At 68.6% G+C, this 56,005-nt stretch carries 53 protein-coding genes, 2 tRNA genes and 1 pseudogene (1 of these 56 running past the window's edge); 30 read left to right on the top strand and 26 right to left on the bottom strand.

Going from position 1 to position 56,005, the window contains the following annotated elements:
* Both M3677_RS13755 and pknB read left to right on the top strand, forming a co-directional pair.
* On the top strand, positions 1-1,719 hold the 3' portion of the coding sequence (locus tag M3677_RS13755; protein ID WP_066651142.1) for a protein kinase. Its footprint begins 12 nt before the window's first position; the window shows 1,719 of its 1,731 coding nt (coding positions 13-1,731); its start codon lies off the left edge, out of view; its stop codon occupies positions 1,717-1,719.
* Between the two features lie 121 nt (positions 1,720-1,840).
* Positions 1,841-3,673, top strand: coding sequence for a Stk1 family PASTA domain-containing Ser/Thr kinase (gene pknB, locus M3677_RS13750; protein WP_307810413.1), 1,833 nt, complete (start codon positions 1,841-1,843; stop codon positions 3,671-3,673).
* A 124-nt stretch (positions 3,674-3,797) separates the two neighbouring features.
* Here the strand turns inward: pknB and M3677_RS13745 are convergent, their stop codons facing one another.
* On the bottom strand, positions 3,798-4,442 hold the full coding sequence (locus tag M3677_RS13745) for an aminodeoxychorismate/anthranilate synthase component II (protein WP_066651138.1): 645 nt from the start codon (positions 4,440-4,442) through the stop codon (positions 3,798-3,800).
* 82 nt (positions 4,443-4,524) lie between these two features.
* Between M3677_RS13745 and M3677_RS13740 the strand changes: the two genes are divergently transcribed.
* A complete protein-coding gene (locus tag M3677_RS13740) occupies positions 4,525-4,779 on the top strand; it encodes a cell division protein CrgA (RefSeq protein ID WP_022907010.1) in 255 nt (84 codons plus the stop codon).
* A gap of 399 nt (positions 4,780-5,178) precedes the next feature.
* Here M3677_RS13740 and M3677_RS13735 read toward each other — a convergent pair whose 3' ends face one another.
* Positions 5,179-6,045, bottom strand: a complete 867-nt coding sequence (locus tag M3677_RS13735; RefSeq protein WP_251160822.1) for a rhomboid family intramembrane serine protease — start codon at positions 6,043-6,045, stop codon at positions 5,179-5,181.
* A 5-nt stretch (positions 6,046-6,050) separates the two neighbouring features.
* Positions 6,051-6,590, bottom strand: coding sequence for a peptidylprolyl isomerase (locus M3677_RS13730; protein WP_066651135.1), 540 nt, complete (start codon positions 6,588-6,590; stop codon positions 6,051-6,053).
* Positions 6,591-6,706: 116 nt separating this feature from the next.
* Here M3677_RS13730 and M3677_RS13725 point away from each other — a divergent pair, with 116 nt between their 5' ends.
* Positions 6,707-7,282, top strand: a complete 576-nt coding sequence (locus M3677_RS13725; RefSeq protein WP_066651134.1) for a hypothetical protein — start codon at positions 6,707-6,709, stop codon at positions 7,280-7,282.
* A 312-nt stretch (positions 7,283-7,594) separates the two neighbouring features.
* On the opposite strand, the gene M3677_RS13720 is transcribed toward M3677_RS13725, so the two are convergent.
* From M3677_RS13720 to dnaA, 11 genes are all read right to left on the bottom strand, one after another.
* Positions 7,595-7,789, bottom strand: a complete 195-nt coding sequence (locus M3677_RS13720; protein WP_251160821.1) for a hypothetical protein — start codon at positions 7,787-7,789, stop codon at positions 7,595-7,597.
* Positions 7,790-7,913: 124 nt separating this feature from the next.
* Positions 7,914-7,986: transfer RNA gene (locus tag M3677_RS13715), tRNA-Ala, on the bottom strand.
* 32 nt (positions 7,987-8,018) lie between these two features.
* Positions 8,019-8,095, bottom strand: a tRNA-Ile gene (locus tag M3677_RS13710).
* 76 nt (positions 8,096-8,171) lie between these two features.
* Positions 8,172-8,579, bottom strand: coding sequence for a DUF3566 domain-containing protein (locus M3677_RS13705; protein WP_066651132.1), 408 nt, complete (start codon positions 8,577-8,579; stop codon positions 8,172-8,174).
* Positions 8,572-11,235, bottom strand: coding sequence for a DNA gyrase subunit A (gene gyrA / locus M3677_RS13700; RefSeq protein ID WP_066651131.1), 2,664 nt, complete (start codon positions 11,233-11,235; stop codon positions 8,572-8,574). The genes M3677_RS13705 and gyrA overlap by 8 nt, the downstream gene beginning before the upstream one ends.
* A 131-nt stretch (positions 11,236-11,366) precedes the next feature.
* Positions 11,367-13,376, bottom strand: a complete 2,010-nt coding sequence (gene gyrB / locus M3677_RS13695) for a DNA topoisomerase (ATP-hydrolyzing) subunit B (RefSeq protein WP_251160820.1) — start codon at positions 13,374-13,376, stop codon at positions 11,367-11,369.
* 133 nt (positions 13,377-13,509) lie between these two features.
* Entirely contained in the window at positions 13,510-14,010 is a 501-nt protein-coding gene (locus tag M3677_RS13690; protein WP_251160819.1) for a DUF721 domain-containing protein, read from the bottom strand.
* Entirely contained in the window at positions 14,010-15,188 is a 1,179-nt protein-coding gene (recF, locus tag M3677_RS13685) for a DNA replication/repair protein RecF (protein ID WP_066651126.1), read from the bottom strand. Before recF ends, M3677_RS13690 begins: the two co-directional genes overlap by 1 nt.
* Before the next feature lie 33 nt (positions 15,189-15,221).
* Positions 15,222-16,109 carry a phosphogluconate dehydrogenase (NAD(+)-dependent, decarboxylating) gene (gene gnd, locus M3677_RS13680; protein WP_066651124.1) on the bottom strand — a complete coding sequence of 296 codons (888 nt, stop codon included), beginning with the start codon at positions 16,107-16,109 and terminating at the stop codon, positions 15,222-15,224.
* Positions 16,110-16,178: 69 nt separating this feature from the next.
* The gene (gene dnaN, locus M3677_RS13675) at positions 16,179-17,324 is read right to left on the bottom strand and encodes a DNA polymerase III subunit beta (protein WP_066651122.1); all 1,146 of its coding nucleotides are present in this window, start codon (positions 17,322-17,324) and stop codon (positions 16,179-16,181) included.
* Positions 17,325-17,894: 570 nt separating this feature from the next.
* The gene (dnaA, locus tag M3677_RS13670; RefSeq protein ID WP_235426681.1) at positions 17,895-19,355 is read right to left on the bottom strand and encodes a chromosomal replication initiator protein DnaA; all 1,461 of its coding nucleotides are present in this window, start codon (positions 19,353-19,355) and stop codon (positions 17,895-17,897) included.
* A gap of 545 nt (positions 19,356-19,900) precedes the next feature.
* On the opposite strand from dnaA, the gene rpmH reads away from it, so the two are divergent.
* The 8 genes from rpmH to M3677_RS13630 all read left to right on the top strand — a co-directional run bounded on the left by rpmH (position 19,901) and on the right by M3677_RS13630 (position 24,921).
* A complete protein-coding gene (gene rpmH, locus M3677_RS13665; RefSeq protein ID WP_043595303.1) occupies positions 19,901-20,038 on the top strand; it encodes a 50S ribosomal protein L34 in 138 nt (45 codons plus the stop codon).
* A gap of 61 nt (positions 20,039-20,099) precedes the next feature.
* Positions 20,100-20,462 carry a ribonuclease P protein component gene (rnpA, locus tag M3677_RS13660; RefSeq protein ID WP_066657545.1) on the top strand — a complete coding sequence of 121 codons (363 nt, stop codon included), beginning with the start codon at positions 20,100-20,102 and terminating at the stop codon, positions 20,460-20,462.
* Complete coding sequence (gene yidD / locus M3677_RS13655) at positions 20,459-20,854, top strand: membrane protein insertion efficiency factor YidD (RefSeq protein WP_081985178.1); 396 nt, start codon at positions 20,459-20,461, stop codon at positions 20,852-20,854. The genes rnpA and yidD overlap by 4 nt, the downstream gene beginning before the upstream one ends.
* A gap of 8 nt (positions 20,855-20,862) precedes the next feature.
* Positions 20,863-21,825: a membrane protein insertase YidC gene (gene yidC / locus M3677_RS13650; RefSeq protein ID WP_066658860.1), complete on the top strand. Its 963-nt coding sequence runs from the start codon at positions 20,863-20,865 to the stop codon at positions 21,823-21,825.
* The gene (locus tag M3677_RS13645; RefSeq protein ID WP_251160818.1) at positions 21,826-22,329 is read left to right on the top strand and encodes a R3H domain-containing nucleic acid-binding protein; all 504 of its coding nucleotides are present in this window, start codon (positions 21,826-21,828) and stop codon (positions 22,327-22,329) included.
* Positions 22,326-22,970, top strand: a complete 645-nt coding sequence (gene rsmG / locus M3677_RS13640) for a 16S rRNA (guanine(527)-N(7))-methyltransferase RsmG (protein WP_066657540.1) — start codon at positions 22,326-22,328, stop codon at positions 22,968-22,970. Before M3677_RS13645 ends, rsmG begins: the two co-directional genes overlap by 4 nt.
* A gap of 80 nt (positions 22,971-23,050) precedes the next feature.
* Positions 23,051-23,944 carry a ParA family protein gene (locus M3677_RS13635; RefSeq protein ID WP_066657539.1) on the top strand — a complete coding sequence of 298 codons (894 nt, stop codon included), beginning with the start codon at positions 23,051-23,053 and terminating at the stop codon, positions 23,942-23,944.
* The gene (locus M3677_RS13630; protein ID WP_066657537.1) at positions 23,944-24,921 is read left to right on the top strand and encodes a ParB/RepB/Spo0J family partition protein; all 978 of its coding nucleotides are present in this window, start codon (positions 23,944-23,946) and stop codon (positions 24,919-24,921) included. The genes M3677_RS13635 and M3677_RS13630 overlap by 1 nt, the downstream gene beginning before the upstream one ends.
* 1,802 nt (positions 24,922-26,723) lie before the next feature.
* Here the strand turns inward: M3677_RS13630 and M3677_RS13625 are convergent.
* The 6 genes from M3677_RS13625 to M3677_RS13600 form a co-directional block, all read right to left on the bottom strand.
* Positions 26,724-27,272 carry a YdcF family protein gene (locus M3677_RS13625; RefSeq protein WP_251160827.1) on the bottom strand — a complete coding sequence of 183 codons (549 nt, stop codon included), beginning with the start codon at positions 27,270-27,272 and terminating at the stop codon, positions 26,724-26,726.
* A gap of 116 nt (positions 27,273-27,388) precedes the next feature.
* The gene (locus M3677_RS13620) at positions 27,389-28,351 is read right to left on the bottom strand and encodes a D-alanine--D-alanine ligase (RefSeq protein ID WP_066657533.1); all 963 of its coding nucleotides are present in this window, start codon (positions 28,349-28,351) and stop codon (positions 27,389-27,391) included.
* Between the two features lie 40 nt (positions 28,352-28,391).
* Positions 28,392-29,696: a PLP-dependent aminotransferase family protein gene (locus tag M3677_RS13615; protein WP_209684773.1), complete on the bottom strand. Its 1,305-nt coding sequence runs from the start codon at positions 29,694-29,696 to the stop codon at positions 28,392-28,394.
* A gap of 177 nt (positions 29,697-29,873) precedes the next feature.
* On the bottom strand, positions 29,874-30,200 hold the full coding sequence (gene trxA, locus M3677_RS13610; RefSeq protein WP_022832611.1) for a thioredoxin: 327 nt from the start codon (positions 30,198-30,200) through the stop codon (positions 29,874-29,876).
* Between the two features lie 63 nt (positions 30,201-30,263).
* The gene (gene trxB / locus M3677_RS13605; protein ID WP_066657530.1) at positions 30,264-31,262 is read right to left on the bottom strand and encodes a thioredoxin-disulfide reductase; all 999 of its coding nucleotides are present in this window, start codon (positions 31,260-31,262) and stop codon (positions 30,264-30,266) included.
* 119 nt (positions 31,263-31,381) lie between these two features.
* The gene (locus M3677_RS13600; protein ID WP_251160817.1) at positions 31,382-35,548 is read right to left on the bottom strand and encodes a DUF6049 family protein; all 4,167 of its coding nucleotides are present in this window, start codon (positions 35,546-35,548) and stop codon (positions 31,382-31,384) included.
* Positions 35,549-35,671: 123 nt separating this feature from the next.
* On the opposite strand from M3677_RS13600, the gene M3677_RS13595 reads away from it, so the two are divergent.
* The 6 genes from M3677_RS13595 (at position 35,672) to dnaB (ending at position 40,900) form a co-directional block, all read left to right on the top strand.
* Positions 35,672-37,108 carry a CCA tRNA nucleotidyltransferase gene (locus tag M3677_RS13595; protein WP_251160816.1) on the top strand — a complete coding sequence of 479 codons (1,437 nt, stop codon included), beginning with the start codon at positions 35,672-35,674 and terminating at the stop codon, positions 37,106-37,108.
* A gap of 173 nt (positions 37,109-37,281) precedes the next feature.
* Positions 37,282-37,653 carry a 30S ribosomal protein S6 gene (gene rpsF / locus M3677_RS13590; RefSeq protein ID WP_058728349.1) on the top strand — a complete coding sequence of 124 codons (372 nt, stop codon included), beginning with the start codon at positions 37,282-37,284 and terminating at the stop codon, positions 37,651-37,653.
* A gap of 3 nt (positions 37,654-37,656) precedes the next feature.
* Positions 37,657-38,235: a single-stranded DNA-binding protein gene (locus M3677_RS13585; RefSeq protein WP_251160815.1), complete on the top strand. Its 579-nt coding sequence runs from the start codon at positions 37,657-37,659 to the stop codon at positions 38,233-38,235.
* A 50-nt stretch (positions 38,236-38,285) separates the two neighbouring features.
* Positions 38,286-38,543, top strand: a complete 258-nt coding sequence (gene rpsR, locus M3677_RS13580; RefSeq protein WP_017887834.1) for a 30S ribosomal protein S18 — start codon at positions 38,286-38,288, stop codon at positions 38,541-38,543.
* Between the two features lie 14 nt (positions 38,544-38,557).
* Positions 38,558-39,010 (top strand): 50S ribosomal protein L9, encoded by a 453-nt coding sequence (gene rplI, locus M3677_RS13575; RefSeq protein WP_058728351.1) that lies wholly within the window; start codon positions 38,558-38,560, stop codon positions 39,008-39,010.
* Between the two features lie 525 nt (positions 39,011-39,535).
* Entirely contained in the window at positions 39,536-40,900 is a 1,365-nt protein-coding gene (gene dnaB, locus M3677_RS13570; protein ID WP_066657525.1) for a replicative DNA helicase, read from the top strand.
* A gap of 186 nt (positions 40,901-41,086) precedes the next feature.
* Here dnaB and M3677_RS13565 read toward each other — a convergent pair whose 3' ends face one another.
* The 3 genes from M3677_RS13565 to M3677_RS13555 all read right to left on the bottom strand — a co-directional run bounded on the left by M3677_RS13565 (position 41,087) and on the right by M3677_RS13555 (position 42,803).
* Positions 41,087-41,860 (bottom strand): hypothetical protein, encoded by a 774-nt coding sequence (locus tag M3677_RS13565; RefSeq protein ID WP_251154403.1) that lies wholly within the window; start codon positions 41,858-41,860, stop codon positions 41,087-41,089.
* Between the two features lie 130 nt (positions 41,861-41,990).
* The gene (locus M3677_RS13560; protein WP_175325521.1) at positions 41,991-42,395 is read right to left on the bottom strand and encodes a hypothetical protein; all 405 of its coding nucleotides are present in this window, start codon (positions 42,393-42,395) and stop codon (positions 41,991-41,993) included.
* A 51-nt stretch (positions 42,396-42,446) separates the two neighbouring features.
* A complete protein-coding gene (locus tag M3677_RS13555; RefSeq protein WP_058724395.1) occupies positions 42,447-42,803 on the bottom strand; it encodes a helix-turn-helix transcriptional regulator in 357 nt (118 codons plus the stop codon).
* A 111-nt stretch (positions 42,804-42,914) separates the two neighbouring features.
* Between M3677_RS13555 and M3677_RS13550 the strand changes: the two genes are divergently transcribed.
* From M3677_RS13550 to M3677_RS13515, 8 genes are all read left to right on the top strand, one after another.
* Entirely contained in the window at positions 42,915-44,303 is a 1,389-nt protein-coding gene (locus M3677_RS13550; RefSeq protein WP_251160814.1) for an FAD-dependent oxidoreductase, read from the top strand.
* The gene (locus tag M3677_RS13545; protein ID WP_251160813.1) at positions 44,303-45,706 is read left to right on the top strand and encodes an arsenic transporter; all 1,404 of its coding nucleotides are present in this window, start codon (positions 44,303-44,305) and stop codon (positions 45,704-45,706) included. Before M3677_RS13550 ends, M3677_RS13545 begins: the two co-directional genes overlap by 1 nt.
* Positions 45,707-45,729: 23 nt before the next feature.
* Entirely contained in the window at positions 45,730-46,146 is a 417-nt protein-coding gene (locus M3677_RS13540; RefSeq protein WP_251160826.1) for an arsenate reductase ArsC, read from the top strand.
* 20 nt (positions 46,147-46,166) lie between these two features.
* Positions 46,167-47,567, top strand: coding sequence for an FAD-dependent oxidoreductase (locus tag M3677_RS13535; RefSeq protein WP_251160812.1), 1,401 nt, complete (start codon positions 46,167-46,169; stop codon positions 47,565-47,567).
* 12 nt (positions 47,568-47,579) lie between these two features.
* A complete protein-coding gene (locus tag M3677_RS13530; RefSeq protein ID WP_251160811.1) occupies positions 47,580-47,975 on the top strand; it encodes a low molecular weight phosphatase family protein in 396 nt (131 codons plus the stop codon).
* A 29-nt stretch (positions 47,976-48,004) separates the two neighbouring features.
* On the top strand, positions 48,005-48,493 hold the full coding sequence (locus tag M3677_RS13525) for a GNAT family N-acetyltransferase (protein WP_251160810.1): 489 nt from the start codon (positions 48,005-48,007) through the stop codon (positions 48,491-48,493).
* Positions 48,494-48,863: 370 nt separating this feature from the next.
* Complete coding sequence (locus M3677_RS13520) at positions 48,864-49,091, top strand: hypothetical protein (RefSeq protein WP_251160809.1); 228 nt, start codon at positions 48,864-48,866, stop codon at positions 49,089-49,091.
* A gap of 171 nt (positions 49,092-49,262) precedes the next feature.
* On the top strand, positions 49,263-49,592 hold the full coding sequence (locus tag M3677_RS13515; RefSeq protein ID WP_175325937.1) for a hypothetical protein: 330 nt from the start codon (positions 49,263-49,265) through the stop codon (positions 49,590-49,592).
* Here the strand turns inward: M3677_RS13515 and M3677_RS13510 are convergent.
* The 3 genes and pseudogenes from M3677_RS13510 to M3677_RS13500 form a co-directional block, all read right to left on the bottom strand.
* A pseudogene (locus M3677_RS13510) lies at positions 49,591-50,419 on the bottom strand (IS5 family transposase); the annotation flags it as partial. The gene M3677_RS13515 and the pseudogene M3677_RS13510 sit on opposite strands and share 2 nt — an antisense overlap.
* 361 nt (positions 50,420-50,780) lie before the next feature.
* Complete coding sequence (locus tag M3677_RS13505) at positions 50,781-51,464, bottom strand: cation diffusion facilitator family transporter (RefSeq protein WP_251160808.1); 684 nt, start codon at positions 51,462-51,464, stop codon at positions 50,781-50,783.
* Positions 51,461-51,814: a helix-turn-helix transcriptional regulator gene (locus M3677_RS13500; RefSeq protein ID WP_251155657.1), complete on the bottom strand. Its 354-nt coding sequence runs from the start codon at positions 51,812-51,814 to the stop codon at positions 51,461-51,463. Before M3677_RS13500 ends, M3677_RS13505 begins: the two co-directional genes overlap by 4 nt.
* A gap of 106 nt (positions 51,815-51,920) precedes the next feature.
* Here M3677_RS13500 and M3677_RS13495 point away from each other — a divergent pair, with 106 nt between their 5' ends.
* The 4 genes from M3677_RS13495 (at position 51,921) to M3677_RS13480 (ending at position 55,849) form a co-directional block, all read left to right on the top strand.
* The gene (locus M3677_RS13495) at positions 51,921-52,283 is read left to right on the top strand and encodes a metalloregulator ArsR/SmtB family transcription factor (RefSeq protein ID WP_175325099.1); all 363 of its coding nucleotides are present in this window, start codon (positions 51,921-51,923) and stop codon (positions 52,281-52,283) included.
* The gene (locus M3677_RS13490) at positions 52,280-53,206 is read left to right on the top strand and encodes a cation diffusion facilitator family transporter (protein WP_175325098.1); all 927 of its coding nucleotides are present in this window, start codon (positions 52,280-52,282) and stop codon (positions 53,204-53,206) included. The genes M3677_RS13495 and M3677_RS13490 overlap by 4 nt, the downstream gene beginning before the upstream one ends.
* A gap of 110 nt (positions 53,207-53,316) precedes the next feature.
* Complete coding sequence (locus tag M3677_RS13485) at positions 53,317-55,281, top strand: cytochrome c oxidase assembly protein (RefSeq protein ID WP_251155655.1); 1,965 nt, start codon at positions 53,317-53,319, stop codon at positions 55,279-55,281.
* A gap of 151 nt (positions 55,282-55,432) precedes the next feature.
* Positions 55,433-55,849 (top strand): hypothetical protein, encoded by a 417-nt coding sequence (locus M3677_RS13480; protein WP_175325097.1) that lies wholly within the window; start codon positions 55,433-55,435, stop codon positions 55,847-55,849.
* Positions 55,850-56,005 lie beyond the last annotated feature (156 nt).

Genomic DNA, 56,005 nt, shown 5'->3' with positions numbered 1-56,005 from the left:
AGCGGACTCACCTTCGGTGGGCGGTACCAGCTCTCCTCGCGGGTCGCGATCGGCGGCATGGGTGAGGTGTGGCAGGCGACCGACCTCGTCATCGGCCGGACCGTCGCACTCAAGATCCTCAAGGACGAGTACCTCGGCGACCCGGGCTTCCTCGAGCGCTTCCGCGCAGAGGCGCGCCACGCTGCCCTCGTCAACCACGAGGGGATCGCCAACGTCTTCGACTACGGCGAGGAGGACGGCAGCGCCTACCTGGTGATGGAACTCGTCCCGGGCGAGGCCCTGTCCACCATGATCGAGCGGGAGCACACGCTGCCGGTCGACAAGGTGCTCGACATCGTCGCCCAGACGGCGAACGCCCTGCAGGCCGCCCACGCCGTCGGCCTGGTGCACCGTGACATCAAGCCCGGGAACCTGCTCATCACGCCCGACGGCCGTGTGAAGATCACCGACTTCGGTATCGCGCGCATCGCCGACCAGGTCCCGCTCACCGCGACGGGCCAGGTGATGGGCACCGTCCAGTACCTGTCCCCGGAACAGGCGAGCGGCCACCCGGCATCGCCGTCGACCGACATCTACTCGCTGGGCATCGTCGCGTACGAGTGCCTGGCCGGGCGTCGTCCGTTCACCGGCGAGTCCCAGGTCGCGATCGCGATGGCGCACATCAACGAGCAGCCGCCCGCGCTGCCCGGTGACGTGCCCGAGCCGGTCTCGGCACTGGTGCTGTCCTGCATCGCCAAGAAGCCGGCGGACCGTCCGGCGACCGCGGCGAACCTGGCCCGCGCGTCCCAGGCGCTGCGGCGCGGGGACGTCGCCGCAGCGACCGTCGCCGTGCCTGCAGTCGGCGGCGCGGGCACCGTCGCGTTCAACCCGCCGCAGCGTCCGGGCAACGACGCGGCGACCGCGCTCATCGGCACGCAGGCCGGAGCCGTCGCCGGCCCTCCCGGCACGCCGCGGTCACCGGCAGCGCCGGAGGACGAGGAGCCGACCAAGAAGCGCGCCTGGATCTGGTGGCTCGTCGGGGTCCTCGCGGTGCTCGTCATCGGTGGGGTCATCGCGGCCTTCGCGCTCGGCGGCTCCGACGACCCGGACCCCGCACCGACGTCGGCCTCGGCCGCGCCGACCAGGTCGACGCCGACACCGACACCGACCACGGCACGGGTGTTCCTGAACAAGAGCGACTACGTCGGCCGCAGCGCCGACGAGGTCCGGAACGAGCTCCAGGGCCGCGGCTTCGAGGTCACCGTGCAGGACGGCAGCCCCGCGCCGACGGCGGAGCAGGCCGGCACCGTCGCGGACCTCACCCCGACCGGCAGCGTCGTCGAGGGCACCCTCGTCACGCTCACCCAGTACACGACGCCGCCGACGGCCAACAAGCCGAACACCCCGACCGCGGGGACGGTGTCCGAGTCCGGCCAGGTCACCTTCAGCTGGTCGGGCGCGACGTGCCCCGACGGCTACGACGTGTCGAAGTACACGTGGACGGTCACGGGCGGCAAGGACGCCTCGGGAGCCACCTCCGGGGACACCAGCTCGACGGCCGTCACCATCCAGGCGGACGCCGTGAACGACGAGGTGTCCTTCACCTACACGGTCACGTGCGGCTCGCTCGCTGCCTCCGAGTCCTCGGACGCCGCGACGGCGACGTGGGAACAGGCCGAGGACCCGACGCCCTCGGGCACCCCGACCCCGACCCCGACGGGCCCGCAGGACGCCAACTGATCGTCACCCGAACGGGGGCTGTCGACACCGTTGTGTAACGGTTCGTCGGCAGCCCCCGTCGTCAGCGTTCGGGCAGGAACCCCTGCCGTACACTTGCCCGGACGAACATTCGGAGGAGTACGTGCCAGAAGGTGTGACCGCGGGGATCACGCTCCTCGCCGACCGCTACGAGATCGGTGACGTCATCGGTCGTGGGGGCATGGCGACGGTGCACGTGGGCACCGACACGCGACTCGGTCGCAAGGTGGCGGTGAAGCTCCTCAAGCCGAGCCTCGCCACGGACCCGACCTTCCGGATCCGCTTCCGGCAGGAGGCCCAGGCGGCGGCCCGCATGGCGCACCCGACGATCGTGCGCGTCTACGACGCGGGCGAGGAGACGGTCACCGAGCCCTCCGGCGCCCAGGTCCAGGTGCCCTACATCGTCATGGAGCACGTCGACGGTCGCGCACTCTCCGACGTGCTCGACGACGGCCCGCTCGACCCGGCCGAGGCGGTCCGCATCACCGAGGGGATCCTCACCGCCCTCGAGTACTCGCACCGCGCCGGCGTGGTGCACCGCGACATCAAGCCCGCGAACGTCATGGTGACGCACAGCGGCCAGGTCAAGGTGATGGACTTCGGCATCGCCCGTGCCATCACCGACACGTCCGCGACGGTCGCGCAGACGACCTCGATCCTCGGGACGGCCTCGTACTTCTCGCCGGAGCAGGCCCGCGGTGAGACCGTCGACGCCCGGACCGACCTGTACTCGACCGGCGTGCTGCTCTTCGAGCTGCTCACCGGCCGCCCGCCCTTCGTCGGCGACTCCCCGGTGGCCGTGGCCTACCAGCACGTGAGCGAGCAGCCGGTCGCGCCCTCCACGCTCGTGCCCGAGGTGTCCCCGGCGCTCGACGCGGTGACGCTGCACGCCCTGGTGAAGGACCGCACCCGTCGGTTCCAGACCGCCGCGGACTTCCGGACCGACCTGCAGCAGGCCGCCGCCGGCAAGGTCCCGGTGTCCACGCGCACGCTCCAGCAGAACGCGGCACACGACGCGTCCACGATGCTCTTCGGCGTGAACCCCCGCACGACCTCGAACCCTGCCGTGGCGTTCCGCGAGCTCGACGACGACGCCGCTGACCACCGACCCCAGCGCACGCAGAACCGCCCTCCGGTCGCCTGGATCTGGCTCGGCATCATCCTCACCGCCGCCGTCATCGCGGGCGTGGTGTTCTTCGTCGCGAACCTGCAGCCCGGCAAGGCACCGGTGTCGTCGTCGGTGTCCGTACCGAACGTCGTCGGCGCCACGTGGGACTCGGCGCGGACCGAACTCGAGAAGCGAGACCTCAGCGCCGTCGAGGTCGGCGAGAACTCCGACGACGTCGCCAAGGACACGGTCATCCGCACCGAGCCCGGGGAGGGCACGAACGTCGCCCGCAAGCAGAGCATCCGCGTCGTCGTCTCCCTGGGACCGGAGCAGGTCGCCGTCCCGGACGTCGCCAACCAGACGCAGGACGCGGCGGAACAGGCCCTGAAGGACGCCGGGTTCGCGGTCGGAGCGATCAACAGCGACTACTCGAGCGACGTGCCCGAGGGCACCGTGATGAGCAGCGACCCGGGCAGCAGCACGCAGCTGACGAAGGGTTCCGTCGTCAACCTGACGGTCTCCAACGGCAAGGTGCAGATGCCGGACGTCACGCAGCAGCCGATCAGCGCCGCCAACGAGGCACTCGCGAACCTCGGGCTGAAGGTCGTGGCGTCCCCGACGTACACCTGCACGGGCAGCACCGTGGTGCAGCAGAGCGTGCCGCAGGGCGACGTCGCGCAGGGCAGCACCATCACGCTGACGTACTGCGCAGCCTCGGCACAGCGGCCGTCGCAGGCGCCGTCCGTCCCCGACCGGGGTGGCGACGACAGCGGCAGCGACGGTGGCGGCGGCAGCGGGACCGTCCAGGGCGGCGGCGCCGGACAGTAGTCCGTCCGTCACGTCGGCTGCGGCGGGCGTCCGTCCGTCGGCCTGGAGGCACGCGGCAGCATCCCCGCGGACGTCGCCTGCGCCGGTGGTCACCGGACGCGTCGGCGGTCGTACCGCTCCGGCGTCAGGACCGGTGTTCGGCGATCAGCGGGTTGAGCGCTGCGGCCCGCTCGGCAGCACCGGTCAGACCGGTGGTCTCGAGCCAGTTGCCGACCATCCGGTACCCGCCCTCGGTGAGGACGGACTCCGGGTGGAACTGCACGCCGTACACCGGGTGGTCACGATGCTGCACGCCCATGATCACCCCACCTGCGGTCCGCGCCGTGACGGTGAGCTCGTCGGGCACCGTCCCGTCGACGATCGCGAGCGAGTGGTACCGCGTGGCGGTGAACGGGTGCGGGACACCGGCGAAGAGCACGCTGTCGTCGTGGTCGACCTGCGAGGTCTTCCCGTGCATGAGTTCCTCGGCGTGGGTCACCGTGGCGCCCATGGCTTCAGCGATCGCCTGGTGCCCGAGGCACACGCCGAGCAGCGGGGTCTCGGCGTCGACGGCCGCACGCACGGTGGGGATCGAGACACCGGCGTCCGCGGGGGTGCCCGGCCCGGGCGAGAGCAGCACACCGTCGTAGTCGGCGATGCGCTCGGCGATCTCGTCCTCGGGGAACGCGTCGTTCCGGACGACGTCGGTGTCCGCGCCGAGCTGCTGCAGGTAGCCGTTGAGCGTGTAGACGAAGCTGTCGTAGTTGTCGACGACGAGGATCTTGGTCATGGTCGGATCACCGTACTCGTGGGGGATGTGCGCGGGCTGCTGAGGGTCTTCCCACAGACGTGGTCACGGTAGGATACCGGCCATGGCCAAGGACAAGGACCGCACCAAGCCCGCCCGGAGGACCCGAGCCGACTCGGTCGACACGGCGGGCGACCAGCCCAACCCCGTGTGGTTCAAGCCGGTCATGTTCGGCTTCATGCTCATCGGGCTGGCCTGGGTCATCGTCTTCTACATCTCGAACACGACGCTGCCCGTACCGTCGCTCGGGTCGTGGAACATCCTGATCGGCTTCGGGATCATGTTCATCGGGTTCCTCATGACCACGCGGTGGCGCTGACCGCCGCCCAGCATCTCCCGACGCCCGTCGTACCGCCCGGTACGGCGGGCGTCGTCGTTCGTCCCGGCCTGTCCCGGACTGTCCCGGCCCGGCCCGGCCCGGCCCGGCCCGGGTCCCGGCTCGCTCTCCACAAGCCCGACAGCGCCCCGACGCATCCGTCCACACCCGGGACCACGTTCTCCACAGTTGTCCACACTTTCCACACGACCATCCACACCCTCGCCCCCGAGTTGTCCACAGGCCCGTCCACAGTGGGGATAATCACACCCGTGTAACTCACCGAGTTGTCCCCAACTGTGGAGAACTCACCGCACGGCTGTGGAAAGCGGCCTCCGGAGACGCAGAACGCCCCGCCCCACACTGTGGTGGGACGGGGCGTCCTGAGCGGCGGCGGACTCGTCAGCCGATCGCGTAGCCACCGATGCTGATGTACGCGGCGCCGATCCCGGCCACGAGCAGGACCGCTTCGGCGACGAGGAGCCCGATCTGCAGGCCACGCTGCCGGACGTTCCGGGTCTTCGAGAAGACGAAGCCCGTGACGAACCCGAGCACGATGCCACCGACGTGGGCCTGCCACGAGATGTTGGTCCCGGGCAGGAAGCCGACGACGAGGTTGAGCCCCATGATGACGAGCAGCTGGACGGCGTTGTAGCCGAGGCTGCGCTGGATCACGAAGAACGCCGCGAACAGCCCGAAGATCGCACCCGAGGCACCGACCACCGGCGTACCGGGGGTCAGCAGGGACACCGCGAGGTCACCGCCGAGGCCCGCCAGGAAGTACAGCGCGACGAAGCGCCACGTGCCGAGGAGGTTCTCGAGGATCCGCCCGAAGATGAACACCGCGAGCATGTTGAACCCGATGTGGAAGATCGACGAGTGGACGAACAGCCCCGTGACGAGGCGCCACGGCTGTGTCCCGACCAACGGCGTCCAGTAGCTGAGCCACTGGTTGACGACGTTGCCGGACAGCAGGTTCAGCAGCCAGATCACGACCGACACGGCGATGATCACCGTGGTCGCCTTCTGGTCCATCATCGCGAACCGACGACGGGCGACGGTCAGGCCGCCCGGGGCCCCGGAGGCACGACGGTTCGCCTGGAACTGCGCGCGCTGTTCACGCACGCACTCCGGGCAGTGCACGCCGACGGCCGCCGGCGTCTGGCACTCGGTGCAGATCGTCCGCCCGCACCGCTGGCACAGGATGAAGCTCTGCCGGTCCGGGTGCCGGTAGCAGTAGTTGTCCCGCCCCGGGGCCTGGTCGGTCACCGGGTTCAGACGTCCTCGACGTCGATGCTCTCGATGACGACGTCCTCGACGGGCTTGTCGCGACCGTCGGTCGGGACGCCCTCGATCGCGTCGACGACCGCGCGCGACTCGTCGTCGGCGACCTCACCGAAGATGGTGTGCTTGCCCTGCAGCCAGGGGGTCGCCACGGTCGTGATGAAGAACTGCGAGCCGTTCGTGCCGCGCCCGCCCTGGATGCCGGCGTTCGCCATCGCGAAGATGTACGGCTCCTGGAAGGTGAGCTCCGGGTGGATCTCGTCGTCGAAGCGGTAGCCCGGACCACCGATGCCCTGACCGAGCGGGTCGCCGCCCTGGATCATGAAGTCCTTGATGATGCGGTGGAAGACGACACCGTCGTAGAGCTTGTCGGTCGAGACCTTGCCCGTGCCGGGGTGCGTCCACTCCTGCTTGCCGGTCGCGAGGTCGACGAAGTTCTTGACGGTCTTCGGAGCGTGGTTGCCGAACAGGTTGACGCGGATGTCGCCCTTGTTCGTGTGGATCGTTGCGACAGCGGTGTGCAGAGACATGTGTCGATTCTCGCATGCACTCCTGACGGTGACACGGATCACACAGCCGACGATCCGTGACCTGTCAGGGTGCTCGGTGGCAGGATGGGGTCACGCCGATCCGATGGAGGTACCAGATGACGACGATCGAGATCCCGCGCAAGCGTCGGAAGCAGATCAAGAAGCTCAAGGGCAAGACGGCCTCGCTCCTCGGCGAGCAGCGCAAGGTCCTCGAGCACGCGAACGCGATCCTCGCCGAGGCCCGCTCGCACGCTGCTGACGCAGCCCGCAAGGACATCGCCCCCCGCGTGCAGAACGCGATCGACAACGGGATCCGTCCCGCCGTCGCGACGGGCGTGCACGCAGCGACCTCGGCCGCGCACAGCGCGTCGCACCGCTTCCAGACCGAGGTCGTCCCCGGCCTCGTGGCGACCGCTGGTTCGGTGATGAGCGTGAAGGACCTCGCGAAGGACCCGCGCGTCAAGAAGATCGTGAAGGACGCCCAGAAGAAGGGCAAGAAGGCGAAGAAGGCCGCGGCGAAGTACACGCCGGGGCAGCAGAAGAAGGGCCTCGGGTTCGGTGGGGTCGCCCTCATCGTCGTCGGTGTGGTCGCCGTTGCCGGTGCCGCGTACGCCGCCTACCAGACGCTCCGCGCCGACGACGACCTGTGGGTCGCCGACGACGCCGACACGGCGGAGAAGCCCGCCGCCTGACCTCCCGGTTCGTACGAAGGGCCCCGGCACCGCGCCGGGGCCCTTCGTCGTCCCCGGCCGTCCCGCACGCCGCAGAACCTGCCCCGGCCCCGGCCCCGTGCCACCTGCCCCGAGCCCCGAGCCCCGAACGGGAGACATACGGCCCGCTCACCGCCGAGACTCGACGAGAAGAACCCTCCCGACGCCCCGCACGCGGCACGTCCTGCCCGCTCGGCAGCCCCAGCCTCAGCCTCAGGCACAGCACCGGTCCCAGCCTCAGGCACAGGCCCGGCCTCAGCCCCAGCCACAGACTGGAGGCACGCCCTCATTCCGTCAGCCGCTGATGCGCCGTCGCGCGACATGCCGCCGTCGCTCGCACAGGTGCCACGACATGCCGCGTCGAAGCACCACTGACGGCATGTCGTGCGCCAGCGCCGGGCCGAACGCCCGCAGCGGCAGCACCTCACGCCCGAAGACGACCACCCCGAGCGGCGACACCTCACGCCCGAAGACGACCGAGGCGACCATCCCGCAGCGGCAACGCCCGGAAGAAGGCGACCATCGCGGAGCGGTGCGCCGGAGGCGCCGACGAACACGACGACCGAAACCGGCGGAGCGGGGAACGAGCGGAGCAGTATCCGCCCTGAGGGAGTGGAGCCTGGGAGAATCGAACTCCCGACATCCTGCTTGCAAAGCAGGCGCTCTACCAACTGAGCTAAGGCCCCGTGAGGACCAGCGTACTGGTCCCGGTGGGAAGTGGTGGGGCTACAAGGACTTGAACCTTGGACCTCTTCGTTATCAGCGAAGCGCTCTAACCGCCTGAGCTATAGCCCCTCAGACCAGATGAAAGCCTACCGTACCGATCTCGGAGAACGAAATCGAGAGGCGACTGCCGTCCGGCCCGGGTGTGTCAGTTGTTCGTGAAGCCCACGAGCAGGCCGCCCGTGATCCGCACACTGAGGTTGTAGAGGACGCTCACGATCGCGCCGAGCACGGTGCCGACGACCACGTTGAGGATGCCCACCACGACCGAGAACCCGAGGACCTGCCCGAGCGAGAACTGGTCCATGATCGAGTAGCTGTTCTGCCCGGTGACGTCCTTGAGCAGGGCGTCGATCTGGGTGAACACACCGGTCTGGTTGAGGATGACCCAGACCAGCGCGGTCGCGACGATGATCACGATCGAACCGGCGAGCGCGATGAGGAAGCTCAGCTTCACCATCGACCAGAAGTCGAGGTACACCAGACGCAGGCGGACCTGCCGGGTACCGCTGGGACGTTTCGCCTTCTTCTGGAGCTTCTCGGCGACACTACTCATTGTTCGACTGGTCCTCTCCGGCCTCGTCCTCGACAGGCTCGGTGTCGGCGGGGTCGGCGGGTTCGGGGGCCGCTTCGTCAGGGCTCACCGTCTCCACCGGGCCCGCAGGCTCGATCTCGGGGTCGGCGTCGTCCTGGTCATCCAGGTTCCGCTCGCTGTTCCGGGCCACCGCGATGATCCGGTCGTTCTCCGCGAACCTCGCGAAGACCACACCCATCGTGTCGCGACCCTTGGCGGGCACCTCGGACACGGCAGACCTTACCACCTTGCCCGATTGCAGCACGACGAGCACCTCGTCGTCCTCGCCGACGATGAGCGCCCCCACGAGGTCGCCCCGATCGGCGGCCAGCTTGGCCACCTTGATGCCGAGACCACCGCGGCCCTGCACCCGGTACTGGTCGACCGAGGTGCGCTTGGCGTAGCCGCCCTCGGTCATCACCCACACGTAGCCGTCGTCCGACACCACACGTGCGGCGAGCAGTGCGTCGTCGCCGCGGAAGGACATGCCCTTCACGCCGGAGGTCGACCGGCCCATCGGACGGAGGGTGTCGTTGGTCGCCGTGAAGCGGAGCGACATGCCGTGCTTCGACACGAGCAGCAGGTCGTCGGTCTCGTCGACGAGCAGCGCCTGGCGGAGCTTGTCGCCCTCGCGGAGGTTGATCGCGATGATGCCGCCGGTGCGGTTGGTGTCGTACTCGGTCAGCGCGGTCTTCTTGACCAGACCCTGCTCGGTCGCGAGCACGAGGTACTGCGCCGCCTCGTAGTCGCGGATGTCGAGCACCTGCTGGATCTGCTCGTCGGGCTGCATGGCGAGCAGGTTGGCGACGTGCTGCCCCTTGGCGTCACGGCTCGCCTCCTGCAGCTCGTACGCCTTGGCGCGGTACACGCGACCCTGGTCGGTGAGGAAGAGCAGCCAGTGGTGGGTCGTCGTGACGAAGAAGTGCTCGACGATGTCGTCCGCGCGGAGCTGCGCACCCTTGACGCCGCGACCGCCGCGGTGCTGCGACCGGTAGTTGTCGCTCCGCGTGCGCTTGACGTACCCGCCGCGGGTGATGGTGACGACCATCTCCTCTTCCGGGATGAGGTCCTCGATGGACATGTCACCGTCGTAGCCGAGCATGATCTCGCTGCGACGGTCGTCCCCGAAGCGGTCGACGATCTCGGCGAGCTCGTCGCCGATGATCGTGCGCTGCCGGGTCTCCGACGCCAGGATGTCCTGGAAGTCGGCGATCTTGCGCTCGAGTTCCTCGGCCTCGTCGTGGATCTTCTGGCGCTCGAGGGCGGCCAGGCGGCGGAGCTGCAGCTCGAGGATCGCGCGTGCCTGGATCTCGTCGACGGACAGCAGGTCCATCAGGCCGGTCCGCGCCTCCTCGACGTCGGGCGACCGACGGATGAGCGCGATGACCTCGTCGAGGGCGTCGAGCGCCGCGAGGTAGCCGCGCAGGATGTGCGCGCGCTTCTCGGCTTCGCGGAGCCGGTACTGGGTACGGCGGACGATGACGTCGATCTGGTGGTCGACCCATGCCGAGATGAAGCCGTCGAGCGACAGCGTGCGCGGCACCCCGTCGACGATGGCGAGCATGTTCGCGCCGAAGTTCTCCTGCAGCTGCGTGTGCTTGTACAGGTTGTTGAGCACGACCTTCGCCACCGCGTCGCGCTTCAGCACGATGACCAGGCGCTGACCGGTGCGGCCGGAGGTCTCGTCGCGGATGTCCGCGATGCCGGCGAGCTTGCCGTCCTTCACGCCCTCGGCGATGCGGATCGCCAGGTTGTCCGGGTTCACCTGGTACGGCAGCTCGGTGACGACCAGGCACGTGCGGCCCTGGATCTCCTCGACGTTGACGACCGCGCGCATCGTGATCGAGCCACGACCGGTGCGGTAGGCGTCCTGGATGCCCTTCGTGCCGAGGATCTGCGCGCCGGTCGGGAAGTCCGGGCCCTTGATCCGCTGCATGAGCGCGCCGAGGAGCTCCTCGCGCGTCGCGTCCGGGTGTGCGAGCGCCCACTGGGCGCCCTCGGCGACCTCGCGCAGGTTGTGCGGGGGGATGTTCGTGGCCATGCCGACCGCGATGCCCACCGATCCGTTGACGAGCAGGTTCGGGAAGCGCGCCGGCAGGATCGACGGCTCCTGCGTGCGGCCGTCGTAGTTGTCCTGGAAGTCGACGGTGTCCTCGTCGATGTCCCGGACCATCTCCATGGCGAGCGGTGCCATCTTGGTCTCGGTGTACCGCGGGGCTGCGGCGCCGTCGTTGCCCGGGGACCCGAAGTTGCCCTGGCCGAGCGCGAGCGGGTACCGGAGCGACCACGGCTGCACGAGGCGGACGAGCGCGTCGTAGATCGCGCTGTCGCCGTGCGGGTGGAACTGGCCCATGACGTCGCCGACGACGCGGGAGCACTTCGAGAACGCCCGGTCCGGCCGGTAGCCGCCGTCGAACATCGCGTAGATGACGCGGCGGTGGACCGGCTTCAGGCCGTCACGGACCTCCGGCAGCGCACGTCCGACGATGACGGACATCGCGTAGTCGAGGTACGACCGCTGCATCTCGAGCTGCAGGTCGACCTGCGAGATGCGGTCGCCGGAGACCACGATGTCGCCTACCTCGCCGTGCACGATCTCGGGCTGCTCGTCGGCGCCGTTCTCGTTGTCGTCAGCCATGTGGCTTGGTCACCTTTCTGGTGGCCCTCCGGTCGTCGGCCGGGAGGCACTGGTTCCGTCGGTCGCGCCGGGCGCGACCACAGGGGGTCGGGACTGGTCGACGCGGCTGGCACCGCGCCTCCAGACCGGTACTAGATGTCGAGGAAGCGGACGTCCTTGGCGTTCTGCTGGATGAACTGGCGTCGCGACTCGACGTCCTCACCCATCAGCGTCGCGAAGACGCTGTCGACCGCGGCGGCGTCCTCGAGCGTGACCTGCAGGAGCGTGCGGGTGTCCGGGTTCATCGTGGTGTCCCAGAGCTCCTTGTAGTCCATCTCGCCCAGACCCTTGTAGCGCTGGATCCCGTTGTCCTTCGGGATGCGCTTGCCGGCGGCCATGCCCGCCTGCATCAGGGCGTCGCGCTCCCGGTCGCTGAACACGTACTCGTGCGCCGCGTTCGACCACTTCAGGCGGTACAGCGGCGGCTGTGCGAGGTACACGTACCCACGCTCGATGAGCGGACGCATGTAGCGGAAGAGCAGCGTGAGCAGCAGCGTCGTGATGTGCTGGCCGTCGACGTCGGCATCGGCCATCAGCACGATCTTGTGGTACCGGGCCTTGTCCGGGTCGAAGTCCTCGCCGATGCCGGCGCCGAACGCCGTGATCATCGACTGGATCTCCTGGTTGGCCAGGGCGCGGTCGAGACGGGCCTTCTCGACGTTGAGGATCTTGCCGCGCAGCGGCAGGATCGCCTGGGTCATGGGGTTGCGACCCTGCACGGCGGAACCACCGGCGGAGTCGCCCTCGACCATGAAGATCTCCGACAGCGTCGGGTCCTTCGACTGGCAGTCCTTGAGCTTGCCGGGCATGCCGCCCGACTCGAGCAGCCCCTTGCGCCGGGTGGTCTCGCGGGCCTTGCGGGCGGCGAGCCGGGCCTGCGACGCCTGGATCGCCTTCCGCACGACGTCGCGCGCCTGGGACGGGTTGCTCTCGAACCAGTGGGTGAGCTCGGTGCCGACGACGCGCTGCACGAACGACTTCGCCTCGGTGTTGCCGAGCTTGGTCTTCGTCTGGCCCTCGAACTGCGGCTCGCCGAGCTTCACGGAGATGACGGCTGTCAGCCCTTCGCGGATGTCGTCACCCGTGAGGTTGTCGTCCTTCTCCTTGATGATCTTGGTCTCGCGGGCGTACCGGTTGACCAGGCTCGTCAGGGCCGCACGGAAGCCCTCTTCGTGAGTGCCGCCCTCGTGCGTGTTGATCGTGTTCGCGAAGGTGTGGACGCTCTCCTGGTAGGAGGTGTTCCACTGCATGGCGATCTCGAGCGCGATCTTGCGCTCGGTGTCCTCGGCCTCGATCGCGATGACGTCGGGGTGGACGAGGTCGGCCTTCTTCTGCGCGTTGAGGTACTCGACGTAGTCGGGCAGCCCGCGCTCGTAGCGGAAGGAGTCACGGCGCGACTCCTCGCCCTCGTCCGGGGTGCGCTCGTCGGTGAGGTTGATGCGGAGGCCCTTGTTGAGGAAGGCCATCTGCTGGAAGCGCGTGCGCAGCGTCTCGTAGTCGAACTCGACGGTCTCGAAGATGTCGGCGTTCGGCCAGAACGTGATCGTGGTGCCGGTCACGTCGGTCTCCTCGTCCTTCGAGACGGGGGCGACCGGGACGCCGTCGGTGTAGCTCTGGCGCCAGACGTGGCCCTGGCGGCGGACCTCGACGTCGAGCTCGGAGCTCAGGGCGTTCACGACGGAGGAGCCCACGCCGTGCAGACCACCGGACACCGCGTACCCGCCGCCACCGAACTTGCCGCCGGCGTGCAGGACGGTGAGGACGACCTGGAGCGTCGAGACGCCCTCGGCCGCGTGGGTGTCGACCGGGATGCCACGGCCGTTGTCGACCACGCGGACGCCGCCGTCCTCGCGGATGGTGACGTCGATCGTGTCGCAGTAGCCGGCCAGTGCTTCGTCGACGGAGTTGTCGACGATCTCCTGCACCAGGTGGTGGAGACCGCGCGGACCCGTCGAGCCGATGTACATGCCCGGGCGCTTGCGGACCGCCTCGAGCCCCTCCAGCACCTGAATCTGGTCTGCGCCGTACGATGGTTCCGTCGGTGGAGCCTGCTCGGTCTCGTCCTGCGGGATCGTCCGGTCGTCGTCAGATTCTGATGCCATGTCGGGATTGCTCCTGCCTGCGCGCGGAACGCCCGCACACTGCACTCGCCAGTCTACCGCAGGAGCCCCTCTCCACGGGGCTCATCCGCCCGCTGGACGGGTGTTCTTCATCCCCGAGGACGATTTCGTCGCGTCAACCGTAGGTGTCGCGAGGACCACGCCCCTGGACGGTCCTGGGACCGCGTTTCCAGGTGGGGACGTCCGGGCCGGAAACCCGGATCGACTGCACGCCCGCTCCCGGGTGCCGCTCGGCGATCGTCGTCGTCACGGTCGCGCGCATCAGACGGAGCTGCGTCGCCCACGCCGTCGAGTCGCAGCGGATGACGAGCGTGCCGTCGTCGATCGTCATCGGGCGCGAGTGCTTCGCGAGTTCGTCGCCCACCACGGCGGGCCAGTCGACGAAGAGCTCCGAGCGCGCCAACGGCTCCGACCACCCGAGTTCCTGGGCCAGCGCGCCGACCACGTCGCCGAGCTCGCGGGGTTCGCGACCCTTGCCGTACGGGACCGTGTCGGCGTCGAGCTCGCGGGACCGGCGACGTCGGGCGTCGACGGTGCGGAGGGACGGGTCGCCGAACACGGCGCGCAGGTGCCGGTACACCCGCGAGGGCTCGGAGGGCTTCCACGGCTTGGGCATCAGGCGCGAGCCTCGTCCGTCACGATCGTGCCCGCCTCGATCCGGACGGTGTGGGCGGCGAGCTGGTCGGGCACGTCCCCGAACACCGCGGCGGTGATGAGCACCTGCTCGTAGTCGGCGACCGCCCCCGCCAACCGTTCACGCCGTGACTCGTCGAGCTCGGCGAACACGTCGTCGAGGATGATGATCGGGTCGCCGAGCGTCGACTCCGCCCGGAGCACCGCGGCTCCGGCGAGCTTGATCGCGAGGGCGAACGACCACGACTCGCCGTGGCTGGCGTACCCGCGCGCAGGTAACCCGTTCAGCTGGAAGAGCACGTCGTCGCGGTGCGGCCCGACGAGGGTCAGTCCGCGGTCGAGTTCGTCCCGCCGCCGACGCTCGAGCGCACCACGGAAGGCCTCGGCCGCAGCGGCGACGGACACCGGTTCGTCCGGCGTCCCGAGCACCGGGTCGGTCGCGGCAGCGTCCTCGGGGTCACCGCCGCGCACGCTGAGCACACCCGAGATGGTCGCCTCGTGCCGTTCGCCCGCGACCGTGGCGTAGGCCTCCGTGACGAACGGCGCGAGCCGACGGGTGAGGTGGTCGCGGGCCGCGATGATCTCGGAACCGAACGCGACGAGCCGGTCGTCCCAGACGTCCAGCGTCGCGAGGGAGCCGGACCGCGCACCGGTCGCCCGTGCCGACTTCAGCAGGGTGTTCCGCTGCTTGAGCGTCCGGTCGTAGTCGGCGAGCACGCCCTGCATCCGGGGTGCGATCTGGCCGAGCAGCTCGTCGAGCATGCGCCGACGGCCCGAGGGCTCACCGCGGACGAGGGCCAGGTCCTCGGGGGCGAAGAGCACGCTGGTGCAGTACCGCGGCAGTTCGCGGGGCTTGATCGCGGCCCGGTTGACCTGCGCGCGGTTCGACCCGGTGCGGTTGATCTGCACCTCGGCCAGGATGCTGCGGTCCTCGTGCGCCAGTCGAGCGCGCACGATCGCGGCGTCGCAGCCCTGACGGACGAGGGCGGCGTCGGTCGGGACCCGGTGCGACCCGAGGGTCGACAGGTAGCCGATCGCCTCGACCAGGTTGGTCTTGCCCTGTCCGTTCCGCCCGACGAACAGGTTCGGCCCGCGTGCGAGGTCGACGTCCGCCTCCCGGTAGTTCCGGAAGTCGGTGAGTTGCAGGTGGTCGACGTGCACGCGGGCCGGGACGAGCTCAGGTGGTGACCTGAACTACGCCTTCTTCACGGCGTGACCGCCGAACTGGTTGCGCAGGGCCGCGACGGCCTTCATCGTCGGGGACGCACTGCCCTGACGCGAGACGAAGCGCGCGAAGATCGACGCGGAGATGGTCGGCATCGGCACGGCGTGCTCGATGGCCTCCTCCACCGTCCAACGGCCCTCGCCGGAGTCGTCGACGTAGCCCTCGATGGCGTCGAGCTTCGGGTCCTCGTTCAGCGCGAGGACCATCAGGTCGAGCAGCCAGGAGCGCACGACGGTGCCGCGCTGCCACCCGGCGAAGACCGCGGGGACGTCCTTGATGATGTCCTTGGCCTCGAGGAGCTCGTAGCCCTCGCCGTACGCCTGCATGATCGCGTACTCGATGCCGTTGTGGACCATCTTGGCGTAGTGACCGGCGCCGACGGGGCCGGCGTGCGAGAAGCCCTCCTCGCGGGGGCCCTCGGGGCGGAGCGCGTCGAAGACCGGCATGGCGAACTCGACGTCCTCGGGGGCGCCACCGACCATCAGGCCGTAGCCGTTGTCCTTGCCCCAGACACCACCGGAGACACCGGCGTCCATGTACCGGATGCCCTTGGCGTCGAGCTGCTCGGCGTGGATCGTGTCGTCCAGCCACTTCGAGTTGCCACCGTCGATGACGAGGTCGCCCTCACCCAGGACGCCGGCGAGGTCCGTGATCACGTCGTCGGTGATCTTGCCGTGCGGGACCATGACCCACACGAGCTTCTTGCCCTCGGGCAGTGCGGCTGCCAGGGCGCCGAGGTCCGCGACGTCGGAGACGGCGGGGTTCGCGTCGTACCCGGTGACCTCGATGCCTGCGTTGCGGAGACGGGCACGCATGTTGTTGCCCATGCGACCGAGGCCGACAAGACCGATGTGCATGATTTCCTCTTCTGTTCGTCGTCGCGCTGGTGGCCAGAGGCGCGTCAGCGCAGTGGTACGGCTGTTGCGCTATCGCAGCAGGAGATTGGGCTGCAGCAGGTACCGGTATCCGTCCGTCGCCGCGGCCTCTTGCGAGGTCTGCCCGGTGATGAGCACCGGACCCGGCTTGTTGGGGTTCTCCGTCTTGGTGAAGGAGATGCGGACGAACTCGGAGTGCACCGCGTTCAACCCGTCCAGGAGGAAGGCGGGCTTCAGCGAGACCACCGTTTCCTCCCCGGTCAGCAACGCACTGATCGACTCTGACGCCTGCGCTTGTTCGGATCCGATCGCCTCGAGCGTGAGCCCGTCGACCGAGAAGGAGAACCGGAGCGCCGCTTCGCGCTCCAGGACGAGGGAGACCCGTCGGACGGCCTCGACGAGTTCAGCGGTGTTGATCACCGCGTGGTCGTTCACCGTCTCGGGGAAGAGCCGGCGGACCGGCGGGTAGTTGCCCTTGATGAGCAGCGAGGTCACGGTCTTGTCGTCGGCGTGGAACGCGATCAGCTCGCGGTCCGACGACCCGCTGATCGAGACCGACACCGTGGACGCCGACCCGAACGTGCGGCCGACCTCCTGCAGGGTGCGGGCGGGGACGAGCGCGTGCAGCGGGTCGGATCCGACACGACCGGAGTCCCACGCGATCGTGCGGACCGCGACGCGGTAGCGGTCGGTCGCGATGAGCGACAGGTCGTTGTCGCCGACCTCGAGCTGCACACCCGTGATGACCGGGGTGACGTCGTCGCGGCTCGCGGCGACGGCCACCTGGGACACGGCCTCGGAGAAGGCGTCGCCGGGGACGACCCCGGTCTGCTCACCGATCTCCGGCAGCGTCGGGTACTCCTCGACCGGCATGGACAGCAGCGTGAAGTGCGCCGATCCGCAGGTGACGGAGATCTTCGTGTCCTCGGTGGTGAAGGTCACCGGGGCGTTCGGGAGTCGGCTCGAGATGTCGTTGAGCAGACGGCCGGAGACGAGCACGGTGCCCGGTTCGTCGATCTGCGCCGTGATCGAGGTCTGCGCCGAGACCTCGTAGTCGAACGACGACAGCGTGAGCCGATCGCCCTCGGCGTGGATGAGGACTCCGGACAGGATCGGGAGGGTCGTGCGCTGTGGGAGGAGCTTCACCGCGAAGGAGACGGCTTCGGAGAAGACGTCCCGGTTGACCTCGAACTTCACAGCTGGGACCCCTGTCGATCGGTGCGGACTGTCCGGCCGCCCCATTGTGGCACAGCGGAGCAGGGCCCGGATTTCTTGTCATCCCGCCGTCCACAAGGTTGGCCCGCGGAACTTCATCGTTAACCAGGATCAATGGTGTTAACGCCTGTGCACAGTGTGGATAACTCTGTGCATCCCGCTTCTCCACAGGGAACTACACACGTGTGAGTTGTGAGTCCCGTGTTGGCAGCGTCTGGATGAACAAATCTCATCTATCCGCTTCCATCCCCAGTCTCCACAGGTGGGTACAGAACTGTGAACAACCGGACCGCGTGTCCTCCACAGTTATCCACAGGCTTTCCACACTGGGGGAAACTCGGCGCATGGAACCGTCTCAGATGGTGGATGCGCGCCGAGGCGGGCCGATCCCGGGCCGTGGGGCGGGCCTCCCGGTCGGACACCGGTGCGACGGATGTCGGGTCGAGGGGAGACGACGGACGGGAGGCACGGTGCCGTGTCGCACCGTGCCTCCCGTCCGTCAGCTGCTCTCGTCCGCGTCCTGCTCGCGTCCGCGTCCTGCTCGCGTCCGCGTCAGCGGTAGCGGCGGTCCTGCTTGATGCGGCTCGTCAGCTCGGTGACCTGGTTGTAGATCGACCGTCGTTCCTTCATCAGCTCGGTGATCTTCTTGTTCGCGTACATGACCGTGGTGTGGTCGCGGTTGCCGAACAGCTGCCCGATCTTCGGCAGCGACAGGCTCGTCATCTCACGGCACAGGTACATGGCGATCTGCCGCGCGGTCGCGATCGCCTGCGACCGGGACGAGCCGTACAGGTCGTCGACCGAGAGCTTGAAGTACTCCGCGGTGTGGTTGATGATGTCCGTCGGCGCGATCACGTTGTCGTCGTCGAGGGTGATCAGGTCCTTGAGGACCGTCTGCACCAGGGCCATGTCGACGGCCGTCCGGTTCAGGCTCGCGAACGCGGTGACGCGGATGAGCGTCCCCTCGAGCTCACGGATGTTGCTCGAGACCTTCGACGCCATGAACTCGAGGATGTCGTCGGGGACCTGCAGGTGGTCGGACTGCGCCTTCTTGCGCAGGATCGCGATGCGCGTCTCGAGGTCCGGCGCCTGCACGTCCGTGATGAGGCCCCACTCGAACCGCGAGCGCATCCGGTCCTCGAAGCCGGTCAGGTGCTTCGGCGCGACGTCCGACGTGATCACGACCTGCTTGTTGTGGTCGTGCAGCGTGTTGAACGTGTGGAAGAAGGCCTCCTGCGTGGAGTCCTTCCCCTGCAGGAACTGGATGTCGTCGATCAGCAGGATGTCGATGTCGCGGTAGCGCTGCTGGAACTGGTTCGACCGGTTGTTCGCGATCGAGTTGATGAAGTCGTTGGTGAACTCCTCGCTCGACACGTACCGGACACGGATGCCCGGGTAGAGGCTCTCGGCGTAGTGGCCGATCGCGTGGAGGAGGTGCGTCTTGCCGAGACCGGAGTCGCCGTAGATGAAGAGCGGGTTGTACGCCTTGGCCGGAGCTTCGGCGACCGCGACCGCGGCGGCGTGGGCGAAGCGGTTCGACGAGCCGATGACGAAGTTGTCGAAGTTGTACTTCGGGTTGAGTCGTGACTCGGGGCGACCACCGGTGCCCGGGGAGTCGATCTGGCTCGGGACGAACGGTGCCTCGATGTACTGGCGGGGTGCCGCGCTCTGCTCCACCGGCGCCTGCACCGGCTCCGCGTACTCGGGGACGTGGCTCGGGACGACCGCCTCGACCCGCGGTTCCGACGCCATGTCCGGGTTCACCGTGATGGCGAAGTTCGCGACCGAGTCGTCACCGACCCGCGACACGGCCTCGGTGATCGGGACGCGGATCCGCTGCTCGAGCATGCCCCGTGTCAGGTCGTTGGGGACCTCGAGGTAGAGGGTGCCGGCGAGCACGCCCTTCGGTTCGACCAGGTTGAGGAAGCCGTGCAGCTGCGGGGTGATGCGGTCGTCCTCGGAGAGGAGGCCCAGGACGGAGGACCAGAGGTCCTCGACGGGGTCGGCCGGCATCGTCATTCGCGCTGGTCTCCTGGTCTGGTGTCGGTGTGCTGGTGTCGTGGCGCCGGTCCCGTGCCGTGGTGCTCGGTGCTCGGTGCTCGGTGCCCGGAACGGCGGGACTCCGGCGCGCCGGGTCGGTGCCGCTCCGCGAGTGGTGTCCGGCGCGGCCGATCCACGGGCCGGACCGCCGTCACGCCGTGGCGGTGATCCACAGGGTTGTCCACAGTCCTGTCCACGGTGGCCCGGCTGCGGACGGTGAGGTGACTCCCCCGTCGCTCCGCGGAACGGGCCGATCGATCACACCACTGTAAAGGGTCCGACCGAGTCGTACCGAACGCACGTTTTCCCCAATGTGGATGATGATCGTGCGCTCACCTCGGACGAGGGCGGCCGTCGTCGCCGTTTGACCTCACCGCCGCTGTCACGTACCGTTAACCAGTTGACTGCGGCCACCTGGTCGCGCCCATCGTGTCGTTCGGCCTCGTCGAGCGGCTGTCCAGACATACGTGTCGGCTCGCGCTGAGCCCGTCCTCGAGCGCAGCCGTGTGGAGATCATCATGAGCAAGCGCACCTTCCAGCCGAACAACCGTCGTCGCGCCAAGAAGCACGGCTTCCGCGCCCGCATGCGCACCCGTGCCGGCCGCGCCATCCTGGCCGCGCGCCGCGGCAAGGGCCGCACCGAGCTCAGCGCCTGATCGGGCTGCGCCCCTCGGGGCAGCGCCTGATCCGGTCCCGAATCGGAACCCGGTAGCGATCGTGTTGGCTCGCGCCAACCGCATCGTCCGCGGTGAGGACTACCGGTCCGTCGTGCGTCGTGGTCGCAGGAGCGCCACGGCGCACGTCGTCGTATCCGTGGTCCGTCGACCCGTCGGGGCCGAGCCCGGTCCGGACGACCCGACCCGCTTCGGGTTCATCGTCGCGAAGACGGTCGGCAACGCCGTCACCCGCAACACGGTGCGACGTCGGTTCAAGGCGATCGCCCACGATCTGCTGACCGAGGTGCCGACCGGCCACGACGTGGTCATCAGGGCCTTGCCAGCCGCGGCGCAGGCCGGATGGCCTAGCCTGCTCGGAGACGTCTCGCGCTCCTTCGCGCGCGGGGTGGAGAAGGCAGCATGAACCGCATCCAGTGGACCCGGCTGGCGTTGAACCGACTGGCCTGGGTCGTCGCGTTGCTCCCGCGCAACGTGTGCGTCGTCGTGCTGCGCGCCTACCGCGCGGTCATCTCTCCCCTGTACGGGAACGTCTGCCGCTACCACCCGTCGTGCTCACGGTACGCGCTCGAGGCCATCCAGCAGTACGGCGTCGTGCGCGGGTCGGCGATGGGGGCCTGGCGGATCGCGCGGTGCAACCCGTGGGCCGCAGGCGGGATCGACGACGTGCGTGACCGCCGCCGTCCCTACCGCCTGACCCGGTTCGGGTTCGTGCTCCCCCCGTCCCAGCTGCACCCCCAGCCGTCCGGCGATGCCCGTCGTCCGGTCCTGCTCCCCCAGCGCACTCGAAAGGCGTGACCGTCCTCATGGACTTCATCGGAACGATCCTCTGGCCACTGAAGTGGGTGGTCTCGGCGATCCTCGTGGCCTTCCACTGGATCTTCGAGTCGATCGGCATGGACCCGTCGGCCGGCATCACCTGGGTGCTGTCGATCATCTTCCTCACCTTCGTGGTGCGGGCCGCGCTCATCCCGATCTTCGTCCGGCAGATCAAGTCGCAGCGACGCATGCTCGAGGTGGCGCCGCAGCTGAAGAAGATCCAGGACAAGTACAAGGGCAAGAAGGACCAGTTCTCGCGTGAGGCCATGAGCCGCGAGACCATGGCCCTCTACAAGGAGACCGGGACGAACCCGCTGAGCTCCTGCCTGCCGCTGCTCATCCAGATGCCGATCTTCTTCTCGCTGTACTCGGTGCTGCACGAGGCGCAGATCAACAAGACCGGCATCGGTCTGCTCACGAACACCCTGGCGCAGGACTTCGGCAACGCGGCCCTGTTCGGCGCTCCCCTGCACGAGACCTTCACGAACGCCTCCGGGTGGGAGGTCCGGGTCATCGCGGGCTTCATGATCGTCGTGATGACCGCATCGCAGTTCGTCACCCAGCTGCAGCTCGTGGCGAAGAACATGTCGCCGGAGACGAAGGCGTCGCCGATGTACCGCCAGCAGAAGATGATGCTGTACATCCTCCCGCTGGTGTTCGTGATCTCGGGTCTGAGCTTCCCCCTCGGCGTCATGTTCTACTGGCTGGCCTCCAACATCTGGACGATGGCGCAGCAGTACTTCGTCATCCGCAGCATGCCGACCCCGGGTTCCGAGGCCGCACTCGCCCGTGAGGCCCGCCTGGCCAAGAAGGCCCAGCGTCGCGGCACCCCGGTGCTCGCCGAGGCCGGCGCTGGCTCCACCGCGGTCGAGGTCGAGCCCGTCCGCGTGACCACGCAGCGTCAGCAGCCCGTCGGCAAGAACCGCTCCAAGAAGAACGGGAAGAAGTAAGTGACCGAGCAGGACACCGCACCCACCGTCGACGCCGCGGCGGAGACCGAGACCGACGAGGTCCGCGACGAAGCGGACATCGCGGCGGACTACATCGAGGAACTCCTCGACATCTGCGACCTCGACGGGGACATCGAGATCGAGGAGCGTGGCGGACGGGTGTACCTGTCCGTGAGCGACGAGGGCGGCGCGCTGCGGGTGCTCTCGAAGCCGGACACGGTGTCGGCCCTGCAGGAGCTGACCCGCATCGCCGTGCAGGCCGAGACCGGCGAGTTCAGCCGCCTCATCCTGGACGTCGGTGGCTCGCGTGACGCCCGAGCGACGGAGCTCCAGCGTCTGGTCGACACCGCTGTCGAGCGCATCGAGAGCGGTTCGACGTCGGCGGCGCTCCCCCCGATGTCGTCCTACGAGCGCAAGCTCGTGCACGACCTGGTTGCCGAGAAGGGCTTCCACTCGGAGTCCGAGGGCGAGGGACGAGACCGCCACACGGTCGTCAGGCGATGACCGACGAGGTCACGCCGGTCCTCGAGCGGGAGCCGGCTGCCGCTGCGCAGCTGTTCGGCGACCGGATCGAGGTCGCGCGGTCCTTCACGGCCGAGCTCGCTCGTCGCGGCGAGGAACTGGGCCTCATCGGACCCCTCGAACTCCCCCGCCTGTGGACGCGACACATCCTCAACTCTGTCTTGCTCGCGCCGCTCCTGGAGGCCGATGGTCGCGTCGCGGACGTCGGTTCCGGAGCAGGGCTGCCTGGCCTGGTGCTCGCGATCGCCCGTCCCGACGTCTCCTTCACGCTCATCGAACCGATGGAGCGTCGCTGCGACTGGCTGAACGCCGAATCCGAGCGACTCGGGCTGGGGAACGTCACCGTCCTCCGCGGGCGGGCCGAGGACGTCGCAGACTCGGTCGTCGTCGACCAGGTCACGGCTCGTGCGGTGAGTGCGCTGTCGAAGCTCATCCCGCTCACGGTCCCGCTGGTGCGGTCGGGCGGTCAGCTCATCCTGATGAAGGGTGCGCGGGTCGACGAAGAGATCGAGAAGGCTCGGAAGGTGATCCTCCGGAAGCGCCTGGCCGATGTCGAGGTGCTCGAGCTCGGAGACGGTGTGGTCGAGGAGACCACGCGAGTCTTCCGGGCTACAGTTGACTGACGCCGCGGCTGGGTCCGGCTGTGCTGGACCAGAAAGCCCGACGTTCCACGTGGAACACTGACCCGGGGAAGAGGTCTTCGTTGAGTTCATCGACCGACTACGACTCGTCGACGCCCCTGGCTCGCGAGATCGCTGACCTCAACCGGCGGCGGCGAGCGATCGCCACGCAGCAGTTCCCGCTCCCCGCGAAGACTCGCGTGTTCACCGTGTCGAACCAGAAGGGTGGCGTCGGGAAGACGACCACCACGGTGAACCTCGCGGCTGCCCTCGCGCACGGTGGTGCCCGTGTCCTGGTGATCGACCTCGATCCGCAGGGCAATGCTTCGACCGCGCTCGGGGTCGAGCACCAGGCCGAAGTGACCAGCGTCTACGACGTGATCGTGGACGAGGCGCCGATCGCCGATGCTGTTCAACGATCGCCAGAGTCCGAGACGCTCTGGTGTGTCCCGGCGACCATCCACCTGGCGGGCGCGGAGATCGAACTCGTCTCCCTCGTGGCGCGCGAGCAGCGGTTGCGCACGGCGCTCGACCAGTACCTGTCGTCGCTCGAGGAGCCGTACCACTACGTCTTCATCGACTGCCCGCCTTCGCTCGGCCTCCTGACGATCAACGCATTCGTCGCCGCGCAGGAGGTGCTGATCCCGATCCAGACCGAGTACTACGCGCTCGAGGGCCTCAGCCAACTCCTGCGGAACATCGAGCTGATCGAACGGCACCTCAACCCGAACCTCCGGGTGTCGACGATCCTGCTCACGATGTTCGACGGACGCACGAACCTGTCCAACCAGGTTGCAGCGGATGTCCGTGAGCACTTCGGCGAGCAGGTGCTGAAGGCCGTGATCCCCCGGTCGGTGCGCGTCAGCGAAGCACCGAGTTACGGACAGAGCGTCGTGTCGTACGACGTCAACTCGTCGGGCTCGCTCTCGTACCTCGAGGCAGCCGCCGAGATCGCAGCACGAGGAGCGCAGGACTGATGGCACCTAAGCGAACTGGACTCGGACGAGGCATCGGCGCCCTGATCCCGACGGCGTCGGACCAGCAGGACCGGCCCGTCGACGTGTTCTTCCCGACCGGCGGCTCCCCGGCCTCGGCGCCCTCCGCCGGTGCGACCGCTGAGGACCTCGTCGCCGTTCCCGGCGCACGTCTGGCGAACCTCAATCCGCTCGACGTCGTGCCGAACGCACAGCAGCCGCGCAAGGAGTTCCGCGAGGAGGAGCTCCAGGAGCTCGTCCACTCGATCCGCGAGATCGGTGTGCTCCAGCCCATCGTCGTCCGTCCGATCGCCGGCGCATCCGGAACCGAGGCGCAGTACGAGCTCATCATGGGCGAGCGTCGTCTGCGTGCCACGAAGGAGCTCGGGCTCGCGACCATTCCCGCGATCGTCAAGGACACCCCTGATGACGCCATGCTTCGGGATGCGCTGCTCGAGAACCTGCATCGTGCACAGCTCAATCCGCTGGAAGAGGCGTCGGCGTACCAGCAGCTGCTCGCGGACTTCGGGATCACGCAGGAGCAACTCGCGCAGCGTATCGGCCGGTCGCGTCCGCAGATCACGAACACGATCCGTCTGCTCCGGTTGCCCTCCCCCGTTCAGCGCCGCGTCGCTGCCGGGGTGCTGTCCGCGGGACACGCGCGTGCCATCCTCGCGGCGCCGGACGCCGAGGCGATGGAGTACCTCGCCGAGAAGATCGTCAACGAGGACCTGTCCGTGCGGGCCGCAGAGGCGATCGCGCAGCAGTTGTCGGCGAAGACGCCGGTGAAGCCGAAGGCGGAGCCGACAAAGCGCCAGGCGCACTTCAACGACCTCGCCGAGCGCATCGGTGATCGGTTGAACACGCGCGTGAAGATCGCGGTTGGTGCTCGCAAGAGCTCGGTGACGATCGACTTCGCGAACGGCGATGATCTCAACCGCATCCTCGGCGAGCTGGGCATCAGCGACATCGCTGGTTAGACGCGCTCGGAGGCCGTCGTCGGTGCAGGGACGGCGCCCTGCGGCCGTGTGCGGGGCGTACCGTGCGTCCCTGTCATCCAGTCCCCGATCGGACCTGTTGGGCCGCCTGCGGGGCGTAGGGCGGCGTTGACGAGGCGCCGAGGGCGACAGCCGCGCTCGCGCGTACGCCAAGGCCATCTGAGGCAGTGTTCCACGTGAAACGTCTGGATCCGCTTGTTCGGGTCAGCCGTCTCGTCTCGCGAGGCTGCTCGGGTGCTCGCGGCCTGCACATCTCGACGATGTGACGATGTGCCTGCCTGCCTGCCTGCCTGTCCCTGCAAGCTGGAGAAGGCTGCGTACGCCGCCGAGTTCTTCCGGTGCTACCGATCGGAGCCTGTGCCGGCGTACGGCTCGCGGAGTGCAGCTGGGGTGAGCCTGCGGCAGTACGCGGATCGCATGGTCGCTACGCGATGACGGGCCACCGGACGTGCTGGCACCATCACTGCTCCATGGTCTCTCTCCCTCTTGTCCTCCGAGTGCGTCGGTCGTCGACCTCGACCTCGACCACGATCCTCGTGTTTGCGGTACCGGCGGTGCGCCCGTCAAACGAGTGGTCGTGCGCGACAGAAACGGCTTGGTGCTCGGCCTCTCTGGCGACGGCGATGGCGCAACGATGCTTGTGTCGGCGTTCGATCAGAACAACCCGGGACGGATGCGGCGCCGGACCTCGGGCGGACGACGACCGCGTGGCTTGGAGCTAGGACCCGACCTCACACCGTAAGCGGGCAGCGCATCGTTCGTCCTCACGCTGGCGGCACCATCGAGCGGGCGCTGTGGACTTCGAACTGAGTAGGTCGGCCCAACCCGGATGTGCGCAAGGTGCAACCCCGAGTGGTCCGTCTGCGGCTACGGGCGGCACGGCTCCCTGGCCGTCGGCAGTACCGTCGGGCGCCGCGGACGATCGGCGGTGGTGCAACGACCTCGACGGCGCCAGGTGATGCCTACCTCGCCGCCTGGTGACGGTAGCGGGACGTCCGGGATGAGGATGCAGATGCCCGCACCATCCACGGGAGGCGACCTGCGAAGGGTGTCGTGCGGATGGCCCGCATCCCGTGGCTGCGCTGCATCAGGGTCGGAAGGGTCTCGCTCTACTCGAACTCGTCCGCACTGGTCGTTCTGCAGCGCCGCCCTCCCCCGCTCGGCCCGCGACGCGCGCGAAGTGAACCGAGCCGCGGGATACGGTCTCTGGGCTGGCGGGGTTCATCGAGGAGGACGAGGATCGCTGCGACCGACGGCATCGGCTCAGGTGAGGCTCGAGCCAAGCCGTTCGGCGGTGCGAGCGCGAACCCGATGCATCCTGCGACGCCCGTAGGCCACTGTCAGGGTCAACCAGGACCGGAGCGATGTGCGGTACCTGTGCTCCGGATGCACCAATTCACGACCGGCTTGCCCGTGGTGCAGGAGGCGCCCTGAGTCCGCTCCTGAAACAATGCGAGGCTCGGGGCTGCACGAAGGGTCGAGGTTGGAGAATCGGCGGCGCGGTGCACCTCGACGACGACCGTCCTGCGAGAGCTGTCCGCACCCGGTCAGCAGCAGAGGGACCGATCGGCGCGATCTCCGCTTGGGAACCGGCGATGCAGTAGCCCTACCGCGCTGGCGAGCATGATCGGTCTCCGCGCCCCTGTCCCGATGGAGATGACGAACGCACGCCGGCTCTGTTCACCGCGTCCGGATCACGTGGTTCGGCGCGCTCCCCGGAGACGTCCTCGTCAACCGTCCCACGACGGGCGACAGTGCATCCGGCGACCACTCGTCGGAGTGTTTCACGTGGAACGGCGCGTCCGGAGGAGCTTCCAGATACCGACGGCGGCGAAGACCGGCTTCGCCCAGAGCATCTCTCCGACGCGATAGTCCAGCGCTGGGGCCAGTTTCGACGCGAGGTGCCCGTCCTGGCGGCGGAGGTACGTTCGCCCCTTCGCGGCGTGGAGTCCGTTCGAGCAGATGACGACGCGGTCTGCGGCGGCGATCATCGGCCTCGCGTTCGCGATGTTCTCCCATGTGGAGACGCTGTCGCGGTCCTTCCTGACCGCACCGGTCCACCCGAGCCGGCGCACCGCATTCTCGAGCAGATCAGCCTCAGGGAACGCCCCGCGCACCGCTCCGCCGCAGCACACGATGATGGCGGTGTCACCCGCTGCTTCGTACCGCCGGGCGGTGCGCACGGCGATACTGGCGCGCCATCGGTTCACCGCGTTCGGGTCGGGGCCTGCATTCGCGAAACCGAGGACGACGATGGCCGTCACCGCTCCGGTGCCCGCTGTCCTCCCCGCGGTGCGAGTCGGAATCGTGCCGAGCGCGCGCCGCGCAGTCATCGATGCCACAGCATGAGCAACCTCGCCGACGATCGCGGCAGCGCCCAACGGGACGGCCACAACGAGCAGGGGCAGTGTTCCACGTGGAACACTGCCCCTGCGTCGTACTGACATGGTCAGCTGCGGTGGTCGCGGATGGCCTGTTCCGCGAGCTCCGCGTAGGTCCAACCGAGGTCGAAGCCGGAGGCACTCAGCGCCTGCGGAACGAGGGAGGTCTCGGTCAGACCCGGGAGGACGTTGGCTTCGAGGAACCACGGCGTCCCTGCCGCATCGATGATCAGGTCGACGCGCGAGATGTGGCGGAGACCGAGCGCCGTGTGCGCTGACACGGCTGCGTCTGCGGCGGCGGAGGCGAAGTCGCCCGACAGTCGGGCGGGCGTGAAGAAGGTCGTCTCCCCCGCGTTGTAGCGCGCCTCGAACCCGTACGTCCCGCTCTTCGGGACGATCTCGACCGCCGAGAGCGCCACCGGGCCGTCACCCGTGTCGATGATCCCGACGGCGACCTCGGTGCCGCGGATGAGCTGTTCGACCACGACGTCGTCGCAGTAGGTGTACGCGCTGACCATCGCACGCGGGAGATCGTGTGCGTCCTCGACGAGCGTGACCCCCTGTGCGCTCCCGCCTCGTGCCGGCTTCACGGCGAGCGGCACCGGGTGTTCCGCGGCGATGGCGTCGAGGACGCCCACGGCACCGAGCTCGCGGAAGACGTCGTGCGACAACGTGACCGACCGAGGGGTCCGCACACCGGCCCGCGCGACGAGCGCGGACGAGGTGGGCTTGTCCCATGCGAGCCGGGCTGACGTGGAACGGGAGCCGACGAACGGGATGTCCAGAGCCTCCAGGATGCCCCGCAGCGCGCCGTCCTCGCCGGACGCGCCGTGCAGGGCCGGCCAGACGACATCCGGGCGTGACTCGCGCAGCGCGGGCAGGAGCGACGCGTCGGCATCGCGCAGGTCGACCGTCCAGCCGTAACCGGTCAGTGAGTCGGCGACGCGTCGCCCTGACCGCAGGGAGACGTCTCGTTCGTGCGAGATCCCTCCCGCGACGACGACGACGTGACGACGGGTGAGCTCGGCCATGCGAGGGTCCTCCGGGAAGAGCGAACGATGAAAGTGTTGATCAGGACACGTTCGGCGGCGGCGCGACGACGGTGGAGCGCGACTCGGACACCGCGCTCGGACGAGTTGTGTGTCCGAAGGTCTCGAGGAGCTCGAGCTCGTCGTTGATGACGGTGGCCAGGCGCTTGACGCCGACCCGGATCTGATCGGGGGTCGGGTAGCAGAAGGACAGGCGGATGTTGCCGCCGCCACGGCCGTCGGCGTAGAAGGCGGTCCCCGGTGTGTACGCGACGAGTTCCTTCACGGCACGGGGCAGCATGCCCTTCGAGTCGAGGGCGTCGGGCAGCGTCAGCCAGACGAAGAACCCACCGTTCGGCTTCGTCCAGGTGAGGTCCGGCAGGAACTCCCCCAGGGCGGCCATCATCGCGTCCCTGCGCTCCGCGTAGAGGCCCCGGAAGGTGTCGACCTGCCCCTTCCAGTCTGCGGCGTCCAGGTAGGCGTTGACGACGTACTGACCGAAGGAGTTCGGCGCGAGGACGGCCGACTCGTTGGCGAGCACGAGCTTCTCGCGGATGGCGTGCGGGGCGAGGGCCCAACCGACACGGAAGCCGGGAGCCAGGGTCTTCGAGAAGGACCCGAGGTACACGACGCCCTCGTCGTCGATCGACCGGATCGCCTGCGGAGCGGGCTCGTCGAACCAGAGCAGTCCGTACGGGTTGTCCTCGAGCACGAGGATGCCGTTCGAGCGGCAGATGTCGAGCACCTCGATGCGGCGCTCACGGCTCATCGTGACACCCGCCGGGTTGTGGAAGTTCGGGATCGTGTAGAGGAACTTGATCCGCTTGCCCTGCGTGCGCAGGTTCGCGATCGCCTCGCGCAGCGCTTCGGGGACCAGGCCGTGCTCGTCGGTGGTCACGTGGACGGTCTCCGCCTGGTACGAGCGGAAGACCCCGATGGCGCCGACGTACGACGGCGACTCGGCGAGCACGACGTCGCCCGGATCGATGAAGAGCCGCGTGACGAGGTCGAGCGCGTGCTGCGAGCCGGTGGTGACCACGACGTCCTCGGCGCTGGCACGGATGCCCTCGAGGCTCATCACGTCGACGATGTGCTCACGGAGGGAGCGCAGGCCCTGCCCACCGCCGTACTGCAGCGCCATCGCGGCGTCCTCGGTCATCACGCGGTCGATGGACCCCGTGACGAGCTCCCGCGGGAGCGCCGAGACGTACGGCATGCCGCCGGCGAGCGAGACCACCTCGGGCCGCGATGCCACGGCGAACAGGGCTCGGACCTCGGAGGCGCTCAGCCCGGCGGTGCGCTGGGCGTAGGAGTCGTACCAGGGGTCGAGGCTGTTGCCGTTCGTCATCGTGTACTCCGTTCAGTGGGACATTCCCGCCACACTACGACATGCGTTGCCGGATCCGCGGTGGGAGGCGGGGGCCGATCCTGAAGCTGTGGCCCTGGCGCGCGCAGCCGGCATCCGGGAACGGCGACGGCCCCGCCCTCCGAGGAGAGCGGGGCCGTTCGCGGTCTGTCGGTCGGACTACGCCAGGAACTCGGCGAGGTCGGCCTCGAGCGCCGGCTTCGGCTTGGCGCCGATGACGGTCTTGACGACCTCGCCGCCCTTGAACACCTTCATCGCCGGGATCGACGTGATCTGGTAGTTCATGGCCGACTGCGGGTTGTCGTCGACGTTGAGCTTGACGATCTCGATCTTGTCGGCGTGCTCCGCGGCGATCTGGTCGAGGATCGGGGACACGGCGCGACACGGGCCGCACCACTCGGCCCAGAAGTCGACGAGGATGGTCTTGTCGGACTTGAGGACCTCGTCCGAGAAGGTGGCGTCGGTGACGGCCTTTGCGTTGGACATGTGTGCTCCTTCGAGAAGTTCAGTTGGTGCAACGGCTGGGCCGCTGCGGTATTCCGGTCTGGGTCAGGCCCGTGCGGCCTCGACGTCGATGATCGCCGGCCCCGCGGGCGTGACGCCCTCGGCCTGGTCGACCAGCGCGTCGTCGAGTTCGGCGAGGTACTTCTCCGCGTCGAGCGCGGCGACGGTACCGGAACCGGCTGCCGTGATCGCCTGACGGTAGGTCGGGTCGATGACGTCACCCGCGGCGAAGACCCCGGGCAGGTTGGTCTTCGACGAACGACCCTGGACCGCGATCGTGCCCTCGGGAGCGAGGTCGATCTGCCCGTGGATGAGGTGCGTCCGCGGGTCGTTGCCGATCGCGATGAACAGACCGTCGAGCTGGAGCGAGGACTCCTCCCCGGTGACCGTGTCGCGGAGGGTGACGCCCTCGACCGAGGAGTCACCCGTGATCCCGGTGACCTCCTTGTTCCACGCGAACTCGATCTTCGGGTCGTTCATCGCACGGTCCTGCATGATCTTCGACGCGCGCAGGCTGTCCTTGCGGTGGATGACCGTCACCTTGTCGGCGAACCGGGTGAGGAACGTGGCTTCTTCCATCGCGGAGTCGCCGCCGCCGACGACGGCGATGTTCTTCTGCCGGAAGAAGAACCCGTCGCACGTGGCGCACCAGCTGACGCCGTGGCCGGACAGACGCTCTTCGTCGGCGAGACCGAGGTGGCGGTACGCCGATCCGGTCGCGTAGATGACCGCGAGGGCCTCGTACGTCTCTCCGGACCCGACGGTGACCTTCTTGACCTCACCGGTCAGGTCGACCGAGACCGCGTCGTCGTACAGGACCTCGGCGCCGAACTTCTCGGCCTGTTCCTGCATCTTGATCATGAGGTCCGGGCCCTGGATCCCCTCGGGGAAGCCCGGGAAGTTCTCGACCTCGGTGGTCTTGGTGAGCTCGCCGCCGGTCTCGACGCTGGACGCGACGATCAGGGGCTTGAGCTCCGCGCGCGCGGCGTAGATGCCGGCGGTGAACCCGGCGGGACCGGAACCGATGATGATGAGCTGGCGCATGCCTCGCTGCCCTTCCGTTGAGTGCTGACCGGGTCAACACATGGTAGCGGCGGGACATTCCGGCCCACCGGTGAGCGGACAACCGATGAGCGGACAGCCGATGTGCGGACGATCGGCGGTCAGCGTCCGAGCCGCTTGCGGAGCAGCGCGACCGCGTTCGCGATCTCGCCGTTCTTCGACACGACCAGGGCGCCGAAGTACACGAGCGCCATGACGGCTCCGGTCAGCGCGATGGTGACGAGCGCGCCCGTCCGGTCGGACATGGCGAAGCCGTCTGCGGAGAACGCTCCGAAGAAGGTGACGACGACGACGCCAGCGGCGCCGGCGACGAGCGCGGCGATGATGAACTGCACGTGCGAGCGGGTGACCACGGGCCCTTCGATCCCGGACAGGCGCTTGCGTACCAGGATGAGCGCGATGATCGTCTGCGCCGACCCGGCGAGGGTCGTGCAGGCGGCCACACCGATGCCGATGAGCGATGAGGGGAGCGCCGTCGCGGCAACAGCGCCGACGACGAAGAGCACGGACTGGACACACTGCATGAGGAACGGTGTCCGGTGGTCGTGGAGGGCCCAGAAGACGCGCTGGATGATGAAGAGCATGCTGAACAGCACGAGACCCGGCATGTAGGCGACCAGGACAGCGCCCACGGCGAGCGAGTCCTCGAACCGTCCCTCGTACACGCGCCCGAAGGGCACCGCGACGACCATCAGTGCCACCGTGGCGAAGACGGTGAAGAGGCCCACGATCCGGAGGGACAGCGAGAGGTTGCGACGGACCGCGTCGAGGTCACCCGCGTCTGCGTCGTGACTCATGCGCGTGAAGTACGCGGTCGCGATCGACACGGTGACGATCGAGTGCGGGAGCATGAACAGGAGCCACGCGTTCGCGAGCACCGCGTTGCCGGGCCCGTCCGTGCCACCGAGCCACGCCACACGGGACTGGACGATCCCGGCGACCTGCGTGACGAGGATCATCGCGAAGAGCCATGCCGCGGCGGTCCCGGTCGCCTTGAGGCCGACGCCGCGCCAACGGAAGTCCGGCCGGAACGTCAGGCCGGCCCGCTTCCAGAAGAACGGCAGGAAGGCGGCCTGTGCGAGGACGCCGAGGGACGCGCTGCCCGCGAGGACGGCGATCTTCAACGGCGTCCACTCGCCGACGGAGCTGTTGTCGGTCCCGAACATCGCGATGAACACGATCAGACCGGCGACAGCGATCACGTTGTTGAGCAGGGGCGCCCACGTGAAGGGACCGAAGACCTGCTTGGCGTTCAGGACCTCTCCCAGCAGGGAGTACATCGCGTAGAAGAGGATCTGGGGCAGGCACCAGAAAGCGAACGCCACGGCGAGGTCGGTCGCTGCGCGGTCGAGGTTCTCCGAGGACGAGTTCGACGTGTAGAGCTGCACGAGCAGCGGTGCGATCGCAGTGGCGACCACCGCGATGCAGACGAAGACGGTCGCTCCGAGCGTGACGATCTTGTTCACGTAGGCGGCTCCGCCGTCGGCGTTCTGCCGCATCGATCGGACGATCTGCGGGATCAGCACCGCCGACAGCAGACCGCCTGCGATGAGCGCGTAGATGTTGTTCGGCAGCTGGTTCGCGACGGCGAACGCGTTCGCCGAGATCGACTGGTTCTGACCGATCGCGAAGGCCAGGACGAAGGTCTTGGCGAATCCGAGCACACGGGACGCCATCGTGCCCGCCGCGAGCATCGCGCTCGCCCGACCGAGGTTCCGTTCGGCCGCGGGCTCCGCGTCGACGGCGGGTTGCTGCTGCGTGCTGATGGTCGGCTCCTCGGGATCTGGCGGGGTGTCGTCCTGGTCCGGACGGCCGGCCTGGAGGCGCGGCTCGCCGCCGTCGCGCACCGTCGCGTCCGCAGGGCGCGCACCGGCCTGCTGCGGTGCGACGCGCGCGGGACCGGACGCGGCAGTGGTGCCGACCACGGCGGCGGCGGGCGCCGCCTGTGCGACGTGGGACGGGCCTCCCGATCGGGCAGGGGCGCCGGGGGCATCGGGCTGGACCGCGAGCGGACGGTTCGGGTCGTCGTCGTCCTCGTCGTCGAGCTCGCCGTTGCGGCGGCGGATGCGCTTCCGGATGCTGCGGAAGATCCCGAAGCCGAAGATCGCGACGAGGCCGATCGCGGCCACCGCGGTGATCACGGTCTCCCACTGCGCCTGCACGTTGAGCTCGACCGTGGTGGGCTGCGACACGGTGACCCCGGTCGGCGTGGTCAGGGACATCGTCAGGTTGACCGTGCCGTTCGCGACCGACCGGACCGGGATGGTCGTGCGGGCGGAGGACTGCGGCTGGAGCTTCACCTCGATGTCGTTCCGCACGACCTGCAGCGCCGAGCTCGACGGCTGGACGTTGAGGCGCACGGTGACCGGGTAGTCCGTCCGGTTGCGGACCGACACGGGCAGCGACGATCGGTCCCCGAGCAGCGTCAGCGAGCTGGAGTCGGGGATGCTCACCTGGTCGGTGGTCTGCGTCCAGGACCGGGCCTGCCGGTCGACGGCGGTGGTGAGGGCGTCGGGTTCGTCCCGCCAGGCGTTCGACGCCAGGGCGAGCAGCCGGAGCCGCGCGGGGGCGGTGACGGTCGCGGGGTCGTCGACGGCCGATGCGAAGGCGACGAGCTCGCGCTCGCTGTCCACCAGGGTCCGCAGGCGGTCGAGGCGGGCGTCGCCGTCGTCGGCCGGCGCCAGGGTGAGCGATCCGGCTGTCGCCTTCGCCGCGGTCGACAGGTCCGAGGGAGACACCCACGGGGTGTCCTCGAGCGAGTCGAGCACAGCGCTCAGCCGACCGGTCTCGGTCGGCCAGCTGCGGCCGAGGGTCAGGAGCACGGGGCTCTGGGCAGTACCGGCACGCGCCGCCGTCGCCAGGGTCGCGGTGAGCTCCGCCACGGCCGCGTCGTAGGCGCGCTGGTCGGTGGCGTCGGCGGCGTCCCGCAGCAGGGCCGACATGCCCTGGTCGGCGACGAGGACCTTCTGGTCGCCGATGCGCTCGGCGGCGGAGACGGTGGTGTCCGGGCCGGCGGAGGTGTTGCCGCTCGCGATGATCGTCGTCTCGGTGCCGGCCTTCGCGAGTGCGGGCAGGTCGTCGGTGGCCACGGTGTTCTCGACCGGCCACGCGACGTCGTCGAGTGCGTACGGGAAGTCCAGCAGGCTGGCGGTGGTCGGCAGCGTCGTGGTCGTGCCGTCGGTGTCGTCCTGCCCCGAGCCGTCCTGACCTGTGCCGTCCTGGGTGCCGGCGGTCACGTCGTCCGAGGGGGTCGGTGTCGCGTCCGGGGTCTCGTCGACGGGGGCACCCGCGCTGGCCGAGGCCGTCGGCGTCCCGGTGGCCGTCGGGGTCGGGGTCGGCGTGCTGGCACCGGGGAAGTTCTGCTCCTCGACCGCCTGGTCGAGCGAGATCACGCCCGGGATCCCGTCCGCGCCGGCCTGGCGCAGCCCGGTGACGTCGGCGTCGGCGTACGACAGCGCGAAGGTCTCGTTCCGGAGCCCCTCGAGCCGGTCGAGCCAGTTGCGCGCACTCGACGGGGCGTTCTCGCCGAGCAGCCGGATCGAGGCGATGATCCTCGGGTCGACGCCGACGGCCACGTTGTGGTCCACGGCGGCGTCGAGCTGCTGGGTGAGGGTGCCGTCCACCGCGGTCGCCGCCGCGAGGTCGTTGGCACCGATCACGCCGTCAGCCGTGCTCGGCAGGGTGATCGGCATCGCGACCGAGACACCGACCGGGGTCTGCTGGAAGTCCGGGTACCAGGTGATCGCGGACCGGGCGACGGCGAAGGTGTCGCCCGCGGTGTACTCGGCCGCGATGCGTCGGGCGCCGAAGGACGAGTAGCCGCCGAGTGCGACGTTGCCCGGCACGATGGTCACCGTCTGGGTCACCGAGCGGTGCGCCGGGACGACCGGGACGTCCGCCGAGTCCATCGGGGCGCCGAGGTAACCGGTCGTGGTGGTGTCGGAGAGCCAGTCGGAGAGGACGTCGCGCGTGCTCTCGGAGCGGAAGATGTCGAGCTCGACCGACCCGGCGGGGACGTCCGTGTCCGTGTCGTTGGTCACCGTGACCGTGACCTGGAGGTCCTCGTCCCGTCGGACGATCCCGCGGTCGGCCGGGGCGATCGACACGGTGGTCTTCCCCTGGTCGGCGGCGGCCGGTGCCGCGGTGCGCGTCGTGGTGCGGTCGACGGAGGCGGCGTGCGCCGGGTCCGGACCTGCGGGCGTGGCGACGAGGCCGACGGCGACGAGGGCCGTGGCAGCGGCGGCGAGCGTGGAGCGGAGGATGTGCATACAGGAGGGCCCGAGGGTCGGTTCCGGCCGAGCACGAGTGTACGAGGGGCGGACGGGGACGATCCCGTGCGCGCGGGCCGTGTGGAGAACTCGGCGCACCGATCTGGGAGGATGAGGTCCGTCATGCAGTCCGTTGCCCAGGCCGTCGAACGACTCGACGCACTCGCAGCCACCGAGCCCGTCGCCGTCCTCGCTCGGGCGTTCGCCGACGCCGGACACGAGCTGGCGCTGGTCGGCGGCCCCGTCCGCGACGCCTTCCTCGGCCGTGCCGTCACCGACCTCGACTTCACGACCGACGCCCGCCCCGACGACGTCCTGCGCATCGTCGAGCCGATCGCGAGCGCGACGTGGGACGTCGGTCGGCAGTTCGGCACCATCGCCGCCCGGGTCGCCGGCGAGCAGGTCGAGATCACGACCTACCGCAGCGACGTGTACGACGGCGAGACCCGCAAGCCCGAGGTGGCGTTCGGCGACTCCATCGAGGACGACCTGCTCCGCCGTGACTTCACGGTGAACGCCATGGCGCTCCGCCTCCCCCAGCGTGAGCTCGTCGACGTGCACGGCGGGGTCGAGGACCTGCTCGCCGGGCGCCTGCACACCCCGCAGGCGGCGCCCGTCTCGTTCCGCGACGACCCCCTGCGCATGATGCGCGCCGCACGATTCACCGCGCAGCTGGGCTTCACGGTGTCCGGCGAGGTGCGTGCCGCGATGACGGACCTCGCCGACTCGATCGACATCGTGTCGGCCGAGCGGGTGCGTGACGAGCTCGTGAAGCTGCTGAACACGTCCGAGCCGGTCCCCGGCATCCGTCTGCTCGTGGACACGGGGCTCGCCGAGCGCTTCCTGCCCGAGCTCCCCGCGATGCGGCTGGAGATCGACGAGCACCACCACCACAAGGACGTGTACGAGCACTCGCTGACGGTGCTGTCCCAGGCCATCGGGTACGAGGCCGAGCGGCACCCGGGCGAGGCCCCCGACACCGTGCTCCGGCTCGCGGCCCTGCTGCACGACATCGGCAAGCCGGCCACCCGCAAGCTCGAGCCCGGCGGTGCCGTCAGCTTCCACCACCACGACCTGGTCGGCGCGAAGCTCGCGAAGAAGCGACTGCGGGCGCTGCGGTTCGACAACGACACCATCGCCGCCGTCTCCCGACTGATCGAGCTGCACCTGCGGTTCTTCGGCTACACCGAGGGTGCCTGGACCGACTCCGCCGTCCGCCGCTACGTCCGGGACGCCGGCCCGCTGCTCGAGCGCCTGCACGAGCTCACCCGCTCGGACGTCACGACGCGGAACCGTCGGAAGGCCGACCGGCTCGGCTTCGCGTACGACGACCTCGAGGACCGCATCACGGCGCTGGCCGACCAGGAGGAACTCGACTCGATCCGTCCGGACCTGACGGGCGACGACATCATGCGGATCCTCGACATCCCGCCGGGGCGTGCCGTGGGCGAGGCGTACCGCCACCTGCTCGAGGTCCGCATGGACGAGGGTCCCCTCGGCGCCGACGAGGCCGAGCAGCGCCTGCGCGCCTGGTGGGCCGAGCGCGACGCGACCGCCTGACGACGCGACCGCCTGACGACGCCGGCCGCTCTGCACGACCGGTGGCGCGCCTCCAGGCCGTGGGCTAAGCTACTCGAGTTGTCCACGCGCTCCTGCGTGTCCGGACACATGCATCAACCCTCCTGCTCCGGGAACCGCCCGGAGCCGCCGAGACCAAAGGAGGTGGGTTCCGCATGCACCAGTACGAACTGATGGCGATCCTCGACCCCGAGATCGACGAGCGCACCGTCGCTCCCAGCCTGGACAAGTTCCTCGCGGTCATCCGCAACGACGGTGGCACCGTCGACAACGTGGACGTCTGGGGCCGTCGTCGCCTGGCCTACGAGATCGCGAAGAAGTCCGAGGGCATCTACGCCGTCGTCGACTTCACCTCGACGCCCGAGGCCGCCAAGGAGCTCGACCGTCAGCTCGGTCTCTCCGAGGCCGTGCTCCGCACGAAGGTCCTCCGCGCCGAAGAGGCGATCGCCCAGGTCGCCGCGCAGAAGCAGCGCGACGAGGCCCGCGCGGCCCGCAAGGCCGCGAACGCGACCGCGAGCGCCGAGTAGCTCATGGCCGGCGAAACCGTCATCACGGTGGTGGGCAACCTCACCGCAGACCCGGAGCTGCGGTACACGCAGAACGGGCTCGCGGTGGCGAACTTCACCATCGCCTCCACCCCTCGCACGTTCGACCGTCAGGCGAACGAGTGGAAGGACGGCGACGCGCTGTTCCTCCGTGCGAGCGTGTGGCGCGAGTTCGCCGAGCACGTGGCGGGCTCGCTGACGAAGGGCTCGCGCGTCATCGCGCAGGGTCGTCTCCGTCAGCGCTCCTACCAGGACCGTGAGGGCCAGCAGCGCACGAGCATCGAGCTCGAGGTCGACGAGATCGGCCCGTCGCTCCGCTACGCGACCGCCCAGATCACCCGCGCTGCGGGTGGCTCCGGTGGCGGTCGTGGCCAGGTCGGCGGCGGCAACGCCTCCGGCGGTGGCCAGGGCGGGAACGGCGGCGGCTGGAACAACAACAACAGCGGCGGCGGTCAGTCGGACGCACCGTGGTCGCCCCAGGGCGGCCAGCAGGGCGGCAACGCACAGTCGAACGACGTGTGGAGCCAGCCCGGCGGCTCGTACGACGACGAGACCCCGTTCTGATCCTCAGCGGTCTGACGGACACACAACTTCTTCTTCTCTAAGGACAAACAATGGCTGGAAAGAGCACCGGCGACCGCCGGAAGCCTCGCGGCAAGGGCGGCAAGAACGCCGCTCCCGCGAAGTCGATCAAGGTCGGCGTCATCGACTACAAGGACGTCGCGACCCTGCGCAAGTTCATCTCGGAGCGTGGCAAGATCCGCGCCCGTCGCATCACCGGCGTCTCCGTCCAGGAGCAGCGCCTCATCGCCCGTGCCGTGAAGAACGCCCGTGAGATGGCGCTCCTCCCCTACGCCGGCTCCGGCCGCTGATCAGGAGGATCACCATGTCGAAGCTCATCCTCACCCACGAGGTCTCCGGCCTCGGTTCCGCCGGTGACGTCGTCGACGTCAAGAACGGCTACGCCCGCAACTACCTCATCCCCCAGGGCTTCGCCGTCGCGTGGTCCAAGGGCGGCGAGAAGCAGGTCGAGTCGATCCGTGCGGCCCGTGCCGCTCGCGAGCTCGCCACCATCGAAGAGGCTCAGGACCTCAAGATGAAGCTCGAGAACGCGACCATCAAGCTGACCGTCAAGGCCGGCAAGGACGGCCGCCTGTTCGGCTCGGTCCGCCCGGCGGACGTCGCCGACGCGGTCCAGGCGCAGGGCGTCGGTTCGCTGGACAAGCGCAAGGTCGAGGTCCCCGCGACCATCAAGACCGTCGGTGACCACGAGGCCACCGTGCGTCTGCGCGAGGACATCACCGCGGTGATCTCCCTGCAGGTCGTCGCCGCCAAGTAAGCAGCGTCACCACCGTCGAAGGGCGGGTCTCCTCCGGGAGGCCCGCCCTTCGTCGTGCGCGCGGCTCGCCGCGCGCGGGTGTTGCTGTGGGACAGGTGTTGCTCCGTTGGCCGGTTACCTCTCGCGCCCGTCCGGGCTTGCTGGGAACGAACCGAGAACGCTCCCCACAGGAGGGCCTGTTGTCAAGTCGTTTTACACAGTCGAAACGCCCCGAATCGGAACCTTCAAGGTGTACTTGAACCGCGGTTCTCCACACACGGTGTGGAACGGGAAAGCCCAGGTCCGGGGCAAGAACACGTGTTCGAACGCCGACTTGTCCACACGTCCTTCCACAGTTGTGCACATGCGTGTCCGGCGTGTTCCGCATCCTCTCCACAGAGTTATCCACAGGGCCGTTTGCTGGGGATAACTCTGTCCCCGTAGCTTGGCCCAGCGACTCGGCGGAGAGCAGGGGATGTCGGTCGTCCGGGGTAGGAAAGCCGGTGTGGGCCGAGGCCCGCACCGTCACGACAAGAGGGAGTCCGTGTGTCGATCGCGCATCTCGATCCGTCCCCGCAGGACCTGTCCGAACGGGGTTCGGAGCGGACGCCGCCGCACGACCTGCTCGCGGAGCAGTCCACCATCGGCGGCATGCTGCTGTCGAAGGACGCCGTCGCCGACGTCATCGAGACCGCGCGCGGGGTGGACTTCTACATCCCGAAGCACGAGGTCATCTTCGACGCGATCCTGTCGCTGTACTCGCACGGTGAGCCCACCGACGTGATCGCCGTCACCGACGAGCTGACCAAGACCGGACTGCTCTCCCGGGCCGGCGGCGCCGAGTACCTGCACAGCGTCACGAGCATGGTGCCGACCGCGGCGAACGCCGGGTACTACGCAGCGATCGTCGCCGAGAAGGCCGTGCTCCGCCGTCTGGTCGACGCGGGCACCCGCATCGTGCAGATGGGCTACGCGTCCGAGGGTGAGGTCACCGACCTCGTGAACAGCGCGCAGGCGGAGGTCTACAACGTCGCCGGCGGCGTGCAGACCGAGGACTACGTGCCCCTCACCGACGCCATCGGCGCCGCGATCGACGAGATCGAGGCCGCCAAGGGGCGCGACGGGCAGATGACCGGCGTCCCGACCGGATTCAGCGGCCTCGACGCCCTGACGAACGGTTTCCACCCCGGGCAGCTCATCATCGTCGCCGCCCGACCCGCGCTCGGCAAGTCGACCCTGGCCCTCGACCTGTGCCGCGCCGCAGCGCTCAAGCACGACCAGACCGCCGCGTTCTTCTCGCTCGAGATGGGTCGCGCCGAGATCGCGATGCGCCTGCTCTCCGCCGAGTCGAGCGTGCCGCTGCAGAACATGCGCAAGGGCACCGTCGACTCCCGTGACTGGACGACCATCGCGCAGACCCGCGGGCGCATCAACGACGCCCCGTTCTTCATCGACGACTCCCCCAACATGACCCTGGTGGAGATCCGGGCGAAGTGCCGCCGGCTCAAGCAGCAGCACAACCTCAAGCTCGTGGTCATCGACTACCTGCAGCTGATGACCTCGGGCAAGAAGGTCGAGAGCCGTCAGCAGGAGGTCTCGGAGTTCTCGCGTGCGCTGAAGCTCATGGCGAAGGAACTCGGCGTGCCGGTCATCGCGCTGTCGCAGCTGAACCGTGGTCCGGAGCAGCGTGCCGACAAGAAGCCCATGATCTCGGACCTGCGTGAGTCGGGCTCCATCGAGCAGGACGCCGACATGGTCATCCTGCTGCACCGTGAGTCGGCGTACGAGAAGGACAACCCGCGTCAGGGTGAGGCGGACCTCATCGTGGCCAAGCACCGCAACGGCCCGACGGACACCATCACGGTGGCGTTCCACGGGATGTTCTCGCGGTTCGTCGACATGCCGCAGTAGGGCGACCTGTTGTTGTCGTCCGCCAACGAACGTGTCCAACTGCCACACAACGTGTCCTGAAATACGGAGGTGGACACGTTATTTGGCAGTCCCGCCGGTCTTCCTCAGACCTGAGTGACCACGCGGTGGCGTCGTGACCGCTCGCTACCTCGGCGCCCGCGAGGAGTGGTGTGTCCCTACTCGGCGTTACGCCAGCCCGGCGCTCAGATCGTCGTGCCGAACTGCCCGTCGTCGATGCTCGATGCTGACTCCGCCAGGGAACAGGTTGATGAGGACCAGTAGGTACGCCTCGTACCACTCATCTGCGATCTCTTCAGCGCGGCGGATGCGCTGGAGATCCTGCTCGGCGAAGCTGATTAGCTCCGGGTATTCGTCTTTGTCGACCGGTTTGTACGTGCCAGCATCCAGCCATCGATGTTCATCTGCCTGCCAAATCAGGCCAACGTAGTCGCGTTCATCGCCGGACAAGGGCTCGAAACCGAACTCCCAGTTGTCGGCCCACGCCTTTCCGAGCTCACTTGCGACGTAGCCGTCGGGTTCCGGCGTCTCGTCCGGGATTGGTTCATGGGGGTACCGCATGATGGTGTTTCCGTCCGCTGCGTAAAACACAACCTCACCGGTCAGTAGGGCGTAGACCACTGAGTGACGTTTACCTCTGCTGGCGAGATCGCCGCGGAACATCCACAGCGCCATGTCCGCCTGCTTCTGCCAGTCGTCCCATGCCTCCGCAGGCTCCGGCAGCGTCTCGCCGGGTGGCTCAATCGTCCACATGGTTCGGTCCCCGAGGACCCACGTCAGAGTGGCCCGTTGAGTCGCATCGGGTTGGAACCGCAACGTCTCTGGCCCGTTCTCCTCGCCGGCGACGGTCAGGCGGGGAGCGTTGAAGTGACGGCGGACCGCAGAGTGGTCGACCTGATGCGCCGGCCATTGATAGCGGATCTCGAGCACTACCGTCGCCACGCGAACCTCCCGCGACGTCGTACTGGTCGCTGACTCAGCGTGCCGTCTCCGTCGTCGGGCTCGTTGGGAGTGGTCGCCGCCACGGTCCCATGCTCTACCGCTTTGCTGGACGCGGGTTTCGATCGTTCGATCAGAATTGGATGTAGCCGTTCCAAGCTGCCTCTGCTTTTGCTCCGTCATCACCGAAGATGTCAGGGTCGACTGGGAAGTGCTCGTTCCGGAAGTGGTCCAGCTCCAGCTGCGCACGATCTCGGAGTGTCGCTCGGTCCTCGTCAGGATGTCCCAAAGCAAGCATGGCGGTGCGCCGCTCGATGACGGCATCCCACAGTTGTCGTCGGCTGACTTCCGCGATCAGTTGCGAAGCAACGAGCATCGAGTTGAACTCAAGCGATCCAGCGAATCGGTCCATCAAGGTGACAAGGTCTCTGTCCTTCACCTCGGTGAACACCTTCGGCTGCTTGCGTTGCTCCTCCATCATCCAACGGATCTGTGCACGGGCGTCCGCAATTGGGTTGGATTCTTGCTCGTCGGTCATGTCTTCATCCTCACCGTGCGGAGGCTTCATCGCGAGGTGAGTTTGGTGATCTCACCGGGTGGGTGAGGTGAGCAGTGCCGCGACTGATTCGAGGGCGCCGGGGACGAGGGAGAAGTAGGCCCAGGTGCCGCGCTTCTCGCGGTGCAGGATGCCGGCGTCGACGAGCACCTTGAGGTGGTGCGAGACGGTGGGCTGGGACAGGCCGAGCGGTTCTTGCAGGTCGCAGACGCACGCTTCTGCACCCTCGTGCGCGGCGACCATCGAGATCAGCCGGAGCCGCGCCGGGTCGGCGATCGCCTTCAACGACTTCGCGAGGACTTCCGCGGACTCCTGCGTCATCGCTTCCGTCGTGACGGGCGAGCAGCATGCGGTGACGTCCTGGATGGGGAGCAGCTCGATCGTCGTCATCGCACCATCATCCCACGTCGTTCGATGCACGTCGATATTTGCGCTCATCGATATCGACGTGCTTCGATACCCCTGTTCGACTTCCGCTCGATCTGTGAAGGACCGACTCCGATGACTCACCTTGTTGCCGTTGGGGGCAGCGACGCCGGCATCGCCGCAGCGCTCCGCGCCCGTGAGCTGGACCCGTCGGCCGACGTGACGGTGGTCCTCGCCGACGAGTTCCCGAACTTCTCCATCTGCGGCATCCCCTACTGGGTCTCCGGCGACGTCGCTACGGAAGCGTCTCTCGCGCACCGCACCCGCGGAGACCTCGAAGCCGCCGGGATGACCGTCCGCTCCTCCACCTGGGCTTCCGCCGTCGACGTCGACCGCCAGTTGCTGTCCGTCACCGGACCGGCTGGTGAGGAGCAGATCGCCTACGACGAGCTGCTGATCGGGACCGGCGCGGAGCCGGTCCGCCCGGCCGGGATCCCGTTCGGTAAGCCCGGCATCCACCTGCTGCACTCGATGACCGACGCCGAGCAGGTTGTCGCCGCCCTGGAGCTCCTGCCTGCCGGCAGCCGCGTCGCGGTCGTCGGCGCCGGCTACATCGGTCTCGAGATGACCGAGGGGCTCGTCGCCCGCGGGTTCGACACGACGCTGATCCAGCGCGGCCCGGAAGTGCTCTCCACCCTCGACCCGGGACTCGGGTCCCTGGTCACCGAGGAGGTCCGTCGGCACGGTGCGACGGTGCTGACCGGTGCGACCGTCACCGGAATCACGCCCGCGGGCGGCGGGCAGTGGAGCGTCGCGACTACCTCCACGTTTGGTGACGCCGCCGGAACGTTCGCGCTCGTGGTGGTCTGTGTCGGGGTGCGGCCGGTGACGGATCTCGCGGTCGCGGCAGGTGCGCAGCTCGGGCAGGCCGGCGCGATCGTCGTCGACGAGCAGATGCGCACCGGGGTGCCGCACGTGTGGGCAGCGGGTGACTGCGTCGTGACACACCACCGCCTGCTCGGGACGACCTGGCTGCCGCTCGGGACAACCGCGCACAAGCAGGGACGCGTCGCCGGGGAGAACATGCTCGGCGGGTCCCGGACCTTCGCGGGCTCGGTGGGGACGCAGGTGGTGAAGGTGTTCGACCTCGTCGCCGCCCGCACCGGCCTCCGCCAACACGAAACCGCCCCGCTGGACGTGTCGCCGCTGACCCGTGTCACGGTCGCGGACGACCACAAGCGGTACTACCCGGGTGCAGTGCCGTTGACGATCAGCGTCACCGGCGACCACACGTCCGGACGGCTCCTCGGGGCGCAGATCGTCGGGGAACGCACCGCGGAGATCAGCAAGCGGATCGACACGTTCGCCACCGCCCTGCACGCCGGCCTGTCGGTCGACGACGTCATCGACTTGGACCTCAGCTACACGCCGCCGCTCGGGTCCCCGTGGGATGCCGTGCAGGTCGCCGCGCAGGGCTGGGAGCGCGCCGCCGCGGCGTCGAGCCAGGCCGGGGTGGGCGTCTGATGGTGCTGGCGGTCGTCGCTGCGGCGATCTTTGTCGCGACGCTCGTGGTGGTGATCTGGCAGCCCAAGGGCTTCCCGATCGGCTACACCGCGCTCATCGGTGCCGTCATCGCTCTCGTGACCACGGTGGTGGGGCTCGGTGATGTGCCGACGGTGGTTGGGATCGTGTGGAACGCGACGCTGACGTTCGTCGCGGTGGTGCTGATCTCGTTGATCCTCGACGAGGCCGGGTTCTTCGAGTGGGCCGCGCTCCACGTAGCCCGGTGGGGTCGCGGGAACGGTCGGCTGCTGTTCGTGCTGATCGTCGGCCTCGGCGCGGTCATCGCGGCCGTGTTCGCCAACGACGGGGCCGCGCTGATTCTCACCCCGATCGTCGTCGGGATGCTCCGCGCGCTGAACATGCCGGCGAAGGCGGCGCTAGGGTTCATCCTCGCCACCGGGTTCATCGCCGACACCGGCAGCCTCCCGCTGGTGGTGTCGAACCTGGTCAACATCGTCTCCGCCGACTACTTCAGCCTCGGGTTCGCCGAGTACGCCGCCGTCATGGTGCCCGTCGGCATCGTGTCCGTGCTGGCGTCCCTCGGGATGCTGCTGGCCTATTTCGGCAGGAGCATCCCGAAGCAGTACGACGTCCTCGCCCTCACCCGGCCCGCCGCCGCTGTGAAGGACCGGGCGACGTTCCGCGCCGGATGGGTGGTCCTCGCCGTGCTGCTGGTCGGCTACTTCGCCGCCGACCCGCTCGGGGTTCCCCTCGCCGCGGTCGCCGGTGTCGGCGCGGTCGTGATCGTCCTCGTCGCCGCCCGGCAACCCGCGTTCCTCTTCGCCCGCCAGGCGGCGTCCCCAGTCCTCGTCACCACCGGCGGCACCGCCACCGTCACCACCGGTGGCAGTGGGACCGGTGGCGGGTCGGGGCGGGTGATTCCGGTGTGGAAGACGATCCGGGAGGCGCCGTGGCAGATCGTGCTGTTCTCGATCGGCATGTACCTCGTCGTGTACGGGCTGCAGAACCAGGGCCTCACCGACTACCTCGCCCGCCTGTTCGACGTGTTTGGGGACCACGGGGTCCTCGTCACTGCGCTCGGGGTCGGGTTCGTGATCGCGATCCTCGCGTCGCTGATGAACAACATGCCGACCGTCCTCATCGCCGCCCTCGCGATCGGCGGAGCCGGAGCGACCGGCCTGACCCATGAGGTGATGATCTACGCCAACGTCATCGGCTCCGACCTCGGCCCGAAGATCACACCGATCGGGTCGCTGGCGACGCTGCTGTGGTTGCACGTGCTCGACCGGAAGGGCATCCACATCGGCTGGGGGCAGTACTTCCGCACCGGCATCGTCCTCACCGTCCCCGTCCTCGCCGTCACCCTCGCCGCCCTCGCCGGCTGGCTCACCCTCATCCGATGACCGCCCGAACCGAAAGCACCGCCATGACCGCGACCCCCACGATCCTGTTCGTCTGCGTCCACAACGCCGGCCGCTCCCAGATGGCCGCCGGCTACGCCCAGGCCCTCGGCGGCAAACGCGTCCAGGTCCTCTCCGCCGGCTCCGCGCCGAAGGACCAGATCAACCCGATCGCGATCCAAGCGATGGCGGAGGACGGCATCGACATCGCCTCGAACCAGCCGAAGATCCTCACCACCGACGCTGTCCGCGAGTCCGACGCGGTCATCACGATGGGCTGCGGTGACGCGTGCCCGATCTTCCCCGGCAAGCGGTACGAGGACTGGGACCTCACCGATCCCGCCGGGAAGGGCATCGACGACGTCCGCCCGATCCGCGACGAGATCAAGACCCGCGTGCAGGCACTCCTGGCCGAGCTGCTGCCCACCGAAGCATCCGCCTGACCACCGGAAGGACCACGACCATGACCCTCACCCTCACCGTCCCACCCCGTGCTGACGCGGACCGCCTGACCGGGCTGCCCGTCGCTGTCATCGGCGCCGGCCCCGTCGGGCTCGCAGCCGCCGCGCACCTGCTCGAGCAGGGCCTATCCGTCGTCGTCTACGAAGCCGGATACCAGGTCGGCACGTCCGTTCGGGCGTGGGGGCACACCAGACTGTTCTCCCCGTGGCGGTACGTCATCGACGACGCCGCCCGCCGCCTCCTCGAACCCACCGGCTGGACCGAGCCGCGCCGATCGTCGCTGCCGACCGGGCACGACCTCGTCGAGCAGTACCTCGACCCCCTCGCCCGGACGCCCCAGCTGGCGCCGGTGATCCGGTACGGCGTCCGCGTCGAGGCGGTGTCCCGGCAGGGCATGGACCGCACCCGTTCCACCGGCCGCGCCGACACCCCGTTCCTCCTCCGCCTCCATGCCGCGGACGGTGTCGAGGACATCACCGCCCGCGCCGTCATCGACACCTCCGGCACCTACACGTCCCCGAACCCGCTCACAGCCGCCGGCCTCGCCCCCACAGCGGACCTCGGCGACCGCATCGTGCATGCTCTCCCTGACGTGCTCGGCGAGGACCGGGCACGGTTCGCCGGGAAGCGGGTCCTCGTCGTCGGGGCCGGGCACTCGGCCGCGAACACGCTCATCAAGCTCGGCGCTCTCGCCAAGGACGAACCCGGCACGACGCTGCTGTGGGCGATCCGGAACGCCGGCACCGCCCGTCTCGGCGCGGATGCCGCCGATGGGCTTGCCGCCCGCGGGCAGCTCGGATCCACCGTGCACGGCCTCGTCGAGTCCGGGCAGGTTCAGCAGCTCGCCTCGTTCGAGATCGACGACGTCCGGGGCGACGGTGACCAGGTCACCGTCACCGGCCGCCGCGCCGGGGAGCCGTTCACCGTCGCGGTCGACGTTGTGGTGAACGCCACCGGGTTCCGCCCCGACCTCGACATGCTCCGCGAGATCCGCCTCGGACTCGACGACGTCGTCGAAGCACCCCGGGCCCTCGCACCCCTGATCGACCCGAACCTCCACTCCTGCGGCTCCGTCCCGCCGCACGGTGTCGCGGAACTGTCGCACCCGGAACCGAACTTCTTCATCGCAGGCATGAAGTCCTACGGCCGCGCCCCCACGTTCCTGCTCCTCACCGGCTACGAGCAGGTCCGCTCCATCGCCGCGGAACTCGCCGGCGACCACCAGGCCGCCCGCGACGTGCAGCTTGTCCTCCCCGAGACCGGCGTCTGCACCACCGACATCGGCGGCTCATCCTCCTGCAGCGTCCCCGCGACGACGGCCGAGGCGACCGAGGGGTCGTCGTGCTGCGCCGCCCCCGCACCGGCCGCTCCGCCCGCCAGCAGCTCCTGCTGCACCAACTGAACCGGACCCCACATGACCGACAAGCCCACCGTGCTGTTCATCTGCAAGCACAACGCCGGCCGCTCCCAACTCGGCGCAGCCCTCCTCGAACTCGCCGCCGACGACCGCTACACCGCCACCTCCGCCGGCATCGCCCCCGCCGACGAGGTGAACCCGTCGATCGCCGCGACCGTCGCGGAACTCGGCCTTGACATCAGGGACCGCACCCCGCGGAAGGTCACGCCAGAACTGCTGGATCAGGCCGACGTCGTCGTGCTTATGAAGCCCGGCCTCGACCTTCCCACGACGCCCCGCGGGACGGTGTTGCAATGGTCGTTCCCGGACCCGGACTCCTGGTCCCCCGACGACGTCCGCCCCATGCGCGACGCCGTCGCCGCCCGCATCCAGGACGAGCTCCTGCACCCATGACGGGCAGCACCCCGGTCACCGTTCGGCCGATGACCGCCGCCGACTGGCCAGACGTGGAGGCGATCTACCGGGACGGCATCGCCACCGGCAACGCGACGTTCGAGGCCGAACCGCCGACCTGGGAGGCATTTGACGCTGGCAAGCTGCCCGAGCACCGGTTCGTCGCCGTCGACGGCGACGAGGTCCTCGGCTGGGTGGCGGTCTCCCCGACCTCCACGCGGCCGGTGTACCGGGGCGTCGTCGAGCACTCCGTCTACGTCGCCGCCGCAGCGCGCGGCCGCGGCGTCGGACACCTGCTCCTCAACGCGCTGATCACGTCAACCGAAGCAGCTGGCATCTGGACGATCCAGTCCGGGATCTTCCCCGAAAACACCGCCTCCCGAACCCTCCACGGCCAACACGGGTTCCGCGAACTCGGCACCCGCGAACGCATCGGCCTCATGACGTTCGGGCCGTGGGCCGGGCAGTGGCGCGACAACGTCCTCGTCGAACACCGAAGCCGGCACGTCGGCTCCTGAGCGGGAGCGGCACGCTCCAATCCGCATGCTTGCAGGTACGTTCCAGAACCTGCTATGCTGAGGCACGCGTCATTAGTGCGCGCAAAAAGCCGGTCCATTGGACTGGCTTTCGTCATGTCCGGCCCGAACCGTAGGCTGGAACCGCTCGAGACGACTCTGCCCTCAGCGCAGCTCCCGAACACCACGAACAGGCCGGACCCGTCAGGGCCGGCCTTTTCTATGCCCTCAACGCGCGAGCGCACAGCAAGCCGACCGCTCCGCGCATAGAGGCATTACGCGCCCACCGGGCGCTCGCGTCCGCTACCGACGCTCTGGACCCCCCGCTCACGACGAGCGGGCTGGCCACACGGCCAAACCCGAAGGAGGCAACATGCCCATCACCGACACCATGGTGGACATGCTGACGGCCTTCGGCGGCACCATCCTGACCGTCGTCATCACGGTCGTCCTCGCCGTGCTCGGCTTCCTTCTGCGCAAGCAGGTCGTGGAGCTGGTCAAGCACATCGTGGACGTCGTCGACGATCGCACGCTGGCCAGAGACCCCGAGCGGGCACGCATCGTCGCAGAACTGCGACGAGCCCGCCTTGGGAAGAAGTAGCCGCCGAAAAAACGCCAACCCTCATTCGGGAAGGAGAGCTCTACCTTGACTTGTATCGATAGGGGTGCCTCATGTGAGATTGCAAGCACCAATGGCCCGTCTTCCTAGGGCGTGTTGATCAAGAAGGTGCGGGGTGGCCAGCCGCCGCGAGTTGCGCGGGAGAATGGGCGTATGAAGATCCAGGTGCTGCATATCGAGGATTGCCCGAATTGGCAGGAGGCGGGCGATCGAGTACGGCTGGTGCTCGACTCGATCGGACGGGGCGATGTTCCGGTGGAGTTCGTGTTGATCCGCACCGAGGCTGAGGCGGTGAGCTCTGGTTTCGCGGGCTCGCCCACGATTCTTCTGGACGGTCAGGACTTGTTCCCGTCCCAGGGGAACACTGCCGACTTGGCGTGCAGGGTCTATCTGACCGAGCGCGGCTTTGCGGGTGCGCCGACGGTGGGACAGCTTGAGCGCACGCTGCAGGAGCGCGAAGCGCTCGGCGGAGATCGGTCTTGATCCAGATCAGCGCCGCGGCGAGGCTGACGGCGGCTCGGTAGTTGCGGGCGAGTTTGTCCGAGCGCATCGCGATGCCGCGCCACTGCTTGAGACGGTTGAAGCAGCGTTCTACGACGTTGCGTCCCTTGTAGCGTTCCTTCTGCTTGTCGCCGAAAGCGATCGGCCGGCCCGGCTTCTTGCGGCGGTGCGCGATCTGGTCGTCCCGCTCGGGGATGGTCGCCGCGATCCTCCGGTCGCGGAGCCAGGCGCGGTTCGCCCTTGAGGGGTACCCCTTGTCGGCGAGCACCCGGTCGGGGCGGGTGCGGGGGCGGCCCTTCCCGTCGCGGGGAACGCGGATGTTCTCCAGCACCGCGCTCATCATCGTGGTGTCGTTGATGTTCCCGGCGGTGATCATCATGCTCAGCGGCCGGCCGCGGCCGTCGCAGACCAGGTGCAGTTTGGTCGTCAGCCCGCCGCGGGAGCGTCCGATCCCGTGATCAGGCGGCTCGGACCACGGATTCTTGTGATTCGGCACAGCCCCCTGTGTCCCGGGCGAGGGTCGCGCCGTGCTGATGCACGCGCGCGATCGTGGAGTCGATCGAGACGACCCAGTCGATTTCCCCAGCGGCGTCGGCCTGCTTCTGCACCTCGGTGAGCAGCTTCTGCCAGGTGCCGTCCCCGGCCCACCGGTTGAACCGCTTGTAGATCGAGTTCCACTTCCCGAACCGTTCCGGAACGTCACGCCACGGCGCACCGGTCCGGTACTTCCACGCCATCCCCTCGATAGCGAGCCGGTGATCCGTCCACGGCCGCGACCGACCGGTCACCGTCGGCATCAACGGCTCCATCACGGCCCACACCTCGTCAGAGATCTCCTGTCGCGTCACCGTTCAAGACTCACCCACCGAGGAGCGGAACCTCTTGATCAACACGCCCTAGCCAGATGGGCCGCGGGACGGTCTGCCGAGACCCCTACAGACCGAGCAGGCGACATGCACCCACCCGCCGCTCGACGTCATCGAGACTGTCGTATCGGAACCGGAGCCCCGAGCGGAGCATGCACACCTGGCACTGTTCCGGCAGCGCCTCGACGTCCGCGACGGGCTCTCGATCGTCCGCAGACCAGAGCCGGTACCCGTCCGCGATGGCCTCGAACTCGAACCAGTCGAGCAGGAACCGCTCCCCGCGCTGCACAAGGAGCCCAGCCCGTCAGCAGCAGTCGCAGGTGTCGACGTCGCGCTCACCGGTCAGCGCCGACACCGGCTGCTTACACGCGTCGCCGCGCCAGGCCTCCAACCCCTCCCGGACCGCGAAGACCACCACGACCAGCCCCGCCACCGGGTCAGCCCAAGTCCACCCGAACAGCGTGTTCAGCAGTAGGCCAACCAGGACCGCGGCGGACAGGTAGCTGCACACGAGGGTCTGCTTCGAGTCAGCGATAGCGGACGCGGAGCCGAGTTCCTTCCCGGTGCGCCGTTCCAGCAAGCTGAGGAACGGCATCACCGCGAGGCTCACCGCGGCGAGGACGATGCCAACGGTGCTGTGCTCTGGCTCGCGAAGCCCGGCGAAGGTGAGGCCGGCGTCGACGGTGACGTACAGCGCGAGGCCGAAGAACGACACCGCGATGACCTTCAACGCGGTGCGCTCGCGCGCTTCCGGGTCGCGGCCGGCGAACTGCCACGCGACCGCTGCAGCGGAGAGCACTTCCACGATGGAGTCGAGACCGAACCCGATCAGCGCTGTGGAGGACGCCACCGTGCCGGCGGCGATCGCGATCATGGCTTCGATCACGTTGTAGGTGATCGTCGCGGCGACGATCCACCGCACCCGTCGCTGCAACAGCGTCCGACGCGCGGCGGTCAGGGGCGCACCAAGCTGCATCGCGGCGCTCATGCGCCGGCTCCGCAGCACAGCGGGACGTCGCAGTCCTCGTCCGTACACTCGGCGCCGTCATCGACGGCGAGAACGACGTCGACCAGTGCGCCCAGCGCTCGCGTGAGGTGCGGGTCCGCGATCTCGTACCGGGTGCTGCGCCCCTCCGGGACGGCGACGACGATGCCGCAGCCGCGGAGACACGCAAGGTGGTTCGACACGTTCGTGCGGGTCAACTGCAGCTCGTCCGCCAGGCGTGCCGGGTAGCCGGGTTCGTCCAGCAGCCGAAGCAGGATCCGGGCTCGGGACGGATCGGCCAGGGCACGTCCGAGACGGGTCATCACGTCAAGCCGCGAAGCAATGGTCAGCATGCGGTGACTATACAGTCTCCAATGACGTGTAGCTGGTAGTTGTCGACTACAGAAACCGACGGACACGGCGTTGCCGTCTGCCTGCTCGCCATGCAAGGATATTCGCATGAACGAATATTCGAACGTGGGACTGTCGGAGTTTGACGATGCTCACGTCGAGATTGCGGCCGAGATCTTCTCGATGCTCGCTGATCCCACCCGGATTCGCCTGATCCTGGCGTTGCGGGAGGACGAGTTGTCGGTGAACCATCTCGCGGCGACGGTCGACCGGTCGCAGGCGGCGGTGTCTCAACACCTGGCGAAGCTGCGGATGGCGCGGATGGTGACCACCCGGCAGGAGGGCAATCGCGTGTTCTACCGGCTGGCGAACGACCACGCGAACAAGCTCGTGCACGACGCCATCTTCCAAGCCGAGCACACGGTCGGCGACGTGGTGCGACACCACCACAGTGCGGAGCACGACGCATGAGCACCGGACATGACCACGCCGCGGACGCGCACGCGCACGCAGTGAATCGCAAGCGCCTCGCAATCGCGTTTTCGATCACGGCGACGATCCTTGTCGCGGAAGTGGTCGGCGCGATCCTGACCAACAGCCTCGCCTTGTTGGTCGATGCGGCACACATGCTCACCGACGCCGGCGGCCTCGCGACCGCGTTGATCGCAGCGAACCTCGCACGCCGACCGGCCACAGCGAAGCGCACGTGGGGGTTCGCTCGCGCGGAAGTGCTGTCTGCGACCGCGCAGGCTGCGGTGCTGCTGGCGGTGGGTCTGTTCGTGCTGATCGAGGGTGTTCAGCGGTTGTTCGCGCCGCCGGAGATCGCTTCGGCGGGGCTGCTGACGTTTGGTGTGATCGGCCTGGTCGGCAACATCGCGTCGATCCTGGTCCTGGTCAGCGGACGAAACGCGAACTTCAATCTTCGGGCGGCGTTCCTCGAGGTCGTCAATGACGCGCTCGGGTCCGTCGCGGTCATCGTCGCCGCGCTCGTCATCACGGTCACCGGATGGGGTGGCGCGGATGCGATTGCGGGGTTGCTGATTGGCGTTCTGATCCTTCCGCGGGCCTTCAAGCTGCTTCGTGAGACAGTGAGCGTGCTGCTTGAGACCACCCCGTCGGGTCTGGACCTCGACGCGGTGCGGCAGCACCTCCTGGAACGGGACCGCGTCGTGGATGTGCACGACTTGCACGCCAGCCAGATCGCGACCGGACTGCCCGTGCTGACGGCGCACGTCATCGTCGACCGCGACTCCTTCACAGACGGTTCACTGCCGGCGCTTCTGGATGAGCTGCAGACCTGTGTCGCCGAGCATTTCGAGGTCAGCGTCGAGCACTCGACATTCCAGCTCGAACCTGCCGGTCACACGCAGCACGAGCACACCCCACACACCTGATCGGACTCCATGCCCCGCACCGACCACCGCACCCAAACCCGCGCAGGCAGGTGGCTTCGGTGACCGCTCCCACAGCCCCTCAGCAGCTCAGCCGACAGGGTGCCAATACGGTGACGGTGCTGACCGTCGCCGTGCCCGTTGCCCTTGGCTGCGCGCTGCTCGGCCTGACGATGACCGGCGCGCTGAACGAGGAAACGCAGCTCGTCGACGCCGGCAGCCTCGTCCGTTGGGGCATGCCCGTCGCACGAGTCCTACATGACGCGATGGCGGCCGTCACTGTTGGGCTGTTGATCGTGGCCGCGTTCGCGTTGCCGGCCCGCCGCACCGACCACGGCGCTGTCTCCAGCGTCCAACACCGTGCTGCCCGGTGGGCGGCAACATCGGGAGCAGTCTGGTTCCTCGCCGCTGTCGCGGGCATCGTGTTCACCGGCGCGAACACAATTGGCGCTCCCATCGGCAGCGCCGTGTTCAACCGGATCTTCCCGGAGTTCTTGTTCCGCCTGGAGGCAGGCCAGGTGTACCTGGTGTCCGCCATCGCGGCGCTGATTGCAACAGTCCTCGCCGCCTTCGCGACTCGCGTAACGACCCTCGCTGTCGCGACCGTTGCTGCGCTCTTCGCGCTGCTGCCACTATCTCTCTCCGGTCACGCCGCGGGTTCCCTGGAACACGCCAACGCCGTGAACTCCCTGGCGATTCACCTCGTCGGGGTGTGCGTATGGGTCGGGGGGCTCGTCGCGGTGCTGCTGCTGCGGACCCGCACCAAGGGTGCCACCGGCCGGGTCATCGCCCGCTACTCGGCCCTTGCCGGGTGGGCGTTCGGCGCGGTCGCGTTCTCCGGCGTTGTGAACGCTTCGCTCCGTCTCACCGGCCCGCTGGACCTGGTCACCACCTCCTACGGGTGGCTGATTACCGTGAAAGCTGGAGCTCTGGTGCTCCTCGGCGTTGCTGGTGCGGTCCAACGACGAAAAATCGTCCCGGGGCTGCTGCGCGAGCCCACGAACCGACGGCTGTTCGTCCGGTTCGCGTTAGCGGAAATCGTGTTCATGGCGATCGCCATCGGCGCATCCGTGGCCGTATCTCGCAGCCAGCCGCCGATCCCACAGGCCCCTACAGTTGGCGCGGACACGCGCGACGGGCTGATCGGGTACACGTACCCGGATCCGCAGACGCTTCAACGGTTTCTCACCGCATGGCACTGGGACTGGGTGTGGACCGCCCTCGCCGTGACCGGGATCGTCTGGTATCTCCTGGCCGTCCGGAAACTACGGCAGCGCGGCGATCGGTGGCCGATCGGTCGCACGATCAGCTGGGTGCTCGGCTGCGCGGTGTTCATCTGGACGATGAACGGCGGCCCCGCCGTGTACGGCATGATCCACTTCTCCAGCCACATGATCCAGCACATGCTGCTGATGATGTTCGTCCCGTTGCCGCTGGTCCTTGGCGGTCCAGTTCTCCTTGCCCTCCGGACCCTGCCGATCCGCAACGACGGCTCCCGTGGCGCCCGCGAGTGGCTGCTGCTGTTCGTGCACTCGAAGTGGATGCAGTTCCTCGCCCAACCCGCCGTCGCCGGTGTCATCTTCGCCGGCTCGCTGGTCGCGTTCTACTTCACAGGTGCGTTCCAAGCGTCGATGCAGTCCCATGAATGGCACGTCGCGATGGTGCTGCACTTCGTGCTCAGCGGGTACCTGTTCTTCTGGGTCTTCGTCGGAATCGACCCCGGCCCCCGCCGGCCGCCGTACCCGATCCTGATCATCGCGTTGCTGGCGACGCTGGCGTTCCACGCGTTCTTCGGCGTCGCGGTGATGAGCAGCGCAACCGTGTACGCGCTCGACTGGTTCCGTGCTCTCGGACAGACCGACACCGCAGCGCTCCTGGCGGACCAACGCACCGGCGGCGGGATCGCCTGGGGAGCGGGTGAGTTGCCGATGGTGTTCGTCGCGCTCCTCGTCGTCCGGAACTGGCGACGCTCGGAAGAGCGCACCGCGAAACGCCTCGACCGGCAAGCTGACCGGGACGGCGACGCAGACCTGACCGCCTACAACGACCGGCTCGCCGCCCTCAACGACCGTGACTAGCCCAACAGCAGCACGACCCGCCACTGGCGCCGGTTTGCAGTGCTCTCCCATCCGGATCCCCGACAATCAGCGCGGCGGCAACACGCCACCATCCAGTCTGTGCGGCGCGAACGCGTCCTGCACACTGGATGAAGCCGCGCACGGCCCCCACATGATCATGACGACACTTCGCCACGACCTCCCGCTCCGGCTGCTTCGAGCAGTCACCGCGGTCGTTGCTGCCGTCTTGCTGCTGCTGGGTGCGCTAACACTGCAGAACCTCGCCAGCCACACCGACGAAGCAATCCCGACGCTCACCGGCGCCGTCGCATCTGCCCTCGACACAGCCGAAGTCGACCCGGCGGCGACGCATGTGGATGCGGAGCATGGTGCCGCGAGCATCTTCTGCGCCCTGCTCGGGTTGGCGGCGATGGTCGTTGGCGCGGTCGCCGCGCTGGCAGCGATCACCTCGCCGCGGCGGTCGCTGTTCACCCTGTCGCAGATGCTCGCCCGTGTGGCCATGGTGCCGCGGCGTATGGCAGCACCATCAGCGGTATCGCTGACGGTGCTCTCGATCGCGCGCGTCTGATCACTCTTCCAGACGACCCTGCGCTGCGGGGCCGTCAGTTGCGTCCTGCCCGCACCTCACCGGAAGACCTTTCGACGCGTGAATACTCCCGCACCCACCCCTGCCAACTCCGAACGTCCCTTGGCTCCACTGACCCGCCGTGAAGCCCTTGCCGCT

The organism is Curtobacterium sp. P97, from assembly GCF_023712445.1.
GTDB lineage: Bacteria > Actinomycetota > Actinomycetes > Actinomycetales > Microbacteriaceae > Curtobacterium.
This window is presented reverse-complemented; position numbering and strand designations above follow the sequence as displayed.

What these genes read in the sequence shown, in the direction of transcription:
- M3677_RS13540 (WP_251160826.1), top strand. Translation starts at nt 45,730, where the DNA reads ATGACCGCGACCCCCACGATCCTGTTCGTCTGCGTCCACAACGCCGGC.
- M3677_RS13525 (WP_251160810.1), top strand. Translation starts at nt 48,005, where the DNA reads ATGACCGCCGCCGACTGGCCAGACGTGGAGGCGATCTACCGGGACGGC.
- M3677_RS13535 (WP_251160812.1), top strand. Translation starts at nt 46,167, where the DNA reads ATGACCCTCACCCTCACCGTCCCACCCCGTGCTGACGCGGACCGCCTG.
- M3677_RS13705 (WP_066651132.1), bottom strand. Translation starts at nt 8,579, where the DNA reads ATGAGTAGTGTCGCCGAGAAGCTCCAGAAGAAGGCGAAACGTCCCAGC.
- M3677_RS13630 (WP_066657537.1), top strand. Translation starts at nt 23,944, where the DNA reads ATGGCACCTAAGCGAACTGGACTCGGACGAGGCATCGGCGCCCTGATC.
- M3677_RS13730 (WP_066651135.1), bottom strand. Translation starts at nt 6,590, where the DNA reads ATGTCTCTGCACACCGCTGTCGCAACGATCCACACGAACAAGGGCGAC.
- M3677_RS13515 (WP_175325937.1), top strand. Translation starts at nt 49,263, where the DNA reads ATGAAGATCCAGGTGCTGCATATCGAGGATTGCCCGAATTGGCAGGAG.
- M3677_RS13595 (WP_251160816.1), top strand. Translation starts at nt 35,672, where the DNA reads ATGCAGTCCGTTGCCCAGGCCGTCGAACGACTCGACGCACTCGCAGCC.
- M3677_RS13560 (WP_175325521.1), bottom strand. Translation starts at nt 42,395, where the DNA reads ATGACCGACGAGCAAGAATCCAACCCAATTGCGGACGCCCGTGCACAG.
- gnd (WP_066651124.1), bottom strand. Translation starts at nt 16,109, where the DNA reads ATGCACATCGGTCTTGTCGGCCTCGGTCGCATGGGCAACAACATGCGT.
- M3677_RS13490 (WP_175325098.1), top strand. Translation starts at nt 52,280, where the DNA reads ATGAGCACCGGACATGACCACGCCGCGGACGCGCACGCGCACGCAGTG.
- M3677_RS13555 (WP_058724395.1), bottom strand. Translation starts at nt 42,803, where the DNA reads ATGACGACGATCGAGCTGCTCCCCATCCAGGACGTCACCGCATGCTGC.
- trxB (WP_066657530.1), bottom strand. Translation starts at nt 31,262, where the DNA reads ATGCGCCAGCTCATCATCATCGGTTCCGGTCCCGCCGGGTTCACCGCC.
- M3677_RS13600 (WP_251160817.1), bottom strand. Translation starts at nt 35,548, where the DNA reads ATGCACATCCTCCGCTCCACGCTCGCCGCCGCTGCCACGGCCCTCGTC.
- M3677_RS13585 (WP_251160815.1), top strand. Translation starts at nt 37,657, where the DNA reads ATGGCCGGCGAAACCGTCATCACGGTGGTGGGCAACCTCACCGCAGAC.
- M3677_RS13520 (WP_251160809.1), top strand. Translation starts at nt 48,864, where the DNA reads ATGCCCATCACCGACACCATGGTGGACATGCTGACGGCCTTCGGCGGC.
- M3677_RS13725 (WP_066651134.1), top strand. Translation starts at nt 6,707, where the DNA reads ATGACGACGATCGAGATCCCGCGCAAGCGTCGGAAGCAGATCAAGAAG.
- rsmG (WP_066657540.1), top strand. Translation starts at nt 22,326, where the DNA reads ATGACCGACGAGGTCACGCCGGTCCTCGAGCGGGAGCCGGCTGCCGCT.
- M3677_RS13550 (WP_251160814.1), top strand. Translation starts at nt 42,915, where the DNA reads ATGACTCACCTTGTTGCCGTTGGGGGCAGCGACGCCGGCATCGCCGCA.
- trxA (WP_022832611.1), bottom strand. Translation starts at nt 30,200, where the DNA reads ATGTCCAACGCAAAGGCCGTCACCGACGCCACCTTCTCGGACGAGGTC.
- rpsF (WP_058728349.1), top strand. Translation starts at nt 37,282, where the DNA reads ATGCACCAGTACGAACTGATGGCGATCCTCGACCCCGAGATCGACGAG.
- M3677_RS13690 (WP_251160819.1), bottom strand. Translation starts at nt 14,010, where the DNA reads ATGCCCAAGCCGTGGAAGCCCTCCGAGCCCTCGCGGGTGTACCGGCAC.
- M3677_RS13625 (WP_251160827.1), bottom strand. Translation starts at nt 27,272, where the DNA reads ATGACTGCGCGGCGCGCGCTCGGCACGATTCCGACTCGCACCGCGGGG.
- M3677_RS13505 (WP_251160808.1), bottom strand. Translation starts at nt 51,464, where the DNA reads ATGAGCGCCGCGATGCAGCTTGGTGCGCCCCTGACCGCCGCGCGTCGG.
- M3677_RS13620 (WP_066657533.1), bottom strand. Translation starts at nt 28,351, where the DNA reads ATGGCCGAGCTCACCCGTCGTCACGTCGTCGTCGTCGCGGGAGGGATC.
- rpmH (WP_043595303.1), top strand. Translation starts at nt 19,901, where the DNA reads ATGAGCAAGCGCACCTTCCAGCCGAACAACCGTCGTCGCGCCAAGAAG.
- gyrA (WP_066651131.1), bottom strand. Translation starts at nt 11,235, where the DNA reads ATGGCTGACGACAACGAGAACGGCGCCGACGAGCAGCCCGAGATCGTG.
- M3677_RS13500 (WP_251155657.1), bottom strand. Translation starts at nt 51,814, where the DNA reads ATGCTGACCATTGCTTCGCGGCTTGACGTGATGACCCGTCTCGGACGT.
- M3677_RS13745 (WP_066651138.1), bottom strand. Translation starts at nt 4,442, where the DNA reads ATGACCAAGATCCTCGTCGTCGACAACTACGACAGCTTCGTCTACACG.
- M3677_RS13495 (WP_175325099.1), top strand. Translation starts at nt 51,921, where the DNA reads ATGAACGAATATTCGAACGTGGGACTGTCGGAGTTTGACGATGCTCAC.
- M3677_RS13615 (WP_209684773.1), bottom strand. Translation starts at nt 29,696, where the DNA reads ATGACGAACGGCAACAGCCTCGACCCCTGGTACGACTCCTACGCCCAG.
- M3677_RS13545 (WP_251160813.1), top strand. Translation starts at nt 44,303, where the DNA reads ATGGTGCTGGCGGTCGTCGCTGCGGCGATCTTTGTCGCGACGCTCGTG.
- rplI (WP_058728351.1), top strand. Translation starts at nt 38,558, where the DNA reads ATGTCGAAGCTCATCCTCACCCACGAGGTCTCCGGCCTCGGTTCCGCC.
- M3677_RS13480 (WP_175325097.1), top strand. Translation starts at nt 55,433, where the DNA reads ATGATCATGACGACACTTCGCCACGACCTCCCGCTCCGGCTGCTTCGA.
- dnaA (WP_235426681.1), bottom strand. Translation starts at nt 19,355, where the DNA reads ATGCCGGCCGACCCCGTCGAGGACCTCTGGTCCTCCGTCCTGGGCCTC.
- gyrB (WP_251160820.1), bottom strand. Translation starts at nt 13,376, where the DNA reads ATGGCATCAGAATCTGACGACGACCGGACGATCCCGCAGGACGAGACC.
- yidD (WP_081985178.1), top strand. Translation starts at nt 20,459, where the DNA reads ATGAACCGCATCCAGTGGACCCGGCTGGCGTTGAACCGACTGGCCTGG.
- yidC (WP_066658860.1), top strand. Translation starts at nt 20,863, where the DNA reads ATGGACTTCATCGGAACGATCCTCTGGCCACTGAAGTGGGTGGTCTCG.
- rpsR (WP_017887834.1), top strand. Translation starts at nt 38,286, where the DNA reads ATGGCTGGAAAGAGCACCGGCGACCGCCGGAAGCCTCGCGGCAAGGGC.
- M3677_RS13530 (WP_251160811.1), top strand. Translation starts at nt 47,580, where the DNA reads ATGACCGACAAGCCCACCGTGCTGTTCATCTGCAAGCACAACGCCGGC.
- M3677_RS13720 (WP_251160821.1), bottom strand. Translation starts at nt 7,789, where the DNA reads ATGGTCGCCTCGGTCGTCTTCGGGCGTGAGGTGTCGCCGCTCGGGGTG.
- M3677_RS13740 (WP_022907010.1), top strand. Translation starts at nt 4,525, where the DNA reads ATGGCCAAGGACAAGGACCGCACCAAGCCCGCCCGGAGGACCCGAGCC.